This window comes from Marinobacter sp. 2_MG-2023, assembly GCF_030546935.1.
Taxonomy (GTDB): Bacteria; Pseudomonadota; Gammaproteobacteria; order Pseudomonadales; family Oleiphilaceae; genus Marinobacter.
The window spans coordinates 632,055-689,725 of sequence record NZ_JAUOPH010000004.1; the positions used below are offsets into that span (position 1 = coordinate 632,055).

A 57,671-nucleotide genomic window follows, 5' to 3' on the forward strand; every position below is an offset into this window, starting at 1 on the left:
AACGCTGACCGGCGGAGAGAAACGCCGACTGCAGAGCGTGATGCACCGCACCGTCAATATCGGAGGCATCCTGAACAATCAGCGGGTTGTTGCCGCCCATTTCCAGGGCAAGGATTTTCTCGGGCTGACCACCAAGCTGCTGGTGCAATAGGTGACCAACTGTCGAGCTGCCGGTAAAGAAGAGGCCATCAATCAAGGGGTGGCTGGCAAGTGACTTACCGGTATCGGCAGCCCCCTGAACCAGATTGATCACGCCATCGGGCAGCCCGGCTTTTTCCCAGAGTTTAATCGTTAGCTCCGCTACCCCGGGTGTCAGCTCACTGGGTTTGAAGACAACCGTATTGCCCGCCAGCAGAGCCGGCACAATGTGACCATTCGGGAGATGGCCCGGGAAGTTATAAGGACCAAAGACAGCAACCACTCCATGAGGGCGATGCCGCAGCACCGCGTGGCCACCAGCAACATCCGATTCGGATTGCCCGGTGCGGTCGTTGTAGGCTTTCACAGAGATTCCGACCTTGCCGATCATGGCCGCCACTTCCGTACGTGACTCCCACAGGGGCTTTCCTGTCTCCAGGCCGATCTGATGGGCCAGCTCTTCCTTGTTTGATTCCAGCAGTTCGGCAAAAGCCTCAATAACCGCCTGACGCTCAGCAAAACTCTTCCGGCGCCACTTCAGAAAAGCAGCCCGAGCACCGCGCACCGCTGCGTCTACATCCGCAAGGCTGCCACCAGTGCCTTCCCAGACCGCATTGCCGGTAACGGGCTGAACCGACTCAAATACTGGGCCATGGCCCTGAAGCCAAAGCCCGCCTATAAACAACTCGCCTGTCAGGTTTGTCATATCACTAAATCTCCCGTTACTGGAATTGTATAAATTTCAACCTGCCGGCTTCACCGTGGTTTTTGCTCTGTCCTTCAGAGGCGCCAGCCGCACGGGGTCAGCCGATTCAATCTGCAAGGCTTCGGCAACATCGGGCGGCAGGCTAATTGTATCTACGCCAACGCAGCTGGCAGGCACAGTTGTTACCCGGAAATTACGGAACGAGCGATTGGACACCATTACCCGTTCCGCAGCTGGCACATCAAGGTTCACCGCTTTGCGGGTGACCATGGCGTGGCGGTTTCGGCTGTCGCGAATCGTGCGAATTGTATGCACAAACGCCTCTACCACGGGGCCACCATCAAAGATGTCCACCAGGCCGTTAAAGTTAAAGCCCTCTGCCTCCAGCATCTTCAGCGCCGGAGCCGTATTGCCATGGACCCTGCCAATAACCGCTCGCGCCGAATCCGGCAGCATGGGCAAATAGATGGGGAACTTGGGCATCAACTCAGCAATAAATGCTTTATTCCCAAGCCCGGAAAGCATATCCGCTTCCATAAATTCCATATCAAAAAACTTGCTGCCCAAAGCATCCCACAGCGGGCTAAGACCTTGCTCATCGGATACGCCGCGCATTTCAGCAAATACTTTTTCCGAAAAATGCTTGCGAAACTCATCCATATACATAAAACGACAACGTGATAGCAGCAAGCCGTTGCCACCACCCTGATAGTCGTCGGAGAGCAACAGCGAACATATCTCGCTGGTATCTGTCATATCGTTGGTGAGGTGCAGCGTTGGTGTACGCACGTGAACGCCCAACTCTTTAGAAGCGTTTACAGTAACGCTGAGCCGGTAGTTATAGAACACCTCATCCAGGCCGACCCGGGCCTGGATACCACTGATACCCACAGCTTTACCGGTTTCTGTATCTTCAAGGGCAAACAGGTACAGACCAGCTTCCGGGGCACAACGCTGGTTAAAGGTTTCCCGGGCGAGGTTGATCTTGCGCTGTAAAAGGTCTCGATCAGCTGGCAGCGTAGTCAGTCCCTTACCAGCCTTCTGTGCCATAGCATAAAGATCATCAAGATCTGATTCCTGGAGCGGGCGAATCAACAGCATGCGGCAACCCTCGGGCGGTATATGCTCATCATAGCGGCGCTACCCTCACCTCATCACCGGCTGTTTTGCCCAGCAACTCCCATACGCTCACAGGCACCTTTACGGCTTCTCTGTCTCGAGTGCCACCAAGGACCTCGGTAGCCTTGGCCAGTGTGCAACGGAACCCGGCTCCCTCTCCTCCAGAAATCAGACAGACATCTCCGTCTTCCTCGCTGCTTCCATGCAAGATTTTCGGGTAACTGGTTACCAGCGTGTGCAAGGCATCTGTACGCGCTTCAAGTACTGGCCCGCCATCGAAAATATCCAGGTAACAGCCGGCCTGAAACCCTTCCCGTTGCAAGAGTTCAAGATTGGGCACAGTCAGGGCATGGGGTTGCCCAAGAGCCGACTGGGCGGCATCGGACAGCAAGGTGACATACACAGGATTAGGAGGCATAAGTTCAGCAATAAAGGTTTTACTGAGCAGGCCGGAATACTGGTCGGCGGTTTCAAAATCCATATTGAAAAAGTGGCGCCCCAGACTGTCCCAGAAAGGAACACTGCCATCCGAAAGCTGCACCCCCTGAATCTCTACCGCGACTCTCGAAGCGAACCAATCCCGGTGCCCGGCAATAAAAAGTATCCTGGCCCTGGATAGCAACTCAAATGCTTCCGTGTTTCGCAGTTCGGGCGTGATGGAAAATGAGCAAAGCAGCGTATGGTCGGTCAGCGCATGGCTGGGATAGAGAACATCGACCCGGCTGGAGATACCGAGTTCGTGGGAAGCGTGTATGAGCGCATCGCGGCGGTAGTTATAGAACGGCTGACTGTTCCCCGCACAGGCATTGATGCCAGCGGTTCCATGTACTCTACCGGTAGAAGTGTTTTCAAGTACAAACAGAAACCGTTGTGGCCTGGCACCAGTGGTGGTTGGTTTGCCGTCCAGAGACGCAAGCGAGAGCTCTATTTTTTCCGCAAGAGCATCACGCTGCCGGGGCAGCGTGGATGAGAGGCGGGCGGTTTCTGAACCAGCCGCGCCAGCAACCTCCAGTATCTGGCCCACGTCATCAGGTACTGCCGGACGTACCAGCCACATAAATGCTCCTACGCTGTAAGTTTCTTCACCGCCGCTTCAAATCGCTCAAGCGCTTCATCAATGTCGGCGTGGGGAATAATCAGCGAAGGCGCCAGCCTGATTACGTTAGCGCCGGCGATCAGAACCATCACGCCTTCATCCAGGCCTGCGTTCAGGAACTCTTTCGCCTTGCCCTGCCACTTTTCGGTCAGCACGCAGCCCAGTAACAAGCCCGCTCCGCGGACCTCACTGAAGATCCCGTAGCGCTCACCGATATCCATCATACCTTTGCGCAGATGATCAGAGCGCGCCTTAACACCCTTCAGAATATCTGGCTGACTTACAGTATCCACCACCTTCTGGGCGACGGCACAAGCCAGAGCGTTCCCGCCGTAGGTGCTACCATGTGTACCTATTCCGAGGCTGGCAGCAACTTTGGCAGTAGTCAGCATGGCGGCGACCGGAAAGCCTCCGCCGAGCCCCTTGGCACTGGTGAGAATGTCCGGCACAACGCCGTACATCTGATAAGCATAGAGATGACCGGTACGACCAACGCCTGACTGAACCTCATCAAAAATCAGCAGTGCGTCGTTGTCATCACAGAGCTGCCGCAGCCCTTCCAGAAATTCCGGATCCGCTGGCACCACGCCGCTCTCGCCCTGAATAGGCTCGACAACCACGGCACAGGTCTTATCTTTTGAAATCAGCTTTCTTACCGACGCCAGATCATTGAAATCCGCATGGTGAATCCCGCCCGGTGCCGGCTCAAAACCTTCAAGGTATTTCGGTTGGCCGCCCACGCTTACAGTGAACAGGGTCCGACCGTGAAACGCATTTTTAAAGGAGATAATCTCATGCTTTTCCGGCCCGGAGTGTTCCCAGCCATACCTGCGAGCGAGCTTGAATGCCGCCTCGTTGGCTTCACCGCCGGAATTCGCAAAAAACACCCTTTCGGCAAAAGTAAGATCACAGAGAGTTTTTGCCAGCCGCAAAGCCGGCTCATTCGTCATCACATTGGACAGGTGCCAGATTTTCTCTGACTGCTCCTGCAATGCTCCAACGAGACCGGGGTGTGAATGCCCAAGACAACTCACGGCAATGCCGCCCTGGAGATCTATATACTCACGACCATCCTGATCCCATATTCGGGAACCCTCGCCTCGCACCGGTATGATCGAACCGGGGGCGTAGTTGGGTACCATGACTTCATCGAAAAGTTCGCGGCTGACAGGTTCTTTGTGCATAGATCTCTCTCAGAAAAGCAGTTAAGCCTGTAAAATAGTCGAGTTGCCGTTGTGGGCAAGTACGTAGGTGTTCGGATCAACCGCTTTATAGTACGCCACTCAGGGCATAAGAACATCCGGCTCCCCGACCGCAGGCAATTCGATAAGGGAATCTACCTTGGCATTCCGGCCCATCAATGCCTTGACCAGCAAATTGTAGGAGTCCAGATCAAAAGTTATAGACTGACCTCGCAGTGACAGATCGTGAAGCGATTGCTCATCATGCAAAGTAGCAACATGCATCCAGTTATAGACAACCAGAATATCCGGTTTCTCCCTTCCCTCTCTACGCTCCACAATCGCCACCGGCCCTTTCCACGGCCAGGTTCGCAAGCGCAGCTCGTGAAACGCAATTTGCACCCTCAGGTTATAGCGAGCGACATCCTCAGTGCCCTCACAGGCACCCTTGCACCGCCCCAGCGCCCTCTGGAAACATGCGCCTTCGCGCTCCGGTTCAAGCCCAAGCAACCGATTACACACCTCGTTCTTTGCCGCAATGCCGCTCAGCGCCCGCTCTGCATCCCGCTTGCTGCGAAACAGTCCATAATAGCTGGCAAGACGATGCGGCTCTATTTTCCTCACCAGCCGTGCCTGCAAATAACCGGAGTCGTTCGGCGTCAGCTCAATACTCACCAGACTTTTTGCCGCTCGGGAACGGCGGTTAAAAAGCGGGTTGAGCGCTTTTATTTCCCGAAGCTCCAACAACAAAGCCCCAAGCTCGCCGGCGGTTTCAGTACACTCCACCCGCCGCAGGCTTTCAGAGATACGCACTCCGCGGGTGGTGTTGTGGTCCCCGGAGAAGTGCGAGGCTACACGCTGAGCAATATTGGTACTCTTTCCTACATATAAGAGCACATCGTTTTCGCCATAAAACCGGTACACGCCAGGGCTGCGCGGCAAATCTTTCAAGGTATCGAAAGGCAAATGCGAAGGAAGGCTTGGTCGTTGCAGCAGTTCAGCAACAGCTTTCTCTATTTGCTCTTCCCCTTTGTCAGCCAGCGCATTTTCAAAGAACGCCAGCATTGCAGAAACATCTCCCATGGCTCTGTGGCGCTGCACCTGTTCCAGCCCGTGCCGTTCAATCAGCGCATCCATATTGTGCTTGCGAAACTCCGGATACAGCCGCCGGGATAGCTTCACGGTGCACAGCACTCGCGCAGAGAAAAGCCGCCCCAGCTTGCGAAACTCCGATTTGATAAACCCGTAATCGAAGCGCGCGTTATGGGCCACGAATACGGTATCGCGGAGTTGCTCTTCGAGCTCATCGGCTATGGTTTCAAACAATGGCGCGTCGGCCACCATGTCATTCGAGATACCTGTCAATTGCTCGATAAAGGGAGAGATGCGAGTACCCGGATTCAGCAGGGTTTGCCACTCGCCCACTGTCTCGCCCGCTCGCCATAAACGGATTCCGATTTCGGTAATCCTGTCATGGGACACATTCCCACCGGTAGTCTCAATATCGAGAAATGCGAATGTAATTTTACTCAGATCGCTATTTTTGAATGCCATAAACCAATGTTAATGCCCTTAATGAGGTGCAGATACCTGTATCAAAACAAAAAGCTTCCATAGACCTTTGTCTAAACCGGGTGCAAATTTATTTGAATTGTCATGCAATGGTAACTATCTTGTCCGTGGGTCCTACAAAAATAATTGTCCAATGTGTGGAGACAACAATAATGCAAAGCAACAAATTGAGAATGGCTATTCGTGCGACGGCAGCCGTAGCAGTGTTAAGTGTAGCCGGCCAGGCAAATGCCCTGAGCCTGAACGTTGGTGACGACGTTGAAGCCAGCCTTTACGGTTATGCGCGTCTGAACATGAGCTATGATCTAGACGGCGACCGTGCAGTATCCACCCGCGCAGGTTCCTTTTCCCCTTCCGCCAACGAAGACGCTGAAGGTCACTTCGGTGCCGATGTTCAGCAGAGCCGTCTGGGCGTGAAAGTTAAGCATAGCTCAGGTGTTGCGATTACCGTTGAAGGTGACTTCCGGGGTTCAGGCAACGGTGCCGGCAGCCTTCGTATGCGCCATGCATACGGCGAATACAATGGGTTCCTGGCCGGTCGTACATGGTCTAACTACCTGAGTTTCGTTGGCAACACTCCTACCTTGGACTTCGATAGCTTGGCAGGCACAGCTGGCAGCCAGGATCGTACCGAACAGATTCGTTATACCACCGGCGCCATGTCTTTCTCTTTGGAAGATCCTAGCTCGCAAGCAATTGTTGACGGCTCTGGCCGCACATCTTCACCTGCTTTCACTGCCCGACTTGAAGATTCTGCAGGTGCAGTCTCCTATTCTGGAGCGGTCATGGCCAGCCAAGTCACATCAGACGACGGCTCAACTGATGACAGCGCTATTGGGTACGGGGTTTTCGGTGCTATCAAGTTGAAGTTGAATGACATGTTCTCTGTTCAGGGCGCGCTCAATTACACCGATGGTGCAAGCGGTTACCTGTGGCGTTCGGGCAGCAACTACTACGGCGCCAGCGCCTACATGGATGGCAACAGCATTGAAACCATCGAAGGTTACGGTGGCTCAGTCGGCGTAAGCATGAAGCTTGGCGGCGGCCGCAGCATCAACCTGGGCTATGGCATGACAACGCTGGATCTGGATGATGCAATCGCTGCAAGCTCGCTAACAAACGGAGCTGCAGAGACCAACCAGAACGTTCTCCTCAACTACATGTGGACCCCAGTTCAAAACGTAATGATGGGTATCGAATACGGCTACCTTGATCAGGAAACCGTTGCTGGCGATTCTTCAGACGCAAACCGTCTGATGTTCGCAGCCCAGTACAGCTTCTAAACCCTCCGGTTTAGTCAGTACCCATACGCCCCGGTCTTCCGGGGCGTATTTGTTTCTGGCCTTGCTATCTCTTCAAAACCCCATCACACCACTGCTGCACAACCACTTCGGAAAACGGCAAATCAACTGCCTCCCCACCACTAAACTCATGCCATTGCTGCAGAAACTTGCGCTTTACCACGGTCAACACAGGTATGCCGGCATCAAGCAGCTGAAGGAACTCAGCACGACATCCTTTACCGCTTATTTCCTGCTGGCCAAAACGATTCACAATCGCCAGCTGGGGCGGCTGCTTCAGTAGTGCACGCAGCACGCCGGTCGCTTCCGCCAGCCCATAAGGATCCAGACAACAGGATTGCGATTCTTTGCCCAGGTTTTGCGCTATGGAATATTCCCGACCCGTTTCCAGGTCCTGAAGTGCCATAGGCTTGCGCCGCAAACCCTGCCCATTCAGCGCCATAGCCAGCCCGGCAACCCTGTCACCACGACCGTTCAGGTTCGCCGCAACCGTGTGTAAAAGCGCATCAACCGGCTGATCATCGCTGTCGTAGATAATGGCGGCGAGATTAAGCTCTGAACTCATACAAGCTCCCTACAGGAAAGCCCTGCTTACAATGGCAAAGAAAAGGGGCGCAGATTTCTCTGCACCCCCTTAACACTCTTTATGTTCGCCAAGTCTAGCCTATTTCAGGCGACTCCCGGTTGAGCTGGATCAGAAACTCCAGCCTGAACCGGGAGCGAACCTGGCAGCCATTACAGCAGAAGGGTACGAATGTCCCCCAGCAACTGGCCAAGCAGAGACGTAAACCGCGCCGCATCTGCTCCGTTCACCGCACGGTGATCGTAAGATAACGATAACGGCAACATCAGCCTTGGCTGGAATTCACTGCCATCCCACACCGGTTTCATTGCCGCTTTGGAAACACCAAGAATGGCCACTTCCGGCGCGTTCACAATGGGCGTGAATGCTGTACCACCGATACCACCCAGACTTGTGATGGTAAAGCAGGCACCCTGCATTTCTGCCGGCTTCAGCTTCTTGTCGCGGGCTTTCTGGGCGAGCTCCGCACTCTCCGCAGCCAGCTCCCAAAGGCCTTTCTTATCCACATCGCGAATAACCGGAACCATCAAACCGTTTGGTGTATCCACAGCAATACCAATGTGAATGTACTGCTTGCGGATAACCTCTTTGCGCTCCATATCCAACGACACATTAAACTGCGGCAGCTCGGCCAACGCAGTTGCGCAGGCTTTCAGCAGGAACGGCAAAGGCGTCATCTTCACGCCCTTCTTCTCACCCGCAGCTTTCTGCGACTTACGGAACGCCTCCATATCGGTGATGTCCGCATCTTCGAACTGGGTCACATGGGGTACGTTCAACCAGCTGCGCTGCATGTTAGCAGCGGTAACTGCCATCATCCGTGACATAGCTTCTTTCTGAATGTCACCAAACTGGCTGAAGTCCGGGAGTTTAACGCCCGGAATGCCCGAGCCGGTAGCTACAGAACTTCCTTGCTGCGCCTGTTGCAGCTGGCTCTTAACATAAGCCTGCACATCATCTTTCAGGATTCGCCCTTTAGGGCCAGCACCCTTGATGCGAGTCAGGTCTGCCCCCAGCTCCCGGGCCAGCTTGCGCACCGCAGGGCCGGCATGGACCTTGGCTCCCGGCGAGGGCGGTTCATAAACCGAGCCCTGCGACTGTGGTGCAGGCTCTTTGTCCTGCTCTTTCTCGTCAGCCTTGGCTTCAGGCTCTTCAGACTTACCGGAATCGGCCTCGGGCGCGTCGTCCTGTTCATCTTGCTCGTCGCCATCGTCGCCAGCAACGGTAAGCTCAAGAAGCTTATCGCCTTCTGACAGCTTGTCACCCTCGGCCACCAGGACCTTCACGACTTTGCCGCCGAAAGGTGATGGAATTTCCATGGACGCCTTATCCGATTCGACGGTTACCAGGGCGTCATCTGCCTCGATGGTATCGCCTTCAGACACGTTGATCTCGATAACCGGTACGTTTTCCATTCCATCAAGTGGCGGAACAAGCACAGTCTCCTTCCTGGAGCCCCCGGATTTCTTCTTGGGTGCCGGCTTGCTCTCCGTCTCATCTTCTTGCTTGCTCTCCGGTTTTTCCTCAGCTTTCGGCTCCGACTCGCCACCTGAGTCTTCAGTGCCACTGCCCTCTTTACCGGCATCCCCACCGGAATCACCACTGGATTCCATGGTGCCCACAACGTCGCCTTCCTTGACCTTGTCACCCACCTTCACGGTGAGCTTGATGATCTTGCCGGCGCCAGGGGATGGCAACTCTACAGAGGCTTTGTCAGTTTCGACGGTCAGAATCGGATCTTCTGCTTCAACCGAGTCGCCTTCGCTTACCAAAAGCTCAATAACCTCAACTTCGTCTGCCCCGCCAAGATCCGGGACCTTGATTTCCTGCTCGCTCATAGCGGTCTCCTTAGCGGTGCGCCGGGTTCGGTGTATTGCGATCGATTCCGTACTTGCGCATGGCTTCAAGAACCTGCTCGTGCTTGACCTCACCATCTTTCGCCAGAGCAGATAATGCCGCTACGGCAACGTGGTAACGATCAACCTCAAAGAAATCACGCAGCTTTTCACGGGTATCACTGCGGCCAAAGCCATCCGTACCCAGAGTCAGGAAAGTTTTAGGAATAAACGCCCGCAACTGTTCGGAGTGCAGTTTGACGTAGTCGGTAGACGACACCACCGGGCCAGACTGATTTTCCAGGCACTGGGTGACATAAGCCTTGCGACCTTTATTATCATCTGGGTGCATCAGATTCCAGCGTTCTACATGCTGGCCGTCACGGGCCAGTTCGTTAAAGCTGGTAACACTCCATACATCGGAGCTGACTCCCCAATCATCCTTCAGCAGCTCAGCAGCAGCATTAACTTCGTTCATAATGGCGCCGGAGCCCAACAGCTGAACCCGCAGCTTGGTTTTACCTTTACCTTTGGCTTCAACCGAGCTGAACTTGTACATGCCTTTTATAATGCCTTCTTCGCACCCCTTAGGCATCGCAGGCTGAACGTAGTTCTCGTTTTCCATGGTGAGGTAGTAGTAGACGTTTTGGTTGTCTTCATACATTTCCTTCATGCCATGGTGGATGACCACCGCCATTTCGTAGGCATAGGCCGGGTCGTATGCTTTGCAGTTAGGAATAGTGTTGGCCAGGATATGGCTGTGCCCGTCCTGGTGCTGCAAGCCCTCACCGTTCAGCGTCGTGCGCCCGGCAGTACCGCCAATCAGAAAGCCGCGGGCCTGAATATCCCCAGCGGCCCATGCCAGGTCGCCGACACGCTGAAAGCCGAACATAGAGTAAAACGCATAGAAAGGAATCAGCGGGAAGTTGTTGGTGCTGTAGGATGTTGCAGCCGCCATCCAGGCCGCCATTGAGCCACCTTCGTTGATGCCCTCCTGCAGAATCTGGCCCTTCTTGTCTTCCCGGTAATACATGATCTGTTCGCGATCCTGCGGCACATACTTCTGCCCTTCTGAGGTATAGATACCCAGTTGGCGGAACATGCCTTCCATACCGAAGGTGCGGGCCTCGTCCGGAACAATCGGCACAACCCGCTTACCTACACGCTTGTCTTTGACCAGAGCACTCAGAATGCGCACGAATGCCATAGTGGTCGAGATTTCACGGTCGTTGGAGCCTTCCAGTACTTGCTTGAAGATATCCAGATCCGGAATCTGCAGCGGCTGGCTGTCTTTACGACGCTTGGGATAGAAGCCCCCCAGATCCTGCCGGCGCTTCTTCATGTACATCAGTTCCGGGCTATCCGGTGCCGGGCGATAATACGGGACGTCATCCAGCTCTTCGTCTTTTAGCGGAATCGCAAAACGATCGCGGAATGATTTCAGGGTTTCTGTGTCCAGTTTTTTCAGTGAGTGAGCCGTGTTGGTGGCTTCACCTGCCGCGCCAAAACCGTAGCCTTTGATGGTATGAGCGAGGATAACAGTTGGTCGGCCGTTCGCTTCGGTAGCTGCCTTTTTATAGGCCGCGTACACTTTATATGGGTCGTGGCCACCACGGTTGAGCTTGTTGATATCCTCATCGGTCCAGTTTTCGACCAACTTGGCAAGTTTCGGGTACTTACCAAAGAACTGCTTTCTCGTTGCAGCCGGACCAGCGTTGGTGAAACTCTGCAATTCGCCGTCGACCACTTCGTCCATGGCACGCTGCATGGTGCCGTCTTCATCTTTCTCGAACAGCGGGTCCCACATACGACCCCAAACGACTTTGATTACGTTCCAGCCAGCACCGCGGAAAGAGCCTTCCAGCTCCTGGATGATTTTGCCATTACCGCGAACAGGGCCGTCCAGCCGCTGCAGGTTGCAGTTCACCACGAATACCAGGTTATCGAGTTTTTCCCGACCGGCCTTGGAGATGCAGCCAAGCGTTTCTGGCTCGTCGGTTTCACCGTCACCTACAAAACACCACACTTTGCGATTTTCCATCTCGACCAGCTCGCGGCTATCGAGGTACTTCATTATATGTGCCTGGTAAATGGCCTGGATCGGTCCGAGCCCCATGGACACAGTCGGGAACTGCCAGTAATCCGGCATCAGCCATGGGTGCGGATAGGAAGACAAACCGCCGCCATCGACTTCTTCGCGGTATTTATCCAGCTGGGACTCTTCAAACCTACCTTCCAGGTACGAGCGGGCATAAATGCCCGGCGCCGCATGGCCCTGGAAATACACCAGATCTGATTCGCGTTTTTCATCGCCGCCGTGGAAGAAGTAGTTGAAGCCCACGTCGTACAACGTAGCTGCTGATGAAAAAGTGGAAATATGGCCACCCAAATCACCAGGGCGCTTGTTGGCGCGCACAACCATGGCCATGGCATTCCAGCGGATCAAAGAACGAATACGGCGCTCCATGAACAAGTCACCCGGCATGCGAGCTTCCTGGGCCAAAGGAATGGTGTTACGGAATGGTGTGGTAATGGAATACGGCAGTTCGGTGCCGTCGCGGCTGGCGCGCTCTGACAAGCGCTCCAGAATGTATTTCGCACGGTCTACGCCTTCGTTTTCGATCAGTGACTCGAGCGCATCAAGCCATTCACCGGTTTCAATGGGATCATCATCCTGGTACATCAAACCTCCCCCTTCACATCAAAAAGTGCGCCGAGTGCCGCGACCGGCATCCGCGTTAGCGATATCAACGAGCTGCGGAAACACAGCTTCTTTTCTTTGAACAAACTGCCGGACGGTGTTCCGGCCAATGGAAAGCCTGCATCCGTAAAGCATAGAACAGCTTTTACTGCCCTGCCCCGCAGAATGGCGCGTTTCTGCACAACAAACAGCGGGAGGCAACATTTACTAACGGCTCCTCGTAGTATTTTTACTACGCATTACCCTAAAAATCTTACAAAACGGTGAAACCACCGGACAAACCACAAAGATAATTACGATTATTTACGTAATAATGCCTGTTTTCCGGTACTCAAACAACCAGGCTCCGACCAACGTCTTAGTCCCCAAAACACTGCTCTTTTCATTACCGCGCTAAACGATGAAAACATAAAGCCGAGCGCCAACAAGACCACAAATACTTAGCAATTTCATAGCGTTAAAATAGATACGCCAAAAACAAAAAAACGAACCTCCCTGTTTTTTAATTAGACCTGAAACTAAACAGCAATTTATGTATACTCCCCTGCCCATTTTTTGACCACCGGAGCGGCGCTGATTTTGCCCTCCTGACATTTAGTACTTACAACTACAGAGGGCGAACCATGAATTCAATCGTCACGTTTCCCAACCGGATTCCCACTGCTGAATTCGAGGAGCGACGCTTCAAGGTTTATACGGACCGACAGCTAGACAAGATCGAGATCATTCAAAACCTTCCGGAAAAGACCCTGTTTGAGATGAAGGTAGTAGCCAGCGTGCTACCCTTCCGGGTAAACGAATACGTGATCAACGAGCTGATCAACTGGGACAAGGTGCCCAACGACCCTATCTATCAGTTGGTTTTTCCGCAAAAGGGGATGCTGAAAGACGAGCACTTTGAGCGCATGGCCAGAATGCACCGCGAAGGTGCCGAGAAAAAAGAGATCCAGGCCGTCGCCAAAAAAATCCGCGATGAACTGAACCCTCACCCGGCCGGCCAGATGGAAATGAATATGCCGGAACTGGAAGGCGAAGTGCTCGACGGCGTGCAACACAAATACCGCGAGACCGTGCTGTTCTTCCCTGCCCAGGGCCAAACCTGCCACTCATACTGCACTTTCTGTTTCCGCTGGGCGCAGTTCGTGGGCGACAAAGACCTGAAGATGTCCAGCACCGAAGCCGAGAAGCTTCACGGCTACCTGCAGGAGCACACGGAGGTCACCGATCTGCTGGTTACCGGCGGCGACCCCATGGTAATGAAAACGAAAAGCCTGGTTCAGTATCTTGAGCCTCTGCTGCAGCCAGAGTTTGATCACATCCAGACCATCCGCATCGGCACCAAGGCCCTGACCTTCTGGCCATACCGTTTCGTGACGGATAAAGATGCCGACGAACTGATCGACCTGTTCGCCAAACTGGTAGACGCAGGCAAGCACGTCGCGATCATGGCCCACTACAATCATTGGCAGGAAATCACCACGGACATCGCTGAAGAGGCCATCCGCCGCATCCGGGCAACCGGCGCCGAAATCCGTGCGCAAGGCCCGCTGATCAAACATGTAAACGATGACGCAGACGCCTGGGCCAAACTCTGGAAAAAAGAAGTGCAGCTGGGCATCATCCCTTACTACATGTTTGTGGAGCGCGACACCGGAGCCAAGAACTACTTTGAAGTACCTCTTGCGGAAGCCTTTCACATCTACCGCGAAGCCATGAAAAAAGTCAGCGGCCTGGCCCGAACAGCCCGCGGACCCAGCATGAGCGCCGGCCCCGGCAAAGTGGAAATTCAGGGCATCACGGAAGTACACGGCGAGAAGGTCTTTGTACTGCGCTTCCTGCAAGGCCGCAATCCAGACTGGGTACAGCGTCCGTTCTTTGCCAAATACAGCGAAACTGCCACCTGGCTGCATGAGCTTGAGCCGGCGTTCGGTGAGGAGAAGTTCTTTTTTGAGGATGAATTTGAAGCGATGAAGAACGGAAATGGCTAAGTCCGCCACCTGACTGCGGTATAGCTTCACAGAAAGGCCGGGGGGGAAGGATTCACCTGGCTTTTTCATTTTCATCCCCCCCCTGCGAGCAGCATTCGAGGCCTGCCATAAAGCGCCTGAACCTGAACTAAATAGTTAAAAACAGTGAACTAGTGTTTCATTATATATCCGGCCTTCACTCACCAGACAGGCTAAAGCCAGCGCCCACTTGGGCTCAGCCCCATCTTCCCGGATTTCCCAAAAAAGCGCTGCAATCCCGACACCCCCATATGGGGGCATGCACCCCAAAAAGCACGTGATAGCTTCATCGACTTCAACATTGGCGGTTCATAAGGAGTTTTCGGTGAAACTAATAAAACACATGGCTATCGCGGGCGCGCTGTCCTCTTCACTCTTGGTTGTTGGATGTGGTGGGTCGTCAAGTAATGACTCATCACAAGCCTCTCCGGCCAACCCACAAACCCCTCCGGCTAGCCTGCTGGACATTTCTGGCACAGCAGAAGCGCCGTCGGGCGCAGTAGCACATTACGAAACACAAAGCGCACTTGAACTGGCATTGAACTTTTTCGTGTCGCCGCTTGCTGCCGCAATTACAGGACTTGATCCGATCAGCGGCGCTACGGTTGAACTTATCAGAGTAGACAATAATGGAGCTCAGGAGGGAGACGTACTGGCAACCACAGTAACCTCTATCACTGGCGACTACACTCTTACGCTGCCTGAGGGAGTGAACCTCGCAGGCAACCTGGTGGTAAGGATTAACGGCAGTAATGATTCTCTTCGTGCCCAGGTCGTGGAAAAAGACGTGGATATCTCTCCGGTATCCGAGTTCGTGCTACGCAAATTCGTTAGCCAAGGCGCGGCACTGGATCAGTTGCTTGTAACCGATGTCGTAAAACTTTCTGGCCGAGTGGAAGAGTTTGATATCACGCTGGCAAATTCTGTAAACCTGGAGGCAGCGTTTTCAGCCCTGGAAAATGAAATCGGCGATTTCGTCGAAAGCGAAGTAGCCGTTGCAGCATCCACCAGTGGCAACGCTGCAGGCATTGCCGGCGACTATCGGAGTTCAGCGTTTTCGTTTGCTCTGCACGACAGCGACAACAACACCTTGGGCACCTACGCCAACGACCTCTGGGCCAGCACCTTTACGTTCGCAGATAACGGCAACGGCAACGGCGACGTTACCGTAACGCACCTTAAAGAGGACTCTGCTTATGGCGACTTGTCGGGCTCCGCGCTGAACCAAAGCAACATCTATTACGAAGCAGAAACCGAGACTGTTAACGAGAGCTTTCCTGCAACCTTGACCGCCAGCGGGATACTATCGATTACAGGTGAGTTTGAGGAAGATATTGAAGAAGACTACGGCTGGCGCTACCCCGCCGGCATCTACAATCTGCAACAAGTTGCAGATACCGGGTTGTTTTTCATGGTGTCAAACGAGGGCGCAGTCAGATACGAAACTACCGACACCAACAACGACGGGATCAACGACGCAATCGACCCTGACCTGAAATCAGGTGACGAAGTCTTCCGCACGCTGGAGATATTCAGCCGGCAACCGACCGCATTTACCAATAGCGACCTGTCCGGGAAGTTCGGCCGGGTGTTTCTGGAGTCCTGGCTGGCAAGCGACACCATTGAGCTTCAGACCGAAATCAACACACTTACCTTTGATGGTGCGGGTAATTTCGACTATGGCGCCGTCAACGATGGCCACCTTATAGGCCTGAGCTCATCAGGAACCTCCTATGAATCGATTACAGAAGCCGGCGAACTCAATCAGCCCATGGTAATTACCCCAGACGGTGACATCACCTCAGCCGGTGGCGAACCATCAGATGGTTTTATCAGTGACACTTTTGACTTCCTGGCGTTCGCCGAAGCCGAAGGCACCAATCAACAAGACGCTCAAACCAGCAAGACACTGCTGGTGAAGCTGCCAACAACGGCGCCAACGGTCACCGACAACAGGTATCGCATGCTGCTGACCTCGATGAAGCTGGGGGCCGGTGCCGAACTACTGATGTCATCCAGCAAGTTCAATACCTTCCTCACCATGGGTTCGGAAACAAGCGGCACCATTGACGGAGCATTCTTTGAAGTTCGCAAAACCGGCCTGGGGGGCGATATCAGCGTCTCCACTGATACCGCTGAAGCCATCGAGGTAGACGTTGCTCTTGGCGGTGCTGACATAAGCACCCTGACGGTTTCGGGTGAGGGCGGCGGCACAACCACCATGGAAGGCTTCTTCAACGAAAATGCAACCCTCGGCGTGTTTGCACTGAGCTATACAGAAACTGCAAGCAGTGATCCGGATGAGCTGGGCCTGGTTGTACTGATAAAAACCAGCGACTAACGTCGCTGACGGCATGGAGCTTCTATCACGAAGCTCCATGCCGCTCTTTCTATCTCAACAGTGCCGAAAGAATTGTACTGATCAGCTGACCTTGCCGAGTTTGTCCGGTTTTATGAAATATCTGCTTCAGATAACTACGAATCGTTGACTCGCTTTTACACCGCTTTTCGGCGATATCTTTCAGGCTAAGCCCTGTCACGAGATCCTCACACACCTCCGCCTCAACCGGTGACAGAGCAAAAAACTCGGCAATTGCGCCAGCATCGGGAAATACTCGCGCATCCGAACCAATAACAGTGATCAGCACACCTGCCGTGAGCAGCTCGTTATATTCAAGAGGCCGGATAGACATTACCAGTGGTGACCCAGAATCGCGATTGATGACCAAAGTTTCAGGCCGGGCGACGCCGCCACCTATTGCGGCATCTGAGGCTCGCGTAATAGTACGAAAAAACATCTTCTGCGTGACATCAGACTGAAAGCAGAAGCGCTGAGACCGGATGGCAAGGCAACGCTCGCTCTCCAGCAATTGATCTCCGCGCTGGTTCGCAAGCACCACCATACCCCGGTTATTCAGCACAAAAGCTGCCTCGGGAATCAATTCAACTATTGCTGAAAGCGACTGCTCAGTGCTCGGATGCTGATGAAACGTTTGCGCAAGACTGACTGTTTGCCGCACGAACGGTACAAGGCGATTCATGGCCTCAAGTTCCTCTGGGAAATACGGACCTTGAGCAACAGTTCGCTGAATGGTTAGCAGGATGATGTGTGTGTCAGAAGCATCTACCACTAACCAGGCAGAATCAAGCATGTTCTGGTCTGATTCCCAGCGTTCGTAGTCATCGCCGGGCGGGCCCTGTTCTAGTAACGGCAAGGCTGAGTTGAACACTCCTGGCTGCTGGGTGATAGCATGACTGGTGACCGCGTCGTGCGCGATCATGTTGTTATCCAGGTACCAGCCCAGAAACTCGTCCGAAAGCCCGGCGTGCCAGATGTGCTTAAGAGCTATTGGAGTTCGTCGGATGAAGGAGAGTTGGGCGGCACATCCGTTAACGGATCTGCTCAGCATAGCCAGAAAATCGTGGAAGCCAGCCTGGTGCTGCAAAGACTCGTACAGACACTGGATCAGCTCAGGTTCGTTGGGCAAGACCCGTTGAGGTTTCGAAGATCCATGAAAAAGTTGAGATTTCAGTGGTTGAGACGCCATGAAATCCCCCGCTTATGTTATTTACATGGATGCTGGCCACCCAGCTCAACCAGTCAAACTATAGAAGAGTTTCAAAAGATGTGAAGCAAAAATAGATATATCGCTATATATTCGGCCCAGAGCGCCGGCCATGCACAAAGGCATGGCGCTGGCTCCGACATGCGGAATTAATGCATCAGCGTATACAGCTTACGCCGATAAGCACGCACATCTGGATTGTTATTACCCAGTTTCTCAAACAACTCAACCAGCGTGGTTTTAGCCACTTCGTCTTTATATTTGCTGTCCACCTGCATCAAACGAATCAGCAACTCCATGGCTTCGGCATTCTTTTCCTGCAGCACCTTGTGAAGTGCGAGCAGGTGCAGCGCGTTAGGATCTTTCGGATCCTGCTCCAGAGCCATTTCAAGATCCTTTACTGGTGGAAGTTCTGCCGATTGTTTCAGGAACTTTATTCTGGCCGCCAGCTGCTTTGCCTGGTGCTGCAGTTTCTCCTCAGGAGGCAGGCTTTCAAGCACCTGCTCAGCGGTTTGAAGATCGCCGGTTTCGGCTTTCAGCTGGGCAAGATCAATCAGCACCTTGAGGTTCTCCGGATCTTCCCTGTTCATTTCTGACAGTATTTCCATCGCGCCTTCGATATCGCCCTCTTCCCAGATGCGATGGGCTTTGTCGTAAGGAGCCTCTTCCGGCAGTTCGATATGCTTTTCCAACACCTTGCGAATTTCACTTTCTGGCAAGGCACCATTAAATCCATCAACCGCCTGGCCATCCTTCACCAGGATGATAGTTGGCAGGCTGCGCACACCCAGGCTGGATGTGAGCTGCTCCTGCTCATCCGCGTTAACCTTGGCCAGCAGGAACGCGCCATTATATTCGTTCGCCAGCTTTTCCAGCAGGGGCATAAGCTGTTTGCAGGGCGCACACCACTCCGCCCATACATCCACAAGTACGGGCGTGGAAGCAGAGGCGTCCATAACCTCCTGCTGGAAGTTTTCCATGGTGGCTTCAAATATATGGGGAGAGCTGCTCATGTCGGGCACCTGAGTTGTTCGCAACGTTGACTATTGGTTATTGCGTAGATGGGGTGCAGGGGGCTGAAATTCAAGACTGCTAACCAGGGTATTAGCAAAGCCCATGCTTGAAAATATGACTTTAGGCTTCAGTTAGTAAACAGATACTTCTCCTACCAGGAAGCTGATACGGCATGAAAAACGAAAAAGACAACGACTCCCTGACAGAGTTTGAGGAAGATGTCACTGAGTACATCGGCAAGAACGAACACAGCAAAGAGCTCGTTCTGCCCCAGCATTCCATGCCCAAGCGGATGTATGTGCTGCCGGTCTCAAACCGGCCATTTTTCCCGGCCCAGGTGCAACCGGTCGTAGTCAACCAGGACCCCTGGCAAGAAACCCTGAAGCGTGTGAGCGAAACCGACCACAAAATGCTCGGGATCTGTTTTGTGAATGATCACCAATCCGGGCAGAGCGTGCCAGAGAGCGACACGCTGGCAGAGGTTGGCTGCGCGGTGCGCATTCATCACGCACAGAATAAAGACGGAAACGTGCAGTTTATTGCGCAGGGGCTACAGCGCTTTCGCATCGTACAGTGGCTGCGCCGCAAGCCTCCGTATCTGGTCGAGGTTGAGTACCCGCAGGAGCCGGAGGAAGATGCAGATGAAACCAAGGCCTACACACTGGCTATCATCAATGCCATTAAAGAGCTGCTGCGGACCAACCCGCTGTATGGCGAGGAGGTAAAGCAGTACCTCTCACGCTTTGGTCCGGAAGACAGCTCTCCGCTGACGGACTTCGGCGCATCCATGACCAGCGCCCCCGGACAGGAACTGCAAGATGTATTGAATACAGTACCCCTGCTGAGGCGCATGGAAAAAGTACTTCTGCTGATGCGCAAAGAGTTGGAAGTGGCGCGCCTTCAGTCTGAAATCAGCGAAGAAGTAAATGAGAAGGTGCAGAAACACCAACGTGACTTTTTCCTGAAGGAGCAACTGAAGGTCATTCAGCGCGAGCTGGGCATATCGAAAGATGATAAGACGGCAGATGCCGAGCGATTTGAAAGCCGAATGGCAGAGCTGAGTCCACCCGAACCCGTACAAGAGCGCTTTGACGAAGAACTGCAAAAGCTTCAGATTCTGGAGCAGGGTTCTCCGGAGTATGGCGTTACCCGCAATTATCTGGATTGGCTAACACAGGTACCCTGGGGCCAGCACTCAGAAGATCAGTTCGATCTGACGCAAGCTCGCAACATTCTGAACCGAGATCACGACGGGCTTGATGATGTAAAAGACCGGATAATCGAGTTCCTCGCCGAAGGTACTTTCAAAGGTGAAGTCAGTGGCTCGATATTGCTACTCGTCGGCCCACCGGGTGTAGGTAAAACTTCCATAGGCCACTCAGTGGCGGACGCTCTCGGGCGCAAGTTCTACCGGTTCAGCGTTGGCGGTATGCGGGACGAAGCTGAAATCAAAGGTCACAGACGCACCTATATCGGCGCCATGCCCGGCAAATTCGTGCAAGCGCTGAAAGATACCAAAGTAGCCAACCCGGTGATCATGCTGGATGAAATCGACAAGATTGGCGCGTCCTATCAGGGTGATCCGGCTTCTGCGCTTCTGGAAACCCTGGACCCGGAACAGAACAAGGAATTTCTGGACCACTACCTGGATGTCCGCATGGATTTGTCCAAGGTGCTGTTCATTTGCACGGCCAACCAGCTCGACACCATTCCGCGGCCGCTACTGGACCGCATGGATGTTATCCGCCTGTCGGGTTATATCGGCGAGGAAAAGCTGGCCATCGCCAAGCATCACCTGCTGCCGCGTCTTTTGAAGCAGGCCGGGTTGCTTAAAAAGCAATTCAACATAACCGACGCTGCCATTCGCCAGATCATCGAAGGTTATGCCCGTGAAGCGGGTGTCCGAAACCTTGAAAAAATGCTGCATAAAGTTATGCGCAAAGGCATAGTAAAACTGCTGGAAGCCCCGGATGAACCGGTGAAGGTGGGCGTAGCCGATTTGCAGGAATATCTGGGGCAACCTGTATTCCGTAAAGAAAAAGCGCTCAAGGGCATTGGCGTTGTAACCGGGCTGGCGTGGACATCCATGGGTGGCGCAACGCTGGGCATTGAGGCGTCCCGTATTCACTCCAGCCAACGCGGTTTCAAGCTGACAGGCCAGCTTGGCGACGTCATGAAAGAATCGGCTGAAATCGCTTACAGCTATGTTTCCTCGAACCTGAAACGGTTCAAAGGCGACCCCGGTTTTTTCGATAAATCCTTCGTGCATCTTCATGTACCGGAAGGCGCAACACCCAAGGACGGCCCCAGTGCGGGTGTTACCATGGCAACGGCTTTACTCTCTATCGCTCGCAGAGAAGCCCCCCAGCAGAATACAGCGATGACCGGGGAGCTGACACTCACCGGCCAGGTTCTTCCTGTGGGCGGTATCCGCGAGAAAGTCATTGCGGCGCGTAGGCAGAAAATCAGCAATCTGATTCTGCCGGAAGCGAACAGGGGCGATTATGAGGAACTACCGGAATACCTGAAGGAAGGCCTGACGGTCAACTTTGCCAAGCACTACAATGATGTTTTTCAGGTGTGCTTTGGCAACAAGCCCCGGTCCGGGTCATCAGTGCACTGATTCGGTTAGAGAGAAAAGGCTTAACCCTTTTCTCTCTCTTTCCATCCATCATCTTTCAGAACCGGGCCTATATCCAGAACCGGAGAAGCATCTATGTCATCGGCATCCATCATATTCGCGACCCGCTGAATAGACGCGAGAATCATGTTCTGCTCCCACTCATCAAGGCTCTGGAACTTCTTGATGAAATCCTCCTGTAGCGGGTTCGGGGCACGGGAAAGTATATCTGCCCCTCCCTCGGTCAGGTGCGCGTGAACCTTGCGTTTATCCTGCGTACTGCGAACGCGGTAGACCAGCGCCCGATGCTCCAGTCGATCAAGAATGGTGGTAACCGTGGCCTGGCTCAGGCTGACCTTGTCGGCAATCGTGCCAATGGTAACCTCGCCCAGATCCCGGATGGTCCGCATGATCAAAAGTTGCGGGCCGGTAAGCCCGGCATTTTTACTAAGACGCTTGGAGTGAAGATCCGTCGCCCGAATGACACGCCTGAGTGCCACCAGAACATGCTCATGATTGCTCACTGTGTTACTTGCTCCGTTGAAGCCTTCCGGCTTTTGTTTACACCACTAACTATTAGAGGTCGTGACACTTTTAATTGCAAGTAGCGATTTCCCTCTCGGCTCACCTCGCAGATGAACTCGTACCAGTTCACAGTTCCCTATCAGCATCAGCGTCGAACAGTTGCGCGACCGGGAAAGCTTGCGCAAACTGAGCTTCCCGGATCATCCTGACGTTATAAATGCTTGAGCCGGCAAATGTTAAATAATCAAAGAAGCCTTGGGCTAGCTTGACAAGGTTGGATGTGTAGTGTTTGTTTAGACTTCTGAGAACATCAAGAATAACCCTGAACCTGACAGGACAGACACAAATGACAACTTCACTGAAAAAACTCGTTACTGCCGTTAGCGCGTCCGTTGCCCTGATGGGTGCCGGACACGCAGCCGCGGAGATTCAGATTGGTATTGCAGGCCCGATGACCGGCCCGGTTGCCCAGTATGGTGATATGCAGTTCTCCGGTGCCCGTATGGCTATTGAGCAAATCAACGCTGCCGGCGGAGTGATGGGTGAACAGCTTGTCGCCGTTGAATACGACGACGTTTGCGACCCCAAGCAGGCCGTTACCGTGGCAAACCGGCTGGTTAACGATGGCGTTCAATACGTGATCGGTCACCTTTGCTCCAGCTCTACTCAGCCTGCGTCAGACATCTATGAGGACGAAGGCATTCTGATGGTCACCCCAGCCTCAACCAGCCCGGAAATCACCGAGCGCGGTTATGAACTGGTTTTCCGCACCATTGGTCTCGATAGCATGCAGGGCCCAGTGGCCGGCAACTACATTGCCAGCCAGAACCCGGAGCGCGTTGCGATCGTTCACGATAAGCAGCAGTACGGTGAAGGTATCGCTACAGCCGTTCGCGACACCCTGAAAGACAAGGGCATCGAAATTGCCATGTTTGAAGGTATTACCGCGGGCGACAAGGATTTTTCCTCCCTCGTCACCAAGCTCAAGCAGGCAGACGTTGATTACGTTTACTATGGCGGCTATCACCCTGAACTGGGGCTGATTTTGCGCCAGGCACGCCAGGCTGATCTCGATGCGAAGTTCATGGGGCCGGAAGGCGTTGGCAACAAGGATATCAACACCATTGCAGGTGAAGCCGCGGAAGGGCTTTTCGTAACCCTGCCCCCAAGCTTTGACACAAAGGCGGAAAACCAGGAGCTTGTAAAGGCTTTCGAAGCCAAAGGTGAAGACCCTTCAGGCCCGTTCGTGCTGACCTCCTACGCCGCTGTACAGCTGGTTGCTGATGGTATCGAAGCTGCCAACTCGAAAGACCCGTTCGACGTTGCTGAAGCGCTACGCAGCGGCAGCTTTGAAACACCAATCGGCACTGTGCAGTACGACAAGGCCGGCGACATGAAGTCATTCGAGTTCGTTGTGTATGAATGGCATTCAGATGGCAGCAAAACTCCGGTAAACTAAGCCAAATCGTTAATTAACGGTAATCATGAGAGCACCTTCTCACCGCGATCCGGGAGAAGGTGTTTTTCTAGGCTCCTTAGGATCCTGCCTCACGTCCGGCCCGGTTATCCCGTGTCTGATGTGTTTCAGAGAAGGGAGCGGGCCTCCGGAGTCAAACAACAATGCAAGACCTCCTGTATTTCTCTCAACAGCTCATTAACGGGCTAACGATCGGGAGCGCCTACGCCCTGATCGCCATCGGTTATACGATGGTTTACGGCATCATTGGCATGATCAACTTTGCCCATGGTGAGATCTATATGATCGGCGCTTATACCGCGCTTATCGCCATTACCGGCCTGACCGCTCTAGGCCTTGCCTGGCTCCCACTGATCCTTATTGTTGCGCTTCTGTGCGCGATGATTGTTTCCAGCTCTATGGGCTGGGCAGTAGAACGGGTCGCCTATCGTCCGGTACGCGGCAGGCACCGCCTGATCCCGTTGATCTCTGCAATCGGTATGTCCATCTTCCTGCAAAACTATGTGCATCTCGCTCAGGGCTCCCGCAATGTCGGCTTTCCGGCGTTGATTGAAGGTGGGTTCAACTTTAGCGCTGATGGCGCCTTCGAGATGTCGCTGTCTTACATGCAGATCACCATTTTTGTGACCACATTAATTTGCATGACGGCACTATCGTTGTTTATTTCCCGCTCCCGCACAGGTCGCGCCTGCCGGGCAGTTTCCCAGGATCTCGGCATGGCCAGCCTTCTGGGCATCGACACCAACCGTATTATTTCAGCCACGTTCATCATAGGTGCTGCACTGGCTGCGGTTGCCGGCTTACTTCTGGGCATGTACTACGGTTCGGTTGATCCCTTGTTTGGCTTCATCGCAGGGCTAAAAGCCTTTACAGCAGCCGTGCTTGGCGGCATCGGCAGCATCCCCGGCGCCATGCTCGGAGGCCTGATTCTCGGCGTTTCTGAAAGCATGACATCCGGCTACCTCAGCGGTGAATATAAAGACGTCGTGTCCTTTGGCTTGCTGATCCTCATTCTGCTGTTCAAACCCACGGGCCTGCTTGGCAAACCGGAGGTTGAGAAGATCTGATGGCTGCTAACAATTACAGACACGCACTGTTCTGTGCGATTGTCACGCTGATTATTTCGTTCCCTATTCTTGGGTTCAACCTGGAAGCCAAGGGCATCAACATCACGCTCACCGGAGCCACAACCTCAACCATCATTGCGGTGATCCTGGCGGCGGTAGCGGTTTTCGTGTTCCAGGCGTTCCGTGACTCGTTCATGGTCATGCTGGGCAAACTGCCGAATCTCAACCCACTGGCCGGCAAAGAGCCCATGGAGCAATCCAAACGGGTCAAACTCGAGTCCTGGGTGCTGACCGGCATAGTTGTGTTCGCACTATTCTGGCCCTTTCTTGTGTCGCGAGGTTCGGTAGATCTGGCCACGCTGGTGCTTATCTACATCATGCTGGCACTCGGCCTTAACGTAGTTGTCGGCCTCGCCGGGCTGCTGGATCTGGGGTACGTGGCGTTTTACGCCGTGGGCGCTTATACATTTGCGCTGCTTTCCCAGTACATCGGCATCTCTTTCTGGATGGCCCTGCCCATCGGCGCGTTACTGGCCGGGCTCACCGGGATGATTCTGGGCTTCCCGGTGTTGCGTCTCAGAGGGGACTATCTGGCGATCGTTACCCTGGGCTTTGGCGAGATTATCCGCATACTGCTCAACAACTGGACAACTCTGACGGGTGGCCCCAATGGCATCGGCGGCATTCCCGAACCTACGCTGTTTGGCATGGAGTTTGGTCGCCGAATAAAAGAGGAAGGTAACACCTCCTTCCACGAAACCTTTGGTATTGCCTACAGCGGTGAGCACAAGGTTATCTTCCTGTACCTGATTGCTCTGGTGCTTGCGGTGATTACCGCCCTGATTATCCGACGCTTCATGCGCATGCCCGTCGGCCGTGCCTGGGAGGCCCTGCGAGAAGACGAGATCGCTGCCCGCTCCCTCGGACTTAGCCGCACGGCGGTCAAGCTTTCGGCCTTTACCATTGGCGCGTTCTTCGCTGGTTTTGCAGGCACTGTGTTTGCCTCCAAGCAGGGCTTTATCAGCCCGGAGTCCTTTGTATTCCTGGAATCCGCCATCATCCTGGCAATTGTGGTTCTGGGCGGTATGGGCTCACAGTTGGGCGTCATACTGGCAGCTATTGCAGTCACCATTCTGCCGGAGCTCGCACGGGAGTTCTCCGAATACCGCATGCTGATTTTCGGCGCTGCCATGGTGCTGATGATGGTCTGGCGGCCGCAGGGTCTGCTACCCATGCGCCGTATCCACATCACACTGAACAAGCAGGGGTGACAGACAATGCTTGAAGTACAGAATCTGTCCATGCGCTTTGGCGGCCTGTTGGCAGTAGACGGCGTTTCACTGGACGTGAAGGAACGGGAAATCGTTTCAATTATTGGCCCCAACGGTGCCGGAAAAACCACTGTATTCAACTGCATGAGCGGTTTTTACAAGCCTTCCGGTGGCAAGATCATTTTTGAGGGCAGAGAAGTACAGGGCATACCGGATTACAAGATTTCCCGGCTGGGTATGGTGAGAACCTTTCAGCACGTGCGCCTGTTCACTCAAATGAGCGTTGTGGAAAACCTGCTTGTCGCCCAGCATCGCCACCTCAACACCAACATGCTTGCCGGGCTTTTTGGCACGCCCAATTATAAAGAACGCGAGCGCAAAGCACTGGACCGTGCCGCCTACTGGCTGGAACGTGTCGGGCTTCTTGACCTTGCCAACCGGGATGCAGGCAACCTGGCCTACGGTCAGCAGCGGCGGCTTGAAATTGCGCGCTGCATGGTCACCGAACCCAAACTGCTGATGCTCGACGAGCCCGCGGCCGGCCTCAACCCGGCGGAAACGAAGGAGCTCAATCAGCTGATCGTCAGCCTGAAAGAGGACTACAACGTTTCCGTAGTGCTGATTGAGCACGATATGAGTCTGGTAATGGATATCTCCGACCGCATAAACGTCATTAACCAGGGCCGCCCCCTGGCCAGTGGTACGCCGGAAGAAATCCGCCACAACGACGACGTGATCAATGCCTACCTGGGCGAGGCCTGACTATGAGCATGCTTGTACTAGAAGACGTCCACACTCATTACGGCAAAATTGAGGCCCTTCACGGGGTCTCGGTTGAAGTAAACAAGGGTGAAATCGTCTCGCTGATCGGTGCCAACGGCGCCGGAAAAACGACTCTGCTGATGACTGTATGTGGAATGCCCCAAGCCAGTTCCGGACGCGTCATCCTGGAAGGTCGGGATATCACTACCGAGCCCACTGCGCAGATCATGCGTTCAGGCCTGGCGATAGTACCTGAAGGTCGGCGCATCTTCTCTGGCCTGACGGTTGAAGAAAACCTTCACATGGGCGGGTTCTTCAACACCAAATCCGAGATCCGCAAAAGCCAGTCCCACGTTTACGAGCTGTTCCCACGCCTGAAAGAGCGTGAACACCAGCGCGCGGGCACCATGTCAGGCGGCGAACAACAGATGCTGGCCATAGGCCGGGCGTTGATGAGTCGCCCCAACATGATCATCCTGGACGAGCCATCTCTCGGGCTGGCACCGCTTATCATCAAGCAGATCTTCGAGATTATTGGCCACCTGCGGGATGAAGGCATTACCGTGTTCCTGGTGGAGCAGAACGCTCACCAGGCGCTGCACCTTGCTGACCGGGGATATGTGCTGGAAACAGGGAAAATCCGGCTACATGATACGGGCAAAAATCTGCTGGCCAACCCGGATGTGCAAAACGCCTATCTGGGCGGCTGAGCAGGCTATTCTGACGCCTCTGAACCGGAGCTTGCTCCGGTTTTTTTACGCCCTGATTTTACCTTGAGGTCGGATGAGGGGAACAAATAGTCTGGCAAAATCAAATAGTCACAGAGGTATAGACTTGCGGTTATCAAATCTGCACTATACTTAAGGCAACGGTCTTAGTACTTGTTTCTGCGGGAATCCGTCAGGGGCCGTTCCCACGCAGCCAGTAACAGTGCTGGCTATGTGTTTTTTTGCGACGACTGTAAAAATATTCAATGGAGTGGAAAATGAAAAAACTGATCGCAGGTGCAATTCTTCTTGGTGCTTCTTCCATGGCTTTTGCTCAACCGGGCTGCGGCGTTGGCGCCATGATATGGAAAGGACAATCCGGCGTTGCCCCCCACGTGCTGGCGGCAACAACTAACGGTACATTCGGCAACCAGACATTTGGTATGACCTCGGGCACTCTGGGCTGCCAGACCAACGAGTCTGTTCAGTCAATGGCCATGTACATGGACAGCAACATCGATAAAGTAGCTCGCGACATGTCTCGCGGCAACGGTGAGAACCTGGAAACACTAGCGGTTCTTTTGGGCGTTGAAGAAGCAGATCGCGGCGCGTTCCGTGAAGTTATGCAGGATAATTTCGCAACTATTTTCCCAAGCTCCGAAACCACCTCCGGTGAAGCAGTAGACGCCATTGTTGCGCTGCTGGAAAAGAATGAGTCGCTGAGCAAATACGTAGCGGCCTGATAGCTGAACTGCAGGGACGCCCGAGCGCCAAGGATGGCGCGCTTCCCCCGTTTTACCATCTCCCACCGGAAATCGCATTTACCCATGAGCAACATGCTTCGCATTGGGCCAGCTGCGCTTTGGCTCATCATCAGCTTACCTCTGCAGGCTCAGATACAGGCGGCCGACAAACCCTTACATCTGGACCCTGCGTGGCTCACGCTCATTCACTACCAGCCTTCGCGACTTGGCGGTGGCTATACCAGCCAGGCCGATGATCCTGGTTTTTTTCTTAGCGAAAGCGGCAAGACTTCACCGAAAGCGGAACTCGAAGCGACACTGGACGCAATCCGGCAGCCGGGGAACGGAAACGAACACGCCAGATGCCGGTTCCCCGCAAGGGACGCCTGGCTTCGCAAACGCCTCGACCTTCCAGAAACGGCAGTGGACTGCCCCGGTTATCAGGAGTGGACGGACACGCTCAACACCGAAAGCGTTACCTTGGTTTTCGCGGCCTCTTACCTGAACAGCCCCTCATCAATGTTCGGACACACTTTTCTGCGGCTGGATCCACCACAGGAAGACGAGCAAACGAACCTGCTGCTTGCCAATACGATTTCCTACGCTGCCGATGCTGCCGCCCATGACAGCGAGCTGCTCTTCGCCTACCGGGGAATTTTCGGCGGTTACCCGGGAATTACAACCGTGCAGCCCTACTACGAAAAGATCAGGCTCTACTCAGACATTGAGCACAGGGACCTGTGGGAATACACGCTGAATCTCGATCAGCAGGAAGTGGATTTTATGCTGGCCCATGCCTGGGAGATCCGCGACCGCAATTTTGATTACTATTTTTTTGACGAAAACTGCGCCTATCGCCTGCTCGCCCTTATCGATATCGCGCGCCCTGGAAGCAACCTTCTGGATGAGGTAAGCACCCACGCCATACCATCCGACACAGTGCGCTGGGTCATCGACAAGGATCTGGTCAGTAAAGTGCATTATCGACCGTCAGCGGCCACCTCGGTTGCGCATAACCTTTCAACGCTATCCAGCTCCCATCAGACCCTTGCGGCGGCCATAGCCAATGGCTACGTAGAGCCAGACAGTGATGAAGTGCTTGCGCTCTCCCCACAGGAGCGCGCGCATGTGCTCGACGCCACCTACGACTACGTACGCTACCAAAGCGAGGCAGATAGCTGGCCAAGGGAAGTGGCAGCCCCACTCTCCCACAGCCTGCTGCGTGAACGCAGTAAAATCGATGGTGTTGCGCCACTCGAAGAACCACCCGAGCCGGAGGTACGTGACGACCAGGGCCACGATACCTTCCGCATCAGTCTGGGTGCCGGACAACTTGCCCATCGTGAGTTTACCCAGCTCACGTTTCGGCCGGCTTATCACGATATTCTCGATCCACCTGCCGGTTACCGCAGCGGCGCCCAGCTACAATTCTTACGAGTGGATGCACGCTATTACACCGATAACGACGAACTGCAACTGGAACAGCTCACCGCCGTGGAAATCCGCTCCCTGAGCCCCCGAAACGCGTTCTTCTCACCCTTGTCGTGGCAAGTGGGCTTTGGTGGCCGCCGCACCGATACCGGAGAAAAAAGAGTTCTGGCGCCCTATCTGGAAGGTGGCGCAGGGGGTAGCTGGAGTCTTGGCCAACAAACCCAGGCATTTGCCATTGCGACGGCAGACCTGGAAATCGACGACGACCTGAGCCGTGGCTATGATGCTGCGCCGGGTGCAGACATTGGCCTGCTGCACCAAAACAACCGCTTCAGCCTGACAGCGGGCGCAAAAACCAAAGCATGGATCGTTAGCAGCCAGCACCGGCAAGACCAGGTGTACGTCAAAGGAAACTGGCATATCGGCCGTGAATTCAGCCTGTTTGCGGAATTCACCCGGGAAGACCACTACGACAGGTACCAGAGCACATGGCAAGCCGGACTGCACGCTTACTTTTGAGAATGCCGAAGCTGAAAACACCTCTGCTGAGTCTGTTTCTTGCGGCCGTTGCGCTATCGCAAAACGGCTGCAGCAGCCTGTTCTTCTTTCCTGACAAAACCACCTACATAACGCCAGACCGCCTCAACCTGACTTACGAAAATATATACCTCGACACGGCCGACGGCGAAACTCTCCACGGCTGGTGGCTGCCTGCTGAAAACGATGCGCTGGGCACCGTCTACTTCCTCCATGGCAACGCCCAGAACATCAGTAGCCACCTGCTCAACGTATCCTGGTTGCCCGCAGAGGGCTACAACGTCTTCACCATCGACTATCGGGGTTACGGCAACTCCACCGGCGCACCGGACATAGAAGGCGCCCTTCACGATTCTGAAACCGGCCTACGCTGGCTGGTACAACAACCTGCCACCGATAACGCCCCGGTCTTCCTTCTGGGCCAAAGCCTGGGCGGCGCACTGGGGCTCACTCTCGCCAGCGAATGGATACAAAGGAATGAAACGCCGGCGCTAAACGGCGTCATCCTCGATGGGACCTTCTCCGGCTTCCGGGGCATAGCGAAAGAAAAGCTCTCGGAGTTCTGGCTCACCTGGCCCCTACAGGTACCCCTGAGCTGGACTATTCCCGACGAGTACGAAGGCGTCGACCAGGTCGCCAATATCAGCCCAGTACCTGTCATGATCATTCACAGCGTCCGCGACGGAATTATCCCCTTTAATAACGGCCAGGCGCTCTATGAGGCGGCAGATGAACCCAAGCAATTCCTGCAGACAGACACACCCCACACGGCTACGTTCATAATTCCTGCGTATAGAGAGGCAGTGCTGGAGTTTCTAAAAGCCGAGTAGCTATGTCACCAAGGCCGTTCAGGTAAATCTTTGGAACAGTTAACTCGAATGCGTAAGCGTTAGTCGGGAGGGCCGCTTCAAAACTGTAGAGGGCCAAGGATGGCCCGAAACAAGCCCACATGGACGTGCTCGTAGCGTGTTTTGAAGCGGCCCTCCCGACTAACGCCACCGCCCAAGCAAAAAACAAAAAACCCGCCAATCCAAAGGAAAGGCGGGTTTTTTTGTAGCTGCTAACTATCAGTCAGAAAAGTCAGTCGGCTGCTCGCCTTCTTTGACTTCCTTCATGGACAGCTTCACACGACCACGGTTGTCCACATCCAGAACCTTGACCAGAACTTCCTGACCTTCGCTGAGCTCGTCAGTCACATTCTCGATCCGGCGATCAGAGATCTGGGAAATGTGCACCAGACCATCCTTGCCAGGCAGGATGTTAACAAAGGCACCAAAGTCCACAATGCGCTCAACGCGACCCTTGTAGATAGCACCCACTTCAATCTCTGCAGTGATTTCCTTAACCCGGTTAACCGCCGCCTGGGCCGCTTCCTGGTTGTCTGCATAGATCTTCACGTTTCCGTCGTCATCCAGATCAATGGAAGCACCGGTCTCGTCACAGATAGAACGGATCATGGAACCGCCCTTACCGATCACGTCACGGATCTTCTCAGGGTTGATCTTGATAGCAGTGATGCTCGGTGCGCGCGGAGAAAGCTCGGTGCGCGATACAGAGATAACCTTGTTCATCTCTTCCAGAATATGCTGACGCGCCGCGTAAGCCTGCTCCAGAGCGAGCTCCATGATCTCGTCGGTAATACCCTGGATTTTGATATCCATCTGCAGGGCAGTTACGCCGTCTTTGGTACCCGCAACCTTGAAGTCCATGTCACCAAGGTGATCTTCATCACCCAGGATGTCAGTCAGAATGGCGAACTTGTCACCTTCCTTGACCAGACCCATAGCAATACCGGCTACCGGGGCTTTCAAAGGAACACCCGCGTCCATCAGTGCGAGGCTTGAACCACAAACCGATGCCATAGAGCTGGAGCCGTTGGACTCAGTAATTTCGGAAACCGCACGAATGGCATACGGGAACTCTTCCAGGGTCGGCATAACCGCCATCACGCCGCGCTTCGCCAGACGACCGTGGCCGACTTCACGACGGCCAGGTGTGCCAACACGACCAGCTTCACCAACAGAATACGGAGGGAAGTTGTAGTGGAACAGGAAAGGATCTTTACGCTCACCTTCCAGTGCGTCAATAGTCTGTACGTCGCGGGAAGTGCCCAGAGTCGTGGTAACGATGGCCTGAGTTTCGCCACGGGTAAACAGCGCAGAACCGTGAACACTTGGCAGAATGCCAACTTCGATCTCGATCGGACGTACTGTTTTGTTGTCACGGCCATCGATACGCGGCTTGCCATCGATAACCTGCTGGCGAACGACTGACTTCTCGATTTTCGCGAAGTTTTTCTTAACATCATCTGCGGAAGGTTGGCCTTCCTCTTCGCCGGCAAGCTTTTCTACTGCAGCAGTCTTGATTTCACCAAGACGCTCGTAGCGAGCCATTTTGTCACGAATGCCATAAGCTTCTTCGATCGCGCCTGCGAACTCAGATTTAATCGCATCCAGCAGTTCAGTGTTTTCAACAGCTGGTTGCCACTCTCTACGGGGCTTGCCATTTTCAGCAGCAAATTCCTTGATCGCTGTAACCGCAGCCTGCATTTCCTGGTGCGCGAACAGCACGCCACCGAGCATCTGGTCTTCTGTCAGGCCTTTGGCTTCGGATTCAACCATCAGAACGGCTTCGTCAGTACCTGCAACGACCATGTCCAGCAGAGAAGTCTTCAGCTCTTCAAAGCTCGGGTTTACAAAGTAACCCTTCTCATTGGTGTAACCTACACGACAGGCGCCAATAGGGCCGTCAAAAGGAATACCGGAGATTGCCAGGGCGGCAGAAGCGGCCAGCATGGCAGCGATATCAGGATCCTGCTGCTTGCTGGACGACATAACCGTACAGATAACCTGAGTCTCGTTCATATAACCGCTCGGGAACAGCGGGCGAATCGGACGGTCGATCAGACGGGATGTCAGTGTTTCTTTCTCGGAAGGACGGCCTTCGCGCTTGAAGAACCCACCCGGGATTTTGCCAACGGCATAGGTTTTTTCGAAATAGTTAACAGTCAGCGGGAAGAAAGGCTGGCCCGGCTTGGCTTCTTTAGCACCGACAACGGTACCCAGAACCGAGATGTCACCGATGGTGACGAGAACGGAACCTGAGGCCTGACGGGCAATACGACCCGTTTCCAGAGTGACGGTTTCGCCACCCATCTCAAATGATTTTTTACGCGGTTGCAGATCCACAACGAACTCCTGCGTTATCTGGTCAGAATGATTGAAGTGTGACTCTGAAAATACTCTGCCTGAAAGCTAACAGGCTGTTGCAAAACCCCGGCCAGGTAATCGGTACGCTGAGATCACGTACCGCCCGGGCTTTCAACAACCTGCTATCAATTTCAGCTTCCCAATACGACAGACAATTCCGGAATCACTAAAATACTCAATGCGGTGATGAAAAACACAACCGGCAGGCCCCCTGAGGAACCCGCCGGCCGGTAGCTGCCTCCGGAACAATACCGGAGCAGCCGTCAGGTCGTAAGACCGGATTTAGCGACGCAGTCCCAGGCGCTTGATCAGCTCCAGGTAACGGTCACCATTTTTCTTACGAAGGTAGTCCAGCAGCTTACGACGCTGGTTAACCATGCGAATCAGGCCACGGCGGGAATGGTGATCCTGCTTGTTAGCCTTGAAATGATCCTGCAGCTTGTTGATGTTGGCGCTCAGCAGTGCAACCTGCACTTCCGGGGAACCAGTATCACCATCAGCTTGCTGATAATCTTGAACGATCTGTGCTTTTTCATTGGCAGAAAGTGCCATAACTCACCTCATGTTTGCGATGCTGTTAAATCCGGCCGAACCGCGCATCTCTACAGCCCGGCTAAACAACGGTCTACTTAACGCTTACCGTTGTCACTTACCAGCCGGCGGGGCACCAGTTTGGTTTCCTCGCCTTCCGGCAATGCTTCTGCAAGCCCTACAAAACCTTCATTGCCATATATGCGCAAAAAGCCTTCGTAAGCTCGACCCGGTATTCTAACCGGTTGTCCGTTCAATATCGACACCAACGACTGGCCCGACAAGCGGTGCTCAGGGAACATCGAGAGCGCGGCATCAGGCGCAACCAGAAGGCCGTCGAGACTTTCTCCACGTTCGCGCATGGCCTCCAGGTCAGGCACTGCATGGGCATCTGAGAGCGTGAACCCGGCCGCCAAAGTACGTCTCAGTGCGATAACGTGAGCACCGCAACCCAGAACTTCGCCGATGTCTTCGACGAGTGAGCGAATGTACGTACCCTTGGTGCACTTAACTGCGATATCCATTTCGTTCTCACGCACATCAAGAAGTCGGAGTTCGTAAATGGTTACCGGGCGCGCCGGGCGTTCCACTTCAATGCCTTCACGGGCATATTCGTAGAGCGGGCGACCATTGTGTTTGAGTGCGGAATACATGGAGGGAACTTGCTGGATATTGCCACGAAACTGCTCGAGCACCGGTTCAAGCACTTCCGGCGACAAGTCTGTTGGCACAGGCTTGGTAGCAACGACTGCGCCCTCGCTGTCACCCGTCTCCGTGCGTTCGCCAAGGCGTGCGGTGGCAATATAGGCTTTGTCGCTGTCCAGCATCATCTGCGAAAACTTCGTAGCTTCGCCGAAGCACAGGGGCAGTACGCCGGTCGCAAGCGGATCAAGTGCGCCAGTATGGCCAGCCTTTGCGGCACCATAAAGACGCTTGACCTCCTGAAGGATACCGTTAGAGGTAATACCCGGCGGCTTGTCTATTACCAGAATGCCACTAACATCACGGCCTTTACGTCTGCGACTCAAGCGTTGGACTCCGGATCATTCTGGCTCTGGTCTTCCGATTCAACGGCCGGCTTATCGCCAACTGCTTCACGGATCAGACTATCCATTCTACGGCTGTAGCCTTGCAGGGCATCAAAGTGGAACCGAAGCTGCGGAATAACCCGCAACTTCATGGCTCTACCCACCTGGCCACGAAGAAACCCTGCTGCTCTGTTCAGCACCGAAATCGAATCCTTGACCTCGGGAGACTCTGCAGTGAGCTCCTCAGTGGTCAACAGTGAGACATAGATATCGGCGTAGCCAAGGTCACGACTGACCTTGACTGCGTTAACCGTTACCATGCCTAACCGCGGATCCTTTACTTCGCGCTGAATCAGCTGGGCAAGCTCACGCTGCATCTGATCGCCAATGCGATCAATACGACTGAACTCTCTAGGCATCAGGCCCCCGTAGATTCGAGTTTACGCTCGACTCTGATACGGTCGAAGACTTCGATCTGGTCACCGACCTTCACGTCGTAGCCTTTAACACCAATACCACATTCCATACCGTTACGGACTTCAGGCACATCGTCCTTGAAGCGACGCAGGGATTCCAGCTCGCCCTCAAAGATCACCACGTTATCACGCAGTACACGGATCGGTTTGTTCCGGTATACGTTGCCTTCGGTCACCATGCAGCCAGCCACCTGGCCGAACTTCGGCGAACGGAACACATCGCGAACATCTGCAATGCCTACGATATCTTCACGGAATTCTGGTGCCAGCATGCCCGTCAACGCTGCTTTCACATCGTCCAGCAGGTTATAGATAATGCTGTAGTAGCGCAGATCCAGACCTTCCTGCTCCACCAGACGCTTGGATGCGGTATCGGCACGCACGTTAAAGCCGAAAATAACAGCATTGGTCGCCATCGCGAGGCTCACGTCTGTCTCGGCAATACCACCAACACCAGAAGATACGATCTTCACCTGCACTTCTTCGTTACCCAGATCCTGCAGCGACTTGGTGATTGCTTCCAGAGAGCCGCGAACGTCTGTTTTCAGCACAACGTTGAGGGTTTTAACCTCATCTTTGCCCATGTTCTCGAACAGGTTCTCAAGCTTGGCCGCCTGCGCTCGCTGCAAACGCTGCTCGCGCTCTCGAACATGGCGGAACTCTGCCAGTTCTTTGGCCTTACGCTCATTGGCTACGGCAAAGAACTCATCGCCAGCATTTGGTGTGCCATTGAGGCCAAGAATCTCGACCGGAATAGACGGACCAGCTTCTTTCACTTGCTTGCCAGCCTCGTCCGTCATTGCGCGCACCTTACCGAAGTAAGAACCTGCAACAACCATATCACCCTGGCGCAAGGTACCGTTTTGAACAAGAACGGTCGCTACAGAGCCGCGACCACGCTCAAGGCTGGACTCAACCACTACACCTTGGGCAGGCGCGTCGGGCGAGGCTTGCAGCTCAAGAATTTCTGCTTGCAGCAATACCGCTTCCAGCAGATTGTCGACGCCTTCCCCTGAGTGCGCGGAGATAGGCACAAACTGAACGTCGCCACCCCAGTCTTCCGGGATAACCTCAATTGCCGCCAGCTCGTTCTTCACGCGGTCGGGGTCGGCCTGTTCTTTATCCATCTTGGTGATAGCGACAACGATGGGCACACCGGCAGAGCGGGCATGTTCAACCGCTTCTTTGGTTTGCGGCATAACGCCATCATCAGATGCTACAACCAGAATAACAATGTCCGTGCACTGAGCACCACGGGCGCGCATTGCGGTAAACGCCGCGTGGCCAGGGGTATCCAGGAACGAGATCATTCCGTGATCAGTCTCTACGTGGTAGGCACCAATATGCTGGGTAATACCACCAGACTCACCGGAAGCGACTTTGGTGCGGCGAATGTAGTCCAACAGGGAGGTTTTACCATGGTCAACATGACCCATCACACTCACAACAGGTGCGCGCTTGGCCTTAACCTTGCCTTCAACACTGAATTCGCTGAGCACGCCTTCTTCAAACGCATCATCACTGATCGGCTTGGCCTTGTGACCCAGTTCTTCAACAACAAGAGTCGACGTCGCCTGATCCAGCGGCTGGTTAATGGTCGCCATTACACCCATGCCCATCAAAGTCTTGATGACATCACCGGATTTAACAGCCATCCGTTGGGCAAGATCGCCAACGGTAATAATTTCTGGAACTTCTACTTCTCTGACCATTGGTTTGGTCGGCCTCTCGAAGCCATGACGCTTCTCTTTGGGTTTCTTTTTCGCTCGCAGTGGTTTGCGCAACGTGGTGTCATCGTCGTCTTCCGAGATCACCAGCGGCTCCTCTGCAGAGCGACCACGTGGACCACGGTGGCCGGCCTGTTTCTTCTTAGGCTTGCCATCATCAGTCTCGTCGCCACGCTCACGAACTTTTTCTTTCTTTTTCTTCGGTTTCCGATCTTTGCCTTCGCCCTCTGCTGGAGGGGGAATCGGAATATCTTCCGGAGCAGGGGCGGGCTCAGGCGCTGCTTTCGGCTCCGCCTTCTCTGAAGAAGCCTTATCTTCAGCTACCGGCGCTTCGGCTTTCACAGATTCAGCCGGTGCTTCTGCCTCTACCTGGGGCGCCTGTTCAGCCGCCACATCCGCAGCAGTTTCTGTCGGCTGCGGCTCAACTTTCTGCTCTTCCTGAAGCTCTTCCGGCGCCTCAGCTTCCGGCTCAGGCGTAAGCTCAGCGCGTTTTACGTAAGTGCGCCGCTTGCGCACTTCTACATTGACGGTCTTGGCCTTACCGGCCTTGAGCGTGGTTGTAGTTTTGCGCTTCAGTGTAATTTTGTTCGGCTCAGCGCCTGCTTCACCGTGGGTCTTTCTCAGATAGGCCAGCAACTGCTGCTTCTCATCGCTGGAGACAGCGTCGTTTTCTGAGCGGGCTTTCAGGCCGGCTTCCACGATCTGTTTCAGCAAACGATCCACGGGAGCGCCTACATCATCGGCCAGTTGTTTTACCGTTACTTCAGCCATACTGGACTCCTCCCGAATTAGGCCTGGTCTTCAAACCAGGGGGCGCGTGCGGTCATAATCAACTGCCCTGCACGCTCTTCATCAATACCTTCGATTTCAAGCAGGTCGTCAACCGACTGCTCTGCCAGATCTTCCATGGTGCGCACCCCCATGCCGGCGAGCTTGAACGCCAGGCCGCGATCCATACCGTCCATATTCAGAAGATCTTCTGCCGGCTCAGCGCCGTCGAGGGCTTCTTCACTGGCCAGGGCCTGGTTCAACAGGACATCCTTGGCACGGCGACGTAATTCAGTGACGGTGTCTTCATCAAAGCCGTCGATCGCCAGCATTTCTTCCATCGGCACGTAGGCGACTTCTTCAATAGAGGTAAAGCCTTCCTCTATCAGCACACCTGCGAACTCTTCATCCACGTCGAGGTGGGCAGTAAAGTGCTCAACCAGAGTGTTATATTCCTGCTCTTGCCGCTCACCAGCCTCCTCTTCGGTCATGACATTCAGTGTCCAACCTGTAAGTTCGGTGGCAAGGCGCACATTCTGCCCGTTACGACCGATAGCCTGAGCCAGGTTATCTTCTGCAACCGCTACTTCCATCGTGTGACGATCCTCATCCATCACAATAGAAGCAACTTCGGCAGGCGCCATGGCGTTGATAACCAGCTGGGCAGGATTGTCATCCCAAAGAACTATGTCTACACGCTCACCGCCCAGTTCGTTGGAAACAGCCTGAACGCGGGAGCCGCGCATGCCTACACAAGCGCCAACCGGATCAATACGACGATCGTTGGTCTTCACCGCAATCTTGGCGCGTGAGCCACAATCACGGGCAGCACCACGGATTTCGATCAACTCTTCTGCGATCTCGGGCACTTCAATGCGGAACAGCTCAACCAGCATCTGCGGAGCAGAGCGGCTCAGGATAAGCTGAGGCCCACGGTGATCAGTGCGGATCTCAAGCAGCAGAGAGCGCACCCTGTCACCCATGCGGAATGTTTCACGCGGGATCAGGTACTCTCTGGGCAGCAAAGCTTCCGCGTTAGCGCCAAGATCTACGATAACATTATCTCGGGTAACCTTCTTTACAGTGCCCGAGACCAGCTCGCCAACGCGATCACGATAGCTATCAACGATTTTGCTGCGCTCTGCTTCACGAACTTTCTGGAAGATGATCTGCTTTGCGGCCTGAGCACCGATACGACCAAAGGCAACAGACTCGGCCTTCTCTTCGTAGGTGTCGCCCGGCTTGAGCGAAGGATCAATTTCTTCTGCTTCCTGAAGCGTAAGTTCGGTGCCAAGCGCAGGAACAGCATCGTTGTCGACGACAAGCCAACGGCGGAAGGTTTCGTACTCACCGGTGCGACGGTCAATGGACACGCGCACATCCGACTCTTCGTCTTCGTAACGTTTTTTGGCAGCGGTGGCGAGTGCCAGCTCGATCGCCTCGAAAATCACATCCTTCTCGACACCTTTCTCGTTCGAGACGGCTTCAACTACCAGCAAGATCTCTTTACTCATTGGATTGCCCTGCCCTGAAAATAAACTGTGCATCTACTGAGTTATTCAAATGGCTCACTCGAATACCGGAACAATTTGGGCTTTTTCAATACTATCGAAAGGCAGCAGATATTCATGATCATCAACGACCACAATGACATCATCGCCTTCGACACCTTTAATAAGCCCCTGAAACTTGCGCCGGCCTTCAAACGCCATGCGCAAGCGGATTTGTACTTGATGCCCCACAAATGCCTGATACTGCTCAGGCCGGAACAGCGGGCGATCCATCCCCGGAGACGAAACCTCCAGTGTGTACTCGGTCTGGATGGGATCTTCCACATCCATCACGCCACTGACCTGACGACTGACTTTCTCGCAGTCATCGATGCCGATGCCATTCTCGGCATCGTCTATAAACACCCGCAGCATGGATTGGTAGCCCTTGGAGCGATATTCAATACCCCAGAACTCATAACCCAAGCCTTCCACCACGGGCCGAAGGATGTCTTCCAGTTGTTTAAGCTTGCCTGACAAGTTAGGCGGTCTCCGTTATGAAATTTACCGGCCCCAAAAACAAAAAAAGGGCTGTCAATCAGCCCTTTTTACGCACCAGGGCCCGTTGCGCCAGGCCCCTTAATCAAAAAGCCCCGATAACTGGGGCCTTTTGTTGCAAGAACTCGCAGGAAGCAAACCGGTAAACCGCTTCCTGCTGACAGACACCTGGCCTGCCAGAAACCCGACAACAAAAGATGCCTGGCTCCAATATCCGCCGGAGTATAGAGACGCCGAACGGACTGGTCAAGGACTGAACAAAAAAACGGCCTGGAAGTTCCAAGCCGTTTTTCTTCTTAATTGGTGCCCAAGGCCGGACTCGAACCGGCACGGCTTTCGCCACTACCCCCTCAAGATAGCGTGTCTACCAGTTCCACCACTTGGGCAACACTCTTACTCGAGCTCGGGGAGGCCAGACTCCCCGCTCCCGGTTTCGCTTTCGGCAGCATCCGCAGCACTTTCGGCTGGAGCGTCGTGGGATTCCTGGACTACCGGAATACCTGCTTCACCAGACACCTCTGCACGCTGCTTGGCGAAGACTGCCAACGAAAAACTCGTCACGAAAAATACGATCGCGAGCAAGGTAGTCATACGGGTCAGAAAACTGCCGCTACCTTGACTACCGAATACAGTTTGGGACGCACCACCACCACCGAAGGCCGCACCTGCATCCGCACCCTTGCCCTGTTGGATCAGCACCAGACCCACCAGCGCCACCGCGATCACGACGTGCACAACGACTACTAGTGTTTCCATCAAATCCATATCGACTCTCGCGAACCTTTAACTTTAGGTAGCTGCTGGAAAAGACCGGCAGATACTCATAAATTCTTTTGCGACCAATGAAGCGCCGCCGATTAACCCACCGTCTATATCGGGCTCTGAAAAAAGCGCCGCTGCATTATCCGCTTTTACACTGCCGCCGTAAAGTAGTGAAATCTCTTCGGCTGGGGCGCCCATATCTTTCAACACCCCCCGTATCGCAGAATGCATGGCCTGAGCATCACCAGCAGTTGCCGTCTTCCCGGTGCCAATTGCCCAAACAGGCTCATAGGCTACCACGACATTGTGCCACTGACCTTTTGGCACGAATGCCAAACCAGAACGCACCTGATGAGCAACAACTGACTCAGCCTGGCCAGACTCACGCTCTTCCAGCGTTTCTCCGACACAAACAATGGCCACTAGACCACTGGAAACAACAAGCGATACTTTCTCGGCAACCAGCTCATCGGTCTCACCGAAAATCTGGCGGCGCTCGGAATGACCAACGAGCACATAGCGACAACCTGCATCTTTAGCCATATCCGGAGAAACTTCACCGGTATAGGCACCTGACTGCCACTGACCTACATTCTGAACACCCACTGAAACAACGCCCTGAGCCTGATCCAGCACATTCCCGATATAAATTGCGGGAGGAATAATAACAACCTCCACGCCGTTATCAAGAGATCCGGCCTCAGACCGGACATAGCCAACCAGTTCTTCCGATAGGTCTCTCGACCCGTTCATCTTCCAGTTTCCGGCTACAATCCTGCGTCGCATAACAGTTCCCATATGTAAGGGAGGGCGCACTATACAGCAGTCCCTCACAACAGACAACAGCCTGAATCCAACAAAATCAGGGCGTTGAATTTTCCACTACTTGCGCGAGCTTTTCGGCGACGCGACGTATATCTTCAGCGCTCTGACCTTCCGCCATCACACGGATCAACGCCTCGGTTCCAGAAGCTCGCAGCAAAATCCTGCCTGAGTTACCAAGCTCCCTTTCGGCTTTCTGAACCTCAGCAACAATATCAGCACGGCTGAATGGATCAAAACGCTGCGCAACGCGCACGTTGATCATAGTCTGGGGCAGCTTGCTCATGCCTTGGCGCAACTCGGCAAGAGTTTTGCCCGACTTGCCTATAGAGAGCAGCACCTGAAGTGCGGAAACAATGCCATCGCCGGTACTCGTACAATCGCGGATAACCATATGGCCAGATCCTTCACCGCCGAGCACCCAGTTGTTAGCCAACAGACGCTCCATTACATAGCGGTCACCGACGTTCGCGCGCTCGAATGTAATACCCATTTCGGTCAGCGCCAACTCCACACCCAGGTTGGTCATCAAGGTGCCAACCACACCACCTTTGAGGCGCCCTTCGGCAAAACGCTGGGCGGCGATCACATACAAAAGCTCATCGCCATCAACCTCCGAACCGTCACGATCAATCATCAGAACGCGGTCACCATCACCATCGAAAGCGATACCCAGGTCTGCACCTTTGTCGATGACAGCCTGCCTGAGCGCATCCAGGTGTGTTGAACCAACATTGAGGTTGATATTAAGCCCGTCTGGTTCTGCTCCAATCACAGATACCTGCGCGCCAAGCTCCCGGAATACTTTCGGAGCAACGTGGTAAGTCGCACCGTGAGCGCAATCCAGAACAATCTTCATATGATCCAGGGTAAATTCGTTCGGCACTGTACTTTTACAGAACTCAACGTAGCGCCCAGGCGCGTCCTCCACTCGCGACGCCTTCCCCAGCTCCCCGGGGCCACAAACCTCAATCGGTTTATCCAACCAACTCTCTATTTCTGCCTCAAGGGCATCATCGAGCTTGGTACCATCGGCAGAAAAGAACTTTATCCCGTTATCATGATGGGGATTATGGGATGCACTGATAACGATACCTGCAGAAGCACGGAAGGTGCGCGTCAGGTAAGCAATGGCCGGGGTTGGCATGGGGCCAAGCAGCTTTACATCCACACCGGCAGCCGACAATCCGGCCTCCAGCGCGGATTCGAACATGTAACCAGACAGACGAGTATCTTTGCCAATGAGCACACTGTTGCGCTGACCCGCCTTCTTGAAGGCCTGCCCTGCAGCCCACCCAAGGTGCAACATGAATTCCGGCGTAATCGGATGCTCACCCACCCTGCCGCGAATTCCATCAGTGCCAAAATATTTTCTTCCGGTCATCAAACTGTCTCCTTTACGGCCGTCGCCACCCTGACGGCATCAACGGTTTCCCTGACATCGTGCGCGCGAACAATACTTGCACCTTTCATGACCGAGATTGTCGCGGCCGCCAGGCTCGCTGGCAACCTCTCGTCAACATCCCGACCTGTTATCTTGCCAAGCATGGATTTTCGGGACATACCTACAAGCAAAGGGTGACCCAACACCTGCAATTGCTCCAGCGACGCGAGCAAGCGAAGATTGTGCTCAAGCGTTTTCCCAAACCCGAACCCCGGATCCAGAATTATATTGTCCGATGATACTCCCGCCTGCTCGGCGGCATGAATGCGGCCCGCCAGGAACTCACTGACCTCGCGCAACACATTTTGATATTCAGGCCGCTCCTGCATCGTCTCAGGCTCCCCCTGAATATGCATTATGCACACGGGAACGCCAGAGCGTGCGGCCGCAATAGCCGCGCCATCTCTTTGCAGCGCCCGCACATCGTTGATAAGGCCCGCACCCCTCGTGACCGCCTCCGACATCACTTCCGGAGTACTGGTATCTACGGAGACAATTACGTCGAGTTCTCGTGAAATTGCCTCAACCACCGGGCAAACCCGGTCAAGCTCTTCCTGCACGGACACCTTTGACGCACCCGGACGAGTGGACTCCCCTCCCACATCGATAAACGCTGCGCCGTCGCTGACCATTTGCCGAGCTTTTAAAAGCGCAGCATCCAACTGGTTAAACCGACCACCATCAGAGAACGAGTCCGGCGTTACGTTTAGAACGCCCATCACATGACAGCGAGACAGATCCAGAACTCGTCCGGCGAACTTCATTTCCATAACGATCTTTTCCTGGGCAGGTACATCGGGGCCTGAAATAGCACCTGACAAAAGCAAACGCCGCCCTTTTTAAGAGGGCGGCGCGAGCAGGCTCAGGTTATCTGAAACCGGAAGCTTTAGTGCTCTCCAGCTGGTCGACCAACATCTGGCCGCTGACCATCATCGGAAGGCTTGGCTCCGGAAGTCTGTTCCGGGCTGTCAGCTTTGACGCCACCCGCAGAACCCCTGTCATCCCAACCTTTCGGCGGTCGCGGAGTACGACCTTCCATGATGTCATCAATCTGATGACGATCAATGGTCTCATACTTCATCAACGCCTGAGCCATGATGTCCAGCTTGTCCCGATTATCAACCAGAATCTGCGTAGCCTTCTCGTAGCACGTATCAATGATGTTACGAACTTCCTCATCAATACGCTGGGCAGTTTCCGGCGAGTATACCGTCTGGGCTTGCCCGGCAGAACGACCGAGGAACGGCTCTTCGCTATCGGTATCGTACTGCAACGGCCCCAGCTTCTCAGACAGGCCCCAACGAGTGACCATGTTACGGGCCAGGCTAGTAGCCCGTTCGATATCGTTCGAAGCACCAGTAGTAACGCCATCGAAGCCTAACGTCAGCTCTTCCGCAATGCGACCACCGAAGAGGCTGCAAATGGAACTGATCAGAAAACGCTTGCTGTGGCTGTACCTGTCTTCTTCAGGCAGGAACATGGTGACACCCAGGGCACGGCCACGTGGAATGATACTCACTTTGTAAACCGGGTCATGCTCAGGCATCAACCGGCCAACAATAGCGTGGCCAGACTCGTGAAACGCTGTGTTCAGCTTTTCCTTTTCACTCATCACCATGGACTTACGCTCGGCGCCCATCATGATTTTATCTTTCGCCAGTTCAAACTCTTCCATAGAAACCAGGCGCATGTTCCGGCGAGCTGCAAAAAGCGCTGCTTCATTCACCAGATTGGCGAGATCAGCACCGGAAAAACCGGGTGTGCCACGCGCAATCAACGCGGGCTCAACGTTCTCATCCACGGGCACTTTCTTCATGTGCACCTTGAGAATCTGCTCACGGCCGATGATGTCAGGCAGACCAACAACCACCTGGCGGTCAAAACGGCCCGGGCGCAACAGCGCGGGGTCAAGAACATCGGGGCGGTTGGTGGCAGCGATAACGATAACGCCTTCGTTGCCCTCAAAACCGTCCATTTCAACCAGCAGCTGGTTCAGGGTCTGTTCGCGCTCATCATGACCGCCGCCCATGCCAGCACCGCGGTGACGACCAACTGCATCAATCTCGTCAATAAAGATGATGCAAGGGCTCTGTTTCTTGGCCTGCTCAAACATATCCCGTACACGGGATGCACCAACACCAACGAACATCTCCACGAAATCGGAACCGGAGATTGAGAAGAACGGAACCTTTGCTTCACCGGCGATCGCTTTGGCCAGCAGAGTTTTACCGGTACCCGGCTGCCCCACCATCAAGACGCCTTTGGGAATACTGCCACCAAGACGCTGGAACTTGCTGGGATCCCTAAGGAAGTCAACCAGCTCCTTAACATCTTCCTTGGCCTCATCCACACCAGCCACATCGGCAAAGGTGGTTTTGATCTGATCTTCACTCATCAGGCGCGCTTTGCTTTTGCCAAACGACATGGGGCCTTTGCCGCCACCGCCGCCCTGCATCTGGCGCATGAAGAACACGAACAATGCAATTATGATCAGAATCGGGAACGCCGCTACCAGCAGCTGTGTCCACAGGCTCTGGCGCTCAGGCTGTTTGCCGATCACTTCTACGTTGTTCGCCAGCAGATCGTCCATCAACTTATTGTCCGCCACCTGCGGACGAATTGTCTCGAACTGGGACCCATCACCGCGGGTGCCCTGAATTTCCAGACCATCAATCGTGACTTTGTTGATCTGGCCCTGCTGAACCATCTCAACGAATTGGGAATAATTGACTTGCTGACCGCTGGTGGTGGGAGAAAAGTTCTGAAACACCATCAGAAGTACTGCGGCTATAATTAGCCAAAGAACCAGATTTTTTGCCATATCGTTCAAGGATCATCACCTGTGAATTGAAGAGCAAGCCTACGAAGCAAATACTCTTTGCCGACACCTTACACTAATTGTACGTCCATCCACCAGAAACGGCCTACCCGTAACGGCTACAGAAAAACGCAGCTGCGGATCAACCTGAAGACGTTCCTTAACGCCGGACAAACTCCCGCATAGATTATATGTGGGCTTCATCTCGGAAATTACAACGTCTCCAAGATGATCAGTTATACAAGGTTGTCTGTTACAATTCGCCAATTATACGACGTTGCCAGCGAATATGCCGCTGACCTTTTGTTAATTGCACCGATAAAGAGATTGCATCATGAGCCTTTCACCGGAACAGCGCCGGGAATACCGGGCTATTGCCCACCACCTGAAGCCAGTCATTATTGTGGGCGACAAAGGCCTCACCGAAAACCTCCAGGAAGAACTGGAGCGCGCCTTGAACGACCACGAACTCATCAAGATCAAAGTGGCTAGCCAGGATCGGGAAGCTCGCCAGGAAGCGATAGCAGCCCTTTGCGAAGCCAGTGGCGCCCAAGTGGTTCAGACCATCGGCAAAATTGCCGTTATCATGCGCAGGGCCAAAAAGCCCAACCCCAAGCTTTCCAATCTGCTGCGCTTTAAAAACTAAGATTCGCGGAAGACAGGAAGCAAAACGATTAAAGTTAAAAAAACCGGCTGCGAAGACCACAGCCGGTTTTTTATTTTCTGCGCACTGGTTACGTTAACGTTGATCGAATCAGATGTATTCCACCTTCTCGATTTCATACTCCACTGTGCCAGAGGGCACGCGGATAGCGACAACGTCATCTTCATTCTTACCCACAAGAGCACGAGCGATGGGCGACGAGATTGAGAGCTTGCCCTCTTTGATATCCGCTTCGTCTTCACCAACAATCTGGTAAACCACCTGCTCATCCGTGTCCATGTTGATCAAGTGCACAGTCGTGCCAAAAATCACCCGCCCGGTGTTTTCCATCGTTGTGACATCGATCACCTGAGCAGCCGAGAGCTTGCCCTCAATTTCCTGGATCCGACCTTCAATAAAGCTCTGCTGCTCACGGGCAGCGTGATACTCAGCGTTCTCTTTTAGATCACCATGCTCCCGGGCATCTGAAATAGCAGCAATAACCCGCGGACGATCCTCGGATTTCAGCTTCTGGAGCTCCTCACGAAGACGGGTTTCACCCGCTTTTGTCATAGGTACTCGTTCACTCATAATCTTACTTTCCTGCGTGAAGGTCTTGCAGACGGCGTACTGTGCGCTCAGGTCCGAACTTGATGACCCGGCAAAAGGCTTCGCCACCCGCCAATGTTGTGGTGTAGGCCACCTTGGTCTGCAGCGCCGACTGGCGAATTTGCGCCGAATCGGACACTGCCTTGCGGCCTTCGGTTGTGTTAATTATCAGTTGAACCTGGCCATTCTTGATGGCGTCCACGATGTGCGGCCGGCCTTCGCCAACCTTGTTCACCCGCTCAACTTCCAGGCCGGCTTCACGGAAAGCTTTGGCTGTGCCGGTGGTCGCTACAAGTTTGAAGCCGGTATCAACCAGATCCCGGGCAACCTGAACGGCACCTTCTTTATCTACATCACGAACCGACATAAACACAGTGCCTTTTGAAGGCAAGCGCTCGCCAATCGCCAGTGAAGCCTTGGCAAAAGCCTCGTCGAAGCTGTCACCCAGCCCCATAACCTCACCGGTAGACTTCATCTCCGGCCCGAGAATAGGGTCAACCGCCGGGAATTTGTTGAACGGGAATACCGACTCTTTTACAGCGTAGTAATCAGGCACCACTTCTTTGGTAAAGCCTTGCTCGGCCAAAGACGTTCCAGCCATAACCCTCGCCGCCACTTTCGCCAGCGATACACCAATGGCCTTGGATACAAAGGGCACCGTTCTTGAAGCGCGAGGGTTTACCTCGATCACGTAAATTTCGCCATCCTGCCAGGCCAGCTGAACGTTCATCAAGCCCACAACTTCCAGCTCGATGGCCATTTTTCTTACCGCCTCGCGCATGGCGTCCTGCACCTCAGGCGGCAAGGTGTAGGGTGGCAAGGAGCACGCAGAGTCCCCGGAATGAATTCCCGCCTGCTCAATATGCTGCATGATACCGCCAATAACCACATCCTTGCCGTCGCAGATGGCATCAATATCCACCTCAATCGCGGCATTCAGGAAGTGGTCGAGCAATACCGGGCTATCATTGGAAACCAGTACCGCACTGCGCATGTAGCGCACCAACTCATCTTCACCAAAAACAATTTCCATGGCTCGGCCGCCCAGCACGTATGACGGACGCACCACGAGTGGATAGCCAATTTCCCGGGCCGCCAGGATGCCTTCTTCATGGCTGCGTACGGTGGCGTTCTGCGGCTGCTTTAACCCCAGGCGATTGATCATTTGCTGGAACCGTTCACGATCCTCCGCACGGTCAATCGCATCCGGGCTGGTACCAATGATTGGCACGCCGGCAGCTTCAAGGCCACGGGCCAGTTTCAACGGTGTCTGGCCGCCATACTGAACAATTACCCCTTTGGGCTTCTCGACGTTGATGATTTCCAGCACGTCCTCAAGCGTAATCGGCTCAAAGTACAACCGGTCCGAGGTATCATAGTCGGTTGATACCGTCTCCGGGTTGCAGTTGATCATGATGGTTTCGTAACCATCTTCACGCATGGCGAGCGCCGCGTGAACACAGCAGTAGTCAAACTCTATACCCTGGCCGATCCGGTTAGGGCCACCGCCGATAACAACAATCTTTTCGCGGTCGCTGACGTCGGCTTCGCACTCTTCCTCATAGGTGGAGTACATGTAGGCAGTGTCAGAGGCAAACTCGGCGGCACAGGTGTCGACCCGCTTGTAAACCGGACGAATATTCAAGTCATGCCGCAACTTGCGCATGCTTGCTTCAGTTATACCTAACAGCTTGGCCAGGCGTGCATCGGAAAAACCCTTGCGCTTCAAACGGAACAGGGTGGCGTGATCGATATCAGCCTTGCCGGCAGACTTCAGAGCCTGCTCTTCACGAATGAGGTCTTCGATCTGCACCAGATACCACGGATCTACCTTGGTGTATTCGAACACATCCTCGACACTCAGCCCTGCGCGGAAGGCATCACCGATGTACCAGATACGATCGGCGCCCGGAACGCTCAGCTCAGTGGTCAGAGTTTCACGGGAAGTTTCCGAAGTGAACTCTTCAAGGCGCTCGTCAAAACCGTCAGAACCCACCTCCAGTCCCCGAAGGGATTTCTGCAGGGATTCCTGAAACGTGCGACCAATAGCCATGACTTCGCCCACAGATTTCATCTGGGTCGTCAGGCGGGCATCAGCCTGCGGGAATTTTTCAAAGGTGAATCGCGGGATCTTGGTAACAACGTAGTCAATACTGGGCTCGAACGACGCCGGCGTTACACCACCGGTAATCTCATTACGCAACTCATCCAGCGTGTATCCCACTGCCAGCTTTGCAGCCACTTTGGCAATGGGGAAACCTGTGGCCTTTGAGGCCAGCGCCGATGAACGCGACACCCGGGGATTCATTTCGATGACGACCATACGGCCGGTGTCCGGATTGATACCAAACTGAACGTTGGAGCCGCCGGTTTCCACACCAATCTCACGCAGCACGGCCAGAGAGGCATCGCGCATGATCTGGTATTCCTTGTCGGTCAGCGTTTGCGCCGGCGCGACAGTGATGGAATCCCCGGTGTGCACACCCATGGCATCGAAGTTCTCAATCGCACACACGATGATGCAGTTATCCGCCTTATCGCGGACCACTTCCATCTCGTACTCTTTCCAGCCGATCAGAGACTCGTCAATGAGCAGCTCGTTGGTTGGCGAGAGGTCCAGGCCACGGGTGCAGATTTCCTCGAACTCATCGCGGTTGTATGCAATGCCGCCACCAGAACCGCCCATGGTGAACGACGGGCGAATAATACAGGGGAAGCCGATGTCTTCAGCCACTTCCCAGGCTTCAGCCATGGTGTGGGCAATCGAGGCACGGGGACATTCAAGCCCAATAGCCTTCATGGCTTTGTCGAAGCGGCTTCTGTCTTCTGCTTTATCAATGGTGTCGGCATTGGCGCCGATCATTTCCACACCATGCTCTGCCAGCACGCCGTGCTTTTCGAGGTCCAGCGCGCAGTTCAATGCGGTCTGACCACCCATGGTTGGCAGCACAGCATCGGGCTTTTCTTTTTCAATGATCTTGGCGACGGTCTGCCAGGTAATCGGCTCGATGTAGGTGGCGTCTGCCATCACGGGATCAGTCATGATGGTGGCCGGGTTCGAGTTAACCAGAATTACCCGGTAACCTTCCTCTCGCAGGGCCTTACAGGCCTGCGCGCCGGAGTAATCAAATTCGCACGCCTGCCCGATCACAATCGGGCCTGCGCCCAGAATCAGGATGCTATTAATATCGGTCCGTTTTGGCATGTCTTGGTAAACCTGTCAGCAACGTTTAAATTCTTGCAGCGCAAAAACGCGGCGCGTGTCTCGGATCTGGTATGACGTATTTGTCCGTAAACCGGTGTTACCCCTTTCGGACTTCCATCAAACGGATAAACTCATCAAACAAGGGCGCCACATCACCAGGGCCTGGGCTTGCCTCGGGGTGCCCCTGAAAACTGAAGGCCGGCTTGTCGGTGCGGCGAATGCCCTGCAAGGTGCCATCAAACAAAGACTTGTGGGTAACTTCCAGCGAGGCCGGCAAAGACGTTTCATCGACTGCAAAGCCGTGGTTCTGACTTGTAATCATAACCGTGCCCTTATCAATGCGCTGAACCGGATGGTTGGCGCCATGATGGCCATGGCTCATCTTCATACTTTTCGCGCCGCTGGCAAGAGCCAGAAGCTGATGACCCAGACAGATCCCAAATACCGGAATTTCGGTTTCAAGTACTTCCTGAATTGCCTTGATTGCATAGTCACAGGGCTCAGGATCTCCCGGGCCGTTAGACAGGAATATGCCATCCGGATTCATTGCCAGCACTTCTGAGGCCGGGGTTTGTGCTGGTACCACGGTGACGTCGCAGCCACGGGATACCAGCATTCGCAGAATGTTGAACTTGACGCCGTAATCCCACGCCACAACCTTGAACTTTGGCTCACCTGCCTCGGCGTAACCCTGGCCGAGCGTCCACTCACCCTGAGTCCACTTATAGGCCGTGTCACAGGTAACCTCTTTCGCCAGGTCCATACCCTTGAGACCCGGGAACGCGTTGGCCAGTTCCAGTGCACGCTCAGCAGTGGCGTCAGCGCCAGCCACAATAGCGCCATTCTGCGAACCTTTATCACGAAGGATACGCGTGAGGCGTCGGGTATCTATGTCAGCTATTCCAACAATGTTGCTGTTTCGCAGGTACTCATCCAGCGATCCGTTGCTGCGCCAGTTACTGGCCACCAAGGGCAGATCACGAATTATAAGGCCAGCTGCCTGAATGCGGTCTGACTCAACATCTTCTTCATTCACACCGGTGTTGCCAATGTGCGGGTAGGTCAGGGTTACGAGCTGGCGTGAGTAGGACGGGTCTGTCAGTATTTCCTGGTAGCCGGTCATGGCAGTATTGAATACCACTTCGCCGCTGGTTTCTCCGTCAGCGCCAATAGCGGTACCGTAAAACAGGCTTCCGTCTGCGAGTGCAAGGATTGCGGGTGTGCTCAAGGCTTGTATCCTCATCGAGTGGCGTACCGGTTCGTCACGAACAGGAACGCAAGCGCAAATTCAGGTCGCAAAAAAGCGAGAGGGAGTAAAAACTCCGTCCCGCTTTCTGTTATCCGGGAACACTTTTTGTTCCCTGGGCTTTTTCAAAGCCTACGCTTGGTGCAGTTAAACCGCCTTATTGTATAAAATTTGCAGTTTTGTGTCCATGGAAAATCGCCTTGCAGTGGAGCATGCCTGTAACACCGGCCGGCACTCGGCATATTCGCTCCGGGAACCGCTACGAGCACATCCATGTGCGCTTGTCTCCGGCCGTCCTTGGCCTCCGACATTCCCGGAGCGAAGATGCCAAGCCCCCGCCTTAAAGCGTGACCTCAACTCTCTTATCCTTAACGCCTCACTTCAAAGAGAGAACATCCTGCATATCGTAAAGGCCGGCAGGCTTGTCTTTCAGCCAAAGCGCCGCTCGCATAGCACCTTTGGCGAAGGTCATACGACTACTCGCCTTGTGTGTTACCTCTATACGCTCGCCTTCAGTGGCAAAGAGTACGGTGTGATCACCTACAACATCGCCGGCACGAATGGTTTCGAACCCGATCTCCTTGCGGGTGCGCTCGCCGGTGAAACCTTCGCGGCCATAGACCGCACACTCCTTCAGATCCCGACCCAGCGCGTCTGCTACGACTTCTCCCATGCGCAAGGCGGTGCCAGAAGGTGCATCTTTTTTGTGGCGGTGATGTGCTTCGATGATTTCTACATCATAGTCGTCACCCAACGTTGCCGCGGCAGTTCGCAGAAGGTTGAGGACCACGTTCACCCCAACGCTCATATTGGGAGCAAAAACCACTGGCGCAGACTCTGCCGCGAGCGCTAATTGCTCTTTTTCAGCATCGGATAGGCCAGTGGTACCAACAACGAGCATTTTGCCGTTGGTTTTGCAGAACTCGGCATTTTCCAGAGTCAGGTCGGGGAAAGTGAAATCAATGAGCACATCGAAATCGTCTTTTACATCTGCCAGAGTACCCGCCATTTTGACACCGGTTTTCCCGATACTGCTCATTTCGCCGGCGTCGGCACCAATCAGGGTGCTACCCGGTTCAACGACAGCAGCACCGAGCTCAAGCCCTTCTGTACCGTCAACCGCTTCAATCAGCACCTTGCCCATGCGCCCAGCGGCGCCGATGATTGCTACCCTCATGACCTTTCCCTATATCAAACTGATCAGAATTTCATTTCGTCGAAGAAGCTCTTAACACCCTCAAACCAGGACGTTTTCTTCGGTGCGTGATTGGTAGTGCTGCTGCCGTCAAGGGCTTCCTGGAACTCGTTGAGCAACTCCTTCTGGCGCTTGGTCAGGTTAACAGGCGTTTCCACCGTTACACGACACAGCAAGTCACCCGAAGGACCTCCACGAACCGGGCTAACACCCTTGTTCCGCAACCGGAAAAGCTTTCCGGTCTGGGTTTCGGCTGGAATACGAAGCTTCACCCGACCATCCAGTGTCGGCACTTCAAGCTCACCACCCAGGGCCGCATCAACAATACTGATCGGCACTTCGCAATACAGATTACGACCATCACGGGTGAAGATCGAATGTTCCCGAACCGACATCTGCACATACAGATCTCCGGGAGGCCCTCCGTCAACACCCATTTCGCCTTCGCCCGAAAGCCGGATACGATCACCGGTATCAACGCCCGGGGGCACTTTCACCGAGAGGGTTTTTTCTTCCTGCACTCTGCCCTGGCCGTGGCAGGCCTTACAGGGGTTCTTGATAATCTGGCCAGATCCCCGACAGGTGGGGCAGGCCTGCTGCACCGTAAAGAAGCCCTGCTGCATACGCACCTGCCCCATACCCTTACAGGTACCGCAGGTTTCAGGGCGCGAACCTTTTTCCGCCCCACTGCCGTCACACACTTCACACTCCCTGTGTCCAGGGATGGTGATTTTAACTGTCTTGCCTTTCACCGCCTCTTCGAGGTCCAGCTCCAGGGTGTACCGCAGGTCCGAACCGCGGGTGCTACGCCCACGGCCACCGCCACCTCCGAAAATATCACCAAACACGTCACCAAAGATGTCGGAGAAGTTACCACCGCCACCTCCGAAGCCACCACCGGCCTGACCATCTACGCCAGCATGACCAAATTGGTCGTAGGCAGCCCGCTTGGACTGGTCCGCCAGTATTTCGTAGGCTTCGCTGGCATCTTTAAACTTGTTCTCAGCGTCTTTGTCTTCCGGGTTACGGTCAGGATGGTACTTCATTGCGAGCTTTCGATACGCCCGCTTTATTTCTTTCTCATCCGCGTCCCGGGAAATTCCGAGAATGTCGTAATAATCGCGCTTGGCCATGCTTCTAAAACCCTGTTATTTAAACGCGGAAAACGCGGAGAAACTCCGCGTTTTCCAACTACCTGATGTACGTCAGAATTACTTCTTGTCGTCGTCTTTAACTTCTTCAAACTCGGCATCTACTGCGTCATCAGAAGCCTGGGACTGCGCATCTTCCTGGCCGCCTGCCTGCTGCGCCTGACCATCCTGATCTGCATACATCTTTTGAGCCAGCTCACCTGAAACTTCAGTCAGCTTCTGGGTTTTAGCTTCGATGTCGTCTTTGTCAGAACCGGCAAGTGCTTCTTCCAGTTCCTTGATAGACGCTTCAATCGACTCTTTCTCGCTGTCGCTGACTTTGTCGCCGGCATCTTTCAGAGTCTTGCGAACCGCGTGAACCATGGCGTCGCCCTGGTTGCGAACCTGGACCAGCTCCTCGAACTTGCGATCCTCTTCAGCGTTCGCCTCAGCATCCTGGACCATCTTCTCGATTTCATCATCGTTCAAGCCGGAAGAGGCCTTGATGACAATAGACTGCTCTTTGCCAGTAGCCTTGTCTTTCGCAGACACGTTCAGAATACCGTTAGCATCAATATCGAAAGTTACTTCGATCTGCGGCACACCACGCGGTGCGGGCGGGATGTCAGCCAGGTCAAAACGACCCAGTGATTTGTTCTGTGTCGCCTGCTTCCGCTCACCCTGAACAACGTGGATGGTTACGGCTGTCTGGCTGTCATCCGCTGTTGAGAAGGTCTGCGATTTCTTGGTAGGAATCGTAGTGTTCTTGTCGATCAGCGGTGTCGCTACGCCACCCATGGTTTCAATACCCAGGGTCAGCGGAGTCACATCCAGCAGTAGCACGTCTTTCACATCACCAGAAAGTACGGCTGCCTGAATCGCAGCACCCATGGCAACGGCTTCGTCCGGGTTAACGTCCTTACGAGCTTCTTTGCCAAAGAAATCCTTAACCTTTTCCTGCACCAGCGGCATACGGGTCTGACCACCAACAAGGATAACCTCGTCGATATCGCCAGCCTTCATGCCTGCATCTTGCAGAGCGACCTTACACGGCTCCAGGCTACGCTGAACAAGCTCTTCAACCAGAGACTCAAGCTTGGCACGGGTCAGCTTCACGTTCATGTGCTTGGGACCGCTGGCGTCTGCAGTAACGTACGGCAGGTTCACATCGGTCTGCTGACTGCTGGAAAGCTCGATCTTCGCCTTCTCACCAGCTTCTTTCAGACGCTGCATGGCCAGAGAGTCACCGCGCAAATCGATTCCACTGTCTTTCTTGAACTGGTCGGCCAGGAATTCGATAATTTTCATATCGAAATCTTCACCACCCAGGAAGGTGTCACCGTTGGTTGCCAACACTTCGAACTGGTGCTCGCCGTCGACATCTGCAATTTCGATAATGGAAAGGTCGAAAGTACCGCCACCCAGGTCATAAACCGCAACAGTACGATCACCGCTCTTCTTGTCCAGACCATAGGCCAGGGCTGCAGCAGTCGGCTCGTTGATGATGCGCTTCACTTCCAGACCGGCGATCTTGCCCGCATCTTTTGTAGCCTGGCGCTGACTGTCGTTAAAGTAGGCCGGCACAGTGATTACCGCTTCGGTCACTTTCTCACCCAGGTAATCTTCTGCAGTCTTCTTCATCTTCTTCAGGATTTCTGCAGATACCTGAGGCGGGGCCATTTTCTGACCTTTAACTTCTACCCACGCATCACCGTTATCCGCCTCGGCGATTTTGTAAGGCACCATTTTAATGTCTTTCTGAACAACGTCGTCTTTGAAGCGACGACCAATCAGACGCTTAATGGCATAAATAGTGTTGTGGGGGTTGGTAACAGCCTGGCGCTTGGCCGACTGACCCACGAGGGTTTCGTTGTCATCTGTGTAAGCGATGATGGAAGGGGTGGTGCGATCACCCTCTGCGTTTTCGATAACCCGTACTTTGTCGCCATCCATGATGGCTACGCATGAGTTGGTCGTTCCAAGGTCAATACCGATAATCTTGCTCATTGAATCACTCCAGTTCTTCTGAATGCTGTACTGAATAGTTGTCCGGAAACATCTACTCCGGCTGCTGCTGTTTAAAGGCTATATTGGCGCTTCAGCTGATTTTTCAAGCCTGCTCATCAATTTTTGGTGCATCCTGAGCCTTCGCCACCATAACCATTGCCGGCCGTACCACGCGCCCATTCAGCAGGTAGCCTTTTTGCACCACAGCCACCACGCTATTCGGTTCGGCGTCCGGTGCCGGCACCATGGACATAGCCTCATGTTGTTGAGGATCGAACGGTTCACCAACCGGATTCAACGGCTCGACGTTGAACTTTTTCAGGCTCGATTCGAGCAGGCTTAGCGTCATTTCGACACCCTGGCGAATAGACGCCACCAAATCACCGGCATTCTCCTTGCCTTCCGTGCTCTCAACGGCCTTCTCAAGGCTGTCGGCCACAGGCAACAGCTCTTTGACGAATTTTTCCAACGCAAACTTGTGCGCTTTCTCAACATCCATCTCGGCGCGACGACGCACGTTTTGCATCTCGGCCTGCATGCGCAGCATCTGCTCCTGCGAGTCCTGAACCTGCGCCTTCAACGCTTCCAGCTCGGACTCCTCACCCTGCTCGATATCCTGAGCTTCCTCGGCAGCCGCTTCCGCGGCCTCATTCAGTTCGTCCACCTGCTCATTGCGGTTTTCGTCGGTACTCATGACTACTCCTGCCAGATCTTCGGAGGTCGGTTTAAACGCGACCTATTGAACATAGGCTCCAGCCCCGCAGAGCCGGAAGAATGTATTGCGAAGGAATATGGGGCCCACCGCTGAGGTTTCAACCATCAAAGCCTGCATTCCCGAAGAAAATCTCATCCGTGTGTTTGCAAACATCAAAATCCCTGTATATATTCACAGTTACTGTATGTTCAAACAGTATCTTTTGAAGGCGGAGGTTTTCTGCATGCTTACACAGCTAACGGTTTCCAATTACGCGATTGCCGAAAGGGTAGAACTACAATTCGGTACAGGCATGACAGCCCTCACCGGCGAAACCGGTGCAGGCAAATCTATTGTGCTGGATGCTCTGGGGCTTGCCATGGGCGGACGAGCTGATGCAGGAACTGTACGGCATGGCGCAAAACGCGCAGACATCACCGCGACATTTGACGTTTCAGGGATCTCCGAGGCCCTGCAATGGCTGGAAAGCCATGAACTGGATGACGAGAGCGACTGCATTTTACGCCGCGTAATCAGTAAAGATGGGCGCTCACGGGCCTATATTAACGGCCAACCCTGCCCTCTCGGCCACCTGAAAGACCTGGGCGGGCTGCTGATGGACATTCACAGCCAGCACCAGCATCAATCGCTCCTGCGCAAAGAAACACACCGCAAGTTAGTCGACGAGTTTGCAGGCGCAGAAGACCTCGCCAGCCAGACCCGCGAAGCGTGGAAATCCTGGAACCAGATTCGCGGAAAGCTGGCCGAGCGTCAGCAGAATGCAGAAGAATCTGAAGCCAGACTGCAACTTCTACGCTACCAGGTTGAAGAGCTCGACCGCCTGGCACTTGAAAGCAGCGAGCAAAAGCAGCTGGAGCAAGAGCAGGAGCAACTGAGTCAGGCCGATGCAATTATGCACAGCAGCCATCAGGCAGCACTTCTGTGCACAGAAGATGAAACCAGCGCAGCAGGTCTCGTTCGCCAGGCATTACAGCAACTGGAACAACTTCCTGTTGCGATCCCCGCGCTGGCCGACACAATCCAGATGCTCAATGAGGCCCAGATCCAGATCAGCGAAGCGGGCGACAACCTCCGTCATTTCGTGGATGACTATGAAGCAGATCCCGCGTGCTTGGCAGACGTTGAAGAGAGGCTCAGCGCCATTTACCAGATGGCCCGCAAACACCGCATCAACCCGGAAGAGCTACCAGAGTTTCACGAACGGTTAAGCGCGGAGTTAGCGGAGCTTGATGGCGGCGAAGGTAGCCTGGAAAAACTTGAGGCAGAGCTGGAAATCCAACGCAAAAGTTTCGACAAACTGGCCGGCGAGCTTTCCGAAGCCCGGGCCAAA

General features: G+C 54.1%; 44 protein-coding genes and 1 tRNA gene (2 of these 45 cut by a window edge). 14 read left to right on the top strand and 31 right to left on the bottom strand.

Going from position 1 to position 57,671, the window contains the following annotated elements; genetic code table 11:
• The 5 genes from astD to Q4501_RS13565 form a co-directional block, all read right to left on the bottom strand.
• A protein-coding gene (astD, locus tag Q4501_RS13545; RefSeq protein ID WP_303596771.1) for a succinylglutamate-semialdehyde dehydrogenase crosses the window boundary here: on the bottom strand, positions 1-844 show its 5' portion. It extends 635 nt beyond the left edge of the window; the window shows 844 of its 1,479 coding nt (coding positions 1-844); its start codon is at positions 842-844; its stop codon lies off the left edge, out of view.
• A 36-nt stretch (positions 845-880) separates the two neighbouring features.
• Complete coding sequence (gene astA / locus Q4501_RS13550; RefSeq protein ID WP_303596772.1) at positions 881-1,945, bottom strand: arginine N-succinyltransferase; 1,065 nt, start codon at positions 1,943-1,945, stop codon at positions 881-883.
• Between the two features lie 28 nt (positions 1,946-1,973).
• Complete coding sequence (locus tag Q4501_RS13555) at positions 1,974-3,020, bottom strand: arginine N-succinyltransferase (RefSeq protein ID WP_303596773.1); 1,047 nt, start codon at positions 3,018-3,020, stop codon at positions 1,974-1,976.
• Between the two features lie 8 nt (positions 3,021-3,028).
• On the bottom strand, positions 3,029-4,243 hold the full coding sequence (locus Q4501_RS13560; RefSeq protein WP_303596774.1) for an aspartate aminotransferase family protein: 1,215 nt from the start codon (positions 4,241-4,243) through the stop codon (positions 3,029-3,031).
• A gap of 99 nt (positions 4,244-4,342) precedes the next feature.
• Positions 4,343-5,794: an exonuclease domain-containing protein gene (locus tag Q4501_RS13565; protein WP_303596775.1), complete on the bottom strand. Its 1,452-nt coding sequence runs from the start codon at positions 5,792-5,794 to the stop codon at positions 4,343-4,345.
• A 170-nt stretch (positions 5,795-5,964) separates the two neighbouring features.
• Here Q4501_RS13565 and Q4501_RS13570 point away from each other — a divergent pair, with 170 nt between their 5' ends.
• Positions 5,965-7,095 carry a DcaP family trimeric outer membrane transporter gene (locus tag Q4501_RS13570; RefSeq protein ID WP_303596776.1) on the top strand — a complete coding sequence of 377 codons (1,131 nt, stop codon included), beginning with the start codon at positions 5,965-5,967 and terminating at the stop codon, positions 7,093-7,095.
• A gap of 64 nt (positions 7,096-7,159) precedes the next feature.
• On the opposite strand, the gene Q4501_RS13575 is transcribed toward Q4501_RS13570, so the two are convergent.
• The 3 genes from Q4501_RS13575 to aceE all read right to left on the bottom strand — a co-directional run bounded on the left by Q4501_RS13575 (position 7,160) and on the right by aceE (position 12,214).
• On the bottom strand, positions 7,160-7,678 hold the full coding sequence (locus Q4501_RS13575; protein WP_303596777.1) for a DUF2478 domain-containing protein: 519 nt from the start codon (positions 7,676-7,678) through the stop codon (positions 7,160-7,162).
• A gap of 170 nt (positions 7,679-7,848) precedes the next feature.
• Positions 7,849-9,534: a dihydrolipoyllysine-residue acetyltransferase gene (gene aceF / locus Q4501_RS13580; RefSeq protein ID WP_303596778.1), complete on the bottom strand. Its 1,686-nt coding sequence runs from the start codon at positions 9,532-9,534 to the stop codon at positions 7,849-7,851.
• A 10-nt stretch (positions 9,535-9,544) separates the two neighbouring features.
• Positions 9,545-12,214, bottom strand: coding sequence for a pyruvate dehydrogenase (acetyl-transferring), homodimeric type (gene aceE / locus Q4501_RS13585; protein ID WP_303596779.1), 2,670 nt, complete (start codon positions 12,212-12,214; stop codon positions 9,545-9,547).
• A 641-nt stretch (positions 12,215-12,855) separates the two neighbouring features.
• On the opposite strand from aceE, the gene Q4501_RS13590 reads away from it, so the two are divergent.
• Entirely contained in the window at positions 12,856-14,220 is a 1,365-nt protein-coding gene (locus Q4501_RS13590; protein WP_303596780.1) for a KamA family radical SAM protein, read from the top strand.
• A gap of 343 nt (positions 14,221-14,563) precedes the next feature.
• Positions 14,564-16,579, top strand: a complete 2,016-nt coding sequence (locus Q4501_RS13595; protein ID WP_303596781.1) for a hypothetical protein — start codon at positions 14,564-14,566, stop codon at positions 16,577-16,579.
• A gap of 49 nt (positions 16,580-16,628) precedes the next feature.
• Here the strand turns inward: Q4501_RS13595 and Q4501_RS13600 are convergent, their stop codons facing one another.
• Positions 16,629-17,786, bottom strand: coding sequence for a helix-turn-helix transcriptional regulator (locus Q4501_RS13600; RefSeq protein WP_303596782.1), 1,158 nt, complete (start codon positions 17,784-17,786; stop codon positions 16,629-16,631).
• Positions 17,787-17,953: 167 nt separating this feature from the next.
• Positions 17,954-18,817 carry a thioredoxin gene (gene trxA / locus Q4501_RS13605; RefSeq protein ID WP_303596783.1) on the bottom strand — a complete coding sequence of 288 codons (864 nt, stop codon included), beginning with the start codon at positions 18,815-18,817 and terminating at the stop codon, positions 17,954-17,956.
• A gap of 173 nt (positions 18,818-18,990) precedes the next feature.
• On the opposite strand from trxA, the gene lon reads away from it, so the two are divergent.
• Positions 18,991-21,441 carry an endopeptidase La gene (gene lon / locus Q4501_RS13610; RefSeq protein ID WP_303596784.1) on the top strand — a complete coding sequence of 817 codons (2,451 nt, stop codon included), beginning with the start codon at positions 18,991-18,993 and terminating at the stop codon, positions 21,439-21,441.
• Positions 21,442-21,461: 20 nt separating this feature from the next.
• On the opposite strand, the gene Q4501_RS13615 is transcribed toward lon, so the two are convergent.
• Positions 21,462-21,962 (bottom strand): MarR family winged helix-turn-helix transcriptional regulator, encoded by a 501-nt coding sequence (locus Q4501_RS13615; RefSeq protein WP_303596785.1) that lies wholly within the window; start codon positions 21,960-21,962, stop codon positions 21,462-21,464.
• Positions 21,963-22,309: 347 nt separating this feature from the next.
• Between Q4501_RS13615 and Q4501_RS13620 the strand changes: the two genes are divergently transcribed.
• From Q4501_RS13620 to Q4501_RS13655, 8 genes are all read left to right on the top strand, one after another.
• Entirely contained in the window at positions 22,310-23,422 is a 1,113-nt protein-coding gene (locus Q4501_RS13620) for a branched-chain amino acid ABC transporter substrate-binding protein (protein WP_303596786.1), read from the top strand.
• Positions 23,423-23,583: 161 nt separating this feature from the next.
• Positions 23,584-24,507, top strand: a complete 924-nt coding sequence (gene livH / locus Q4501_RS13625) for a high-affinity branched-chain amino acid ABC transporter permease LivH (protein WP_303596787.1) — start codon at positions 23,584-23,586, stop codon at positions 24,505-24,507.
• The gene (locus Q4501_RS13630) at positions 24,507-25,778 is read left to right on the top strand and encodes a high-affinity branched-chain amino acid ABC transporter permease LivM (protein WP_303596788.1); all 1,272 of its coding nucleotides are present in this window, start codon (positions 24,507-24,509) and stop codon (positions 25,776-25,778) included. The genes livH and Q4501_RS13630 overlap by 1 nt, the downstream gene beginning before the upstream one ends.
• A gap of 6 nt (positions 25,779-25,784) precedes the next feature.
• Positions 25,785-26,540 (top strand): high-affinity branched-chain amino acid ABC transporter ATP-binding protein LivG, encoded by a 756-nt coding sequence (livG, locus tag Q4501_RS13635; protein WP_303596789.1) that lies wholly within the window; start codon positions 25,785-25,787, stop codon positions 26,538-26,540.
• Positions 26,541-26,548: 8 nt separating this feature from the next.
• Positions 26,549-27,250 carry an ABC transporter ATP-binding protein gene (locus tag Q4501_RS13640; protein WP_303596848.1) on the top strand — a complete coding sequence of 234 codons (702 nt, stop codon included), beginning with the start codon at positions 26,549-26,551 and terminating at the stop codon, positions 27,248-27,250.
• 275 nt (positions 27,251-27,525) lie between these two features.
• Positions 27,526-27,990 carry a DUF3015 domain-containing protein gene (locus Q4501_RS13645; RefSeq protein ID WP_303596790.1) on the top strand — a complete coding sequence of 155 codons (465 nt, stop codon included), beginning with the start codon at positions 27,526-27,528 and terminating at the stop codon, positions 27,988-27,990.
• A gap of 84 nt (positions 27,991-28,074) precedes the next feature.
• Positions 28,075-29,940 carry a DUF4105 domain-containing protein gene (locus tag Q4501_RS13650; RefSeq protein WP_303596791.1) on the top strand — a complete coding sequence of 622 codons (1,866 nt, stop codon included), beginning with the start codon at positions 28,075-28,077 and terminating at the stop codon, positions 29,938-29,940.
• Positions 29,910-30,788, top strand: a complete 879-nt coding sequence (locus Q4501_RS13655; protein ID WP_303596792.1) for an alpha/beta hydrolase — start codon at positions 29,910-29,912, stop codon at positions 30,786-30,788. The genes Q4501_RS13650 and Q4501_RS13655 overlap by 31 nt, the downstream gene beginning before the upstream one ends.
• Positions 30,789-31,025: 237 nt before the next feature.
• Here Q4501_RS13655 and pnp read toward each other — a convergent pair whose 3' ends face one another.
• From pnp to ftsH, 13 genes are all read right to left on the bottom strand, one after another.
• Complete coding sequence (gene pnp, locus Q4501_RS13660) at positions 31,026-33,113, bottom strand: polyribonucleotide nucleotidyltransferase (RefSeq protein WP_303596849.1); 2,088 nt, start codon at positions 33,111-33,113, stop codon at positions 31,026-31,028.
• A 336-nt stretch (positions 33,114-33,449) separates the two neighbouring features.
• A complete protein-coding gene (rpsO, locus tag Q4501_RS13665; RefSeq protein WP_303596793.1) occupies positions 33,450-33,719 on the bottom strand; it encodes a 30S ribosomal protein S15 in 270 nt (89 codons plus the stop codon).
• Positions 33,720-33,796: 77 nt separating this feature from the next.
• Positions 33,797-34,726 carry a tRNA pseudouridine(55) synthase TruB gene (gene truB, locus Q4501_RS13670; RefSeq protein WP_303596794.1) on the bottom strand — a complete coding sequence of 310 codons (930 nt, stop codon included), beginning with the start codon at positions 34,724-34,726 and terminating at the stop codon, positions 33,797-33,799.
• A complete protein-coding gene (rbfA, locus tag Q4501_RS13675; RefSeq protein WP_303596795.1) occupies positions 34,723-35,145 on the bottom strand; it encodes a 30S ribosome-binding factor RbfA in 423 nt (140 codons plus the stop codon). The genes truB and rbfA overlap by 4 nt, the downstream gene beginning before the upstream one ends.
• A complete protein-coding gene (infB, locus tag Q4501_RS13680) occupies positions 35,145-37,700 on the bottom strand; it encodes a translation initiation factor IF-2 (RefSeq protein ID WP_303596796.1) in 2,556 nt (851 codons plus the stop codon). The genes rbfA and infB overlap by 1 nt, the downstream gene beginning before the upstream one ends.
• Positions 37,701-37,717: 17 nt before the next feature.
• Complete coding sequence (gene nusA / locus Q4501_RS13685; RefSeq protein ID WP_303596797.1) at positions 37,718-39,211, bottom strand: transcription termination factor NusA; 1,494 nt, start codon at positions 39,209-39,211, stop codon at positions 37,718-37,720.
• 54 nt (positions 39,212-39,265) lie between these two features.
• On the bottom strand, positions 39,266-39,727 hold the full coding sequence (rimP, locus tag Q4501_RS13690; protein WP_303596798.1) for a ribosome maturation factor RimP: 462 nt from the start codon (positions 39,725-39,727) through the stop codon (positions 39,266-39,268).
• 319 nt (positions 39,728-40,046) lie between these two features.
• Positions 40,047-40,131, bottom strand: a tRNA-Leu gene (locus tag Q4501_RS13695).
• 7 nt (positions 40,132-40,138) lie between these two features.
• The gene (secG, locus tag Q4501_RS13700; RefSeq protein WP_303596799.1) at positions 40,139-40,510 is read right to left on the bottom strand and encodes a preprotein translocase subunit SecG; all 372 of its coding nucleotides are present in this window, start codon (positions 40,508-40,510) and stop codon (positions 40,139-40,141) included.
• 24 nt (positions 40,511-40,534) lie between these two features.
• Entirely contained in the window at positions 40,535-41,293 is a 759-nt protein-coding gene (gene tpiA / locus Q4501_RS13705; RefSeq protein WP_303596800.1) for a triose-phosphate isomerase, read from the bottom strand.
• A 76-nt stretch (positions 41,294-41,369) separates the two neighbouring features.
• On the bottom strand, positions 41,370-42,713 hold the full coding sequence (gene glmM / locus Q4501_RS13710; RefSeq protein ID WP_303596801.1) for a phosphoglucosamine mutase: 1,344 nt from the start codon (positions 42,711-42,713) through the stop codon (positions 41,370-41,372).
• Positions 42,713-43,543 (bottom strand): dihydropteroate synthase, encoded by an 831-nt coding sequence (gene folP, locus Q4501_RS13715; RefSeq protein ID WP_303596802.1) that lies wholly within the window; start codon positions 43,541-43,543, stop codon positions 42,713-42,715. The genes glmM and folP overlap by 1 nt, the downstream gene beginning before the upstream one ends.
• Before the next feature lie 116 nt (positions 43,544-43,659).
• Positions 43,660-45,603, bottom strand: coding sequence for an ATP-dependent zinc metalloprotease FtsH (ftsH, locus tag Q4501_RS13720; protein WP_303596803.1), 1,944 nt, complete (start codon positions 45,601-45,603; stop codon positions 43,660-43,662).
• Positions 45,604-45,925: 322 nt separating this feature from the next.
• On the opposite strand from ftsH, the gene yhbY reads away from it, so the two are divergent.
• Positions 45,926-46,237, top strand: coding sequence for a ribosome assembly RNA-binding protein YhbY (gene yhbY / locus Q4501_RS13725; RefSeq protein WP_303596804.1), 312 nt, complete (start codon positions 45,926-45,928; stop codon positions 46,235-46,237).
• A 108-nt stretch (positions 46,238-46,345) separates the two neighbouring features.
• Here yhbY and greA read toward each other — a convergent pair whose 3' ends face one another.
• The 7 genes from greA to grpE form a co-directional block, all read right to left on the bottom strand.
• A complete protein-coding gene (greA, locus tag Q4501_RS13730; protein ID WP_303596805.1) occupies positions 46,346-46,825 on the bottom strand; it encodes a transcription elongation factor GreA in 480 nt (159 codons plus the stop codon).
• Positions 46,826-46,829: 4 nt separating this feature from the next.
• Positions 46,830-50,048, bottom strand: a complete 3,219-nt coding sequence (gene carB / locus Q4501_RS13735) for a carbamoyl-phosphate synthase large subunit (protein WP_303596806.1) — start codon at positions 50,046-50,048, stop codon at positions 46,830-46,832.
• Between the two features lie 97 nt (positions 50,049-50,145).
• Positions 50,146-51,276 carry a glutamine-hydrolyzing carbamoyl-phosphate synthase small subunit gene (gene carA, locus Q4501_RS13740; RefSeq protein WP_303596807.1) on the bottom strand — a complete coding sequence of 377 codons (1,131 nt, stop codon included), beginning with the start codon at positions 51,274-51,276 and terminating at the stop codon, positions 50,146-50,148.
• 394 nt (positions 51,277-51,670) lie between these two features.
• Positions 51,671-52,471, bottom strand: a complete 801-nt coding sequence (dapB, locus tag Q4501_RS13745; RefSeq protein ID WP_303596808.1) for a 4-hydroxy-tetrahydrodipicolinate reductase — start codon at positions 52,469-52,471, stop codon at positions 51,671-51,673.
• A 23-nt stretch (positions 52,472-52,494) separates the two neighbouring features.
• Positions 52,495-53,622: a molecular chaperone DnaJ gene (gene dnaJ, locus Q4501_RS13750; RefSeq protein WP_303596809.1), complete on the bottom strand. Its 1,128-nt coding sequence runs from the start codon at positions 53,620-53,622 to the stop codon at positions 52,495-52,497.
• Positions 53,623-53,700: 78 nt separating this feature from the next.
• Positions 53,701-55,626, bottom strand: a complete 1,926-nt coding sequence (gene dnaK / locus Q4501_RS13755) for a molecular chaperone DnaK (RefSeq protein ID WP_303596810.1) — start codon at positions 55,624-55,626, stop codon at positions 53,701-53,703.
• Between the two features lie 103 nt (positions 55,627-55,729).
• Positions 55,730-56,320, bottom strand: coding sequence for a nucleotide exchange factor GrpE (gene grpE / locus Q4501_RS13760; protein ID WP_303596811.1), 591 nt, complete (start codon positions 56,318-56,320; stop codon positions 55,730-55,732).
• 244 nt (positions 56,321-56,564) lie between these two features.
• Between grpE and recN the strand changes: the two genes are divergently transcribed.
• A protein-coding gene (gene recN, locus Q4501_RS13765; RefSeq protein WP_303596812.1) for a DNA repair protein RecN crosses the window boundary here: on the top strand, positions 56,565-57,671 show its 5' portion. It continues 573 nt past the right edge of the window; the window shows 1,107 of its 1,680 coding nt (coding positions 1-1,107); its start codon is at positions 56,565-56,567; its stop codon lies off the right edge, out of view.

Coding starts and splice junctions, on each gene's coding strand:
- astA (WP_303596772.1), bottom strand. CDS start 1,945: ATGCTGTTGATTCGCCCGCTCCAGGAATCAGATCTTGATGATCTTTAT.
- Q4501_RS13555 (WP_303596773.1), bottom strand. CDS start 3,020: ATGTGGCTGGTACGTCCGGCAGTACCTGATGACGTGGGCCAGATACTG.
- Q4501_RS13560 (WP_303596774.1), bottom strand. CDS start 4,243: ATGCACAAAGAACCTGTCAGCCGCGAACTTTTCGATGAAGTCATGGTA.
- Q4501_RS13565 (WP_303596775.1), bottom strand. CDS start 5,794: ATGGCATTCAAAAATAGCGATCTGAGTAAAATTACATTCGCATTTCTC.
- Q4501_RS13570 (WP_303596776.1), top strand. CDS start 5,965: ATGCAAAGCAACAAATTGAGAATGGCTATTCGTGCGACGGCAGCCGTA.
- Q4501_RS13575 (WP_303596777.1), bottom strand. CDS start 7,678: ATGAGTTCAGAGCTTAATCTCGCCGCCATTATCTACGACAGCGATGAT.
- aceF (WP_303596778.1), bottom strand. CDS start 9,534: ATGAGCGAGCAGGAAATCAAGGTCCCGGATCTTGGCGGGGCAGACGAA.
- aceE (WP_303596779.1), bottom strand. CDS start 12,214: ATGTACCAGGATGATGATCCCATTGAAACCGGTGAATGGCTTGATGCG.
- Q4501_RS13590 (WP_303596780.1), top strand. CDS start 12,856: ATGAATTCAATCGTCACGTTTCCCAACCGGATTCCCACTGCTGAATTC.
- Q4501_RS13600 (WP_303596782.1), bottom strand. CDS start 17,786: ATGGCGTCTCAACCACTGAAATCTCAACTTTTTCATGGATCTTCGAAA.
- trxA (WP_303596783.1), bottom strand. CDS start 18,817: ATGAGCAGCTCTCCCCATATATTTGAAGCCACCATGGAAAACTTCCAG.
- lon (WP_303596784.1), top strand. CDS start 18,991: ATGAAAAACGAAAAAGACAACGACTCCCTGACAGAGTTTGAGGAAGAT.
- Q4501_RS13620 (WP_303596786.1), top strand. CDS start 22,310: ATGACAACTTCACTGAAAAAACTCGTTACTGCCGTTAGCGCGTCCGTT.
- livH (WP_303596787.1), top strand. CDS start 23,584: ATGCAAGACCTCCTGTATTTCTCTCAACAGCTCATTAACGGGCTAACG.
- Q4501_RS13630 (WP_303596788.1), top strand. CDS start 24,507: ATGGCTGCTAACAATTACAGACACGCACTGTTCTGTGCGATTGTCACG.
- livG (WP_303596789.1), top strand. CDS start 25,785: ATGCTTGAAGTACAGAATCTGTCCATGCGCTTTGGCGGCCTGTTGGCA.
- Q4501_RS13640 (WP_303596848.1), top strand. CDS start 26,549: ATGCTTGTACTAGAAGACGTCCACACTCATTACGGCAAAATTGAGGCC.
- Q4501_RS13645 (WP_303596790.1), top strand. CDS start 27,526: ATGAAAAAACTGATCGCAGGTGCAATTCTTCTTGGTGCTTCTTCCATG.
- Q4501_RS13650 (WP_303596791.1), top strand. CDS start 28,075: ATGAGCAACATGCTTCGCATTGGGCCAGCTGCGCTTTGGCTCATCATC.
- Q4501_RS13655 (WP_303596792.1), top strand. CDS start 29,910: ATGGCAAGCCGGACTGCACGCTTACTTTTGAGAATGCCGAAGCTGAAA.
- pnp (WP_303596849.1), bottom strand. CDS start 33,113: ATGGGTGGCGAAACCGTCACTCTGGAAACGGGTCGTATTGCCCGTCAG.
- rpsO (WP_303596793.1), bottom strand. CDS start 33,719: ATGGCACTTTCTGCCAATGAAAAAGCACAGATCGTTCAAGATTATCAG.
- rbfA (WP_303596795.1), bottom strand. CDS start 35,145: ATGCCTAGAGAGTTCAGTCGTATTGATCGCATTGGCGATCAGATGCAG.
- infB (WP_303596796.1), bottom strand. CDS start 37,700: ATGGCTGAAGTAACGGTAAAACAACTGGCCGATGATGTAGGCGCTCCC.
- nusA (WP_303596797.1), bottom strand. CDS start 39,211: ATGAGTAAAGAGATCTTGCTGGTAGTTGAAGCCGTCTCGAACGAGAAA.
- secG (WP_303596799.1), bottom strand. CDS start 40,510: ATGGATTTGATGGAAACACTAGTAGTCGTTGTGCACGTCGTGATCGCG.
- tpiA (WP_303596800.1), bottom strand. CDS start 41,293: ATGCGACGCAGGATTGTAGCCGGAAACTGGAAGATGAACGGGTCGAGA.
- glmM (WP_303596801.1), bottom strand. CDS start 42,713: ATGACCGGAAGAAAATATTTTGGCACTGATGGAATTCGCGGCAGGGTG.
- folP (WP_303596802.1), bottom strand. CDS start 43,543: ATGGAAATGAAGTTCGCCGGACGAGTTCTGGATCTGTCTCGCTGTCAT.
- yhbY (WP_303596804.1), top strand. CDS start 45,926: ATGAGCCTTTCACCGGAACAGCGCCGGGAATACCGGGCTATTGCCCAC.
- greA (WP_303596805.1), bottom strand. CDS start 46,825: ATGAGTGAACGAGTACCTATGACAAAAGCGGGTGAAACCCGTCTTCGT.
- carB (WP_303596806.1), bottom strand. CDS start 50,048: ATGCCAAAACGGACCGATATTAATAGCATCCTGATTCTGGGCGCAGGC.
- dapB (WP_303596808.1), bottom strand. CDS start 52,471: ATGAGGGTAGCAATCATCGGCGCCGCTGGGCGCATGGGCAAGGTGCTG.
- dnaJ (WP_303596809.1), bottom strand. CDS start 53,622: ATGGCCAAGCGCGATTATTACGACATTCTCGGAATTTCCCGGGACGCG.
- dnaK (WP_303596810.1), bottom strand. CDS start 55,626: ATGAGCAAGATTATCGGTATTGACCTTGGAACGACCAACTCATGCGTA.
- grpE (WP_303596811.1), bottom strand. CDS start 56,320: ATGAGTACCGACGAAAACCGCAATGAGCAGGTGGACGAACTGAATGAG.